Source organism: Blastochloris tepida (assembly GCF_003966715.1).
Lineage (GTDB): Bacteria > Pseudomonadota > Alphaproteobacteria > Rhizobiales > Xanthobacteraceae > Blastochloris > Blastochloris tepida.
On the sequence record NZ_AP018907.1, the window covers coordinates 3,788,235 to 3,844,349 of the forward strand.

At 68.6% G+C, this 56,115-nt stretch carries 54 protein-coding genes and 1 other RNA gene (1 of these 55 cut by a window edge); 23 read left to right on the forward strand and 32 right to left on the reverse strand.

Going from position 1 to position 56,115, the window contains the following annotated elements; translation table 11 throughout:
- From BLTE_RS17175 to BLTE_RS17225, 11 genes are all read right to left on the reverse strand, one after another.
- A protein-coding gene (locus BLTE_RS17175; protein WP_126401830.1) for a hypothetical protein crosses the window boundary here: on the reverse strand, window positions 1-316 show its start. It extends 386 nt beyond the left edge of the window; the window shows 316 of its 702 coding nt (coding positions 1-316); the start codon lies at window positions 314-316; the stop codon falls past the left edge of the window.
- Window positions 317-453: 137 nt separating this feature from the next.
- The gene (lysA, locus tag BLTE_RS17180; protein WP_126401831.1) at window positions 454-1,719 is read right to left on the reverse strand and encodes a diaminopimelate decarboxylase; all 1,266 of its coding nucleotides are present in this window, start codon (window positions 1,717-1,719) and stop codon (window positions 454-456) included.
- Between the two features lie 16 nt (window positions 1,720-1,735).
- Window positions 1,736-1,951 (reverse strand): LPS translocon maturation chaperone LptM, encoded by a 216-nt coding sequence (gene lptM, locus BLTE_RS17185; protein ID WP_244600042.1) that lies wholly within the window; start codon window positions 1,949-1,951, stop codon window positions 1,736-1,738.
- Between the two features lie 106 nt (window positions 1,952-2,057).
- On the reverse strand, window positions 2,058-3,455 hold the full coding sequence (gene argH, locus BLTE_RS17190; RefSeq protein WP_126401833.1) for an argininosuccinate lyase: 1,398 nt from the start codon (window positions 3,453-3,455) through the stop codon (window positions 2,058-2,060).
- A gap of 400 nt (window positions 3,456-3,855) precedes the next feature.
- Window positions 3,856-4,737, reverse strand: coding sequence for a 3-hydroxybutyryl-CoA dehydrogenase (locus BLTE_RS17195; RefSeq protein WP_126401834.1), 882 nt, complete (start codon window positions 4,735-4,737; stop codon window positions 3,856-3,858).
- A gap of 368 nt (window positions 4,738-5,105) precedes the next feature.
- Window positions 5,106-6,053 carry an electron transfer flavoprotein subunit alpha/FixB family protein gene (locus BLTE_RS17200; RefSeq protein ID WP_126401835.1) on the reverse strand — a complete coding sequence of 316 codons (948 nt, stop codon included), beginning with the start codon at window positions 6,051-6,053 and terminating at the stop codon, window positions 5,106-5,108.
- Window positions 6,053-6,802: an electron transfer flavoprotein subunit beta/FixA family protein gene (locus tag BLTE_RS17205; RefSeq protein WP_126401836.1), complete on the reverse strand. Its 750-nt coding sequence runs from the start codon at window positions 6,800-6,802 to the stop codon at window positions 6,053-6,055. Before BLTE_RS17205 ends, BLTE_RS17200 begins: the two co-directional genes overlap by 1 nt.
- 282 nt (window positions 6,803-7,084) lie before the next feature.
- Window positions 7,085-7,795 (reverse strand): rhomboid family intramembrane serine protease, encoded by a 711-nt coding sequence (locus tag BLTE_RS17210; protein ID WP_126401837.1) that lies wholly within the window; start codon window positions 7,793-7,795, stop codon window positions 7,085-7,087.
- Window positions 7,796-7,918: 123 nt separating this feature from the next.
- Complete coding sequence (locus BLTE_RS17215; RefSeq protein WP_126401838.1) at window positions 7,919-8,377, reverse strand: baeRF12 domain-containing protein; 459 nt, start codon at window positions 8,375-8,377, stop codon at window positions 7,919-7,921.
- Window positions 8,378-8,500: 123 nt separating this feature from the next.
- A complete protein-coding gene (locus BLTE_RS17220) occupies window positions 8,501-10,177 on the reverse strand; it encodes an acyl-CoA dehydrogenase family protein (RefSeq protein ID WP_126401839.1) in 1,677 nt (558 codons plus the stop codon).
- A gap of 85 nt (window positions 10,178-10,262) precedes the next feature.
- Window positions 10,263-11,144, reverse strand: a complete 882-nt coding sequence (locus tag BLTE_RS17225; RefSeq protein WP_126401840.1) for a DMT family transporter — start codon at window positions 11,142-11,144, stop codon at window positions 10,263-10,265.
- Window positions 11,145-11,687: 543 nt separating this feature from the next.
- Between BLTE_RS17225 and BLTE_RS17230 the strand changes: the two genes are divergently transcribed.
- On the forward strand, window positions 11,688-12,521 hold the full coding sequence (locus BLTE_RS17230; protein ID WP_126401841.1) for a YihY/virulence factor BrkB family protein: 834 nt from the start codon (window positions 11,688-11,690) through the stop codon (window positions 12,519-12,521).
- Between the two features lie 141 nt (window positions 12,522-12,662).
- Here the strand turns inward: BLTE_RS17230 and BLTE_RS17235 are convergent, their stop codons facing one another.
- Window positions 12,663-13,061, reverse strand: a complete 399-nt coding sequence (locus tag BLTE_RS17235) for a hypothetical protein (protein ID WP_244600043.1) — start codon at window positions 13,059-13,061, stop codon at window positions 12,663-12,665.
- A gap of 160 nt (window positions 13,062-13,221) precedes the next feature.
- Window positions 13,222-13,407 (reverse strand): 50S ribosomal protein L32, encoded by a 186-nt coding sequence (rpmF, locus tag BLTE_RS17240; RefSeq protein ID WP_126401843.1) that lies wholly within the window; start codon window positions 13,405-13,407, stop codon window positions 13,222-13,224.
- A gap of 177 nt (window positions 13,408-13,584) precedes the next feature.
- Between rpmF and BLTE_RS17245 the strand changes: the two genes are divergently transcribed.
- A complete protein-coding gene (locus BLTE_RS17245; protein ID WP_126401844.1) occupies window positions 13,585-14,520 on the forward strand; it encodes a polyprenyl synthetase family protein in 936 nt (311 codons plus the stop codon).
- Between the two features lie 83 nt (window positions 14,521-14,603).
- Window positions 14,604-15,560: an IS481 family transposase gene (locus BLTE_RS17250; RefSeq protein ID WP_126396489.1), complete on the forward strand. Its 957-nt coding sequence runs from the start codon at window positions 14,604-14,606 to the stop codon at window positions 15,558-15,560.
- A gap of 253 nt (window positions 15,561-15,813) precedes the next feature.
- Here the strand turns inward: BLTE_RS17250 and BLTE_RS17255 are convergent, their stop codons facing one another.
- From BLTE_RS17255 to BLTE_RS17265, 3 genes are all read right to left on the reverse strand, one after another.
- Window positions 15,814-17,850: a potassium transporter Kup gene (locus BLTE_RS17255; RefSeq protein ID WP_126401845.1), complete on the reverse strand. Its 2,037-nt coding sequence runs from the start codon at window positions 17,848-17,850 to the stop codon at window positions 15,814-15,816.
- Window positions 17,851-18,264: 414 nt separating this feature from the next.
- Window positions 18,265-19,575: a flavodoxin-dependent (E)-4-hydroxy-3-methylbut-2-enyl-diphosphate synthase gene (gene ispG / locus BLTE_RS17260; RefSeq protein WP_126401846.1), complete on the reverse strand. Its 1,311-nt coding sequence runs from the start codon at window positions 19,573-19,575 to the stop codon at window positions 18,265-18,267.
- Between the two features lie 106 nt (window positions 19,576-19,681).
- Window positions 19,682-20,221: a transcriptional repressor gene (locus BLTE_RS17265; RefSeq protein ID WP_126401847.1), complete on the reverse strand. Its 540-nt coding sequence runs from the start codon at window positions 20,219-20,221 to the stop codon at window positions 19,682-19,684.
- Window positions 20,222-20,393: 172 nt separating this feature from the next.
- Here BLTE_RS17265 and BLTE_RS17270 point away from each other — a divergent pair, with 172 nt between their 5' ends.
- Window positions 20,394-21,659, forward strand: a complete 1,266-nt coding sequence (locus BLTE_RS17270; protein WP_126401848.1) for an Hsp70 family protein — start codon at window positions 20,394-20,396, stop codon at window positions 21,657-21,659.
- Window positions 21,660-21,728: 69 nt separating this feature from the next.
- Here BLTE_RS17270 and leuC read toward each other — a convergent pair whose 3' ends face one another.
- Entirely contained in the window at window positions 21,729-23,135 is a 1,407-nt protein-coding gene (leuC, locus tag BLTE_RS17275; protein ID WP_126401849.1) for a 3-isopropylmalate dehydratase large subunit, read from the reverse strand.
- Window positions 23,136-23,751: 616 nt separating this feature from the next.
- Here leuC and BLTE_RS17280 point away from each other — a divergent pair.
- Entirely contained in the window at window positions 23,752-24,105 is a 354-nt protein-coding gene (locus BLTE_RS17280; protein ID WP_160140656.1) for a VOC family protein, read from the forward strand.
- Between the two features lie 332 nt (window positions 24,106-24,437).
- Here the strand turns inward: BLTE_RS17280 and rplS are convergent, their stop codons facing one another.
- The 5 genes from rplS to ffh form a co-directional block, all read right to left on the reverse strand.
- The gene (gene rplS, locus BLTE_RS17285; protein WP_126401851.1) at window positions 24,438-24,827 is read right to left on the reverse strand and encodes a 50S ribosomal protein L19; all 390 of its coding nucleotides are present in this window, start codon (window positions 24,825-24,827) and stop codon (window positions 24,438-24,440) included.
- A 117-nt stretch (window positions 24,828-24,944) separates the two neighbouring features.
- The gene (gene trmD, locus BLTE_RS17290; RefSeq protein ID WP_126401852.1) at window positions 24,945-25,646 is read right to left on the reverse strand and encodes a tRNA (guanosine(37)-N1)-methyltransferase TrmD; all 702 of its coding nucleotides are present in this window, start codon (window positions 25,644-25,646) and stop codon (window positions 24,945-24,947) included.
- The gene (gene rimM, locus BLTE_RS17295; RefSeq protein ID WP_126401853.1) at window positions 25,643-26,293 is read right to left on the reverse strand and encodes a ribosome maturation factor RimM; all 651 of its coding nucleotides are present in this window, start codon (window positions 26,291-26,293) and stop codon (window positions 25,643-25,645) included. The genes trmD and rimM overlap by 4 nt, the downstream gene beginning before the upstream one ends.
- A gap of 168 nt (window positions 26,294-26,461) precedes the next feature.
- The gene (gene rpsP / locus BLTE_RS17300; protein WP_126401854.1) at window positions 26,462-26,803 is read right to left on the reverse strand and encodes a 30S ribosomal protein S16; all 342 of its coding nucleotides are present in this window, start codon (window positions 26,801-26,803) and stop codon (window positions 26,462-26,464) included.
- 42 nt (window positions 26,804-26,845) lie between these two features.
- Entirely contained in the window at window positions 26,846-28,357 is a 1,512-nt protein-coding gene (ffh, locus tag BLTE_RS17305) for a signal recognition particle protein (protein ID WP_126401855.1), read from the reverse strand.
- A 660-nt stretch (window positions 28,358-29,017) separates the two neighbouring features.
- Here ffh and BLTE_RS17310 point away from each other — a divergent pair.
- The 3 genes from BLTE_RS17310 (at window position 29,018) to BLTE_RS18205 (ending at window position 31,199) form a co-directional block, all read left to right on the forward strand.
- Window positions 29,018-29,848 carry a transposase gene (locus BLTE_RS17310; protein ID WP_160140657.1) on the forward strand — a complete coding sequence of 277 codons (831 nt, stop codon included), beginning with the start codon at window positions 29,018-29,020 and terminating at the stop codon, window positions 29,846-29,848.
- Window positions 29,849-29,958: 110 nt separating this feature from the next.
- Entirely contained in the window at window positions 29,959-30,921 is a 963-nt protein-coding gene (locus tag BLTE_RS17315) for a tyrosine recombinase XerC (RefSeq protein ID WP_126401857.1), read from the forward strand.
- Window positions 30,922-31,040: 119 nt separating this feature from the next.
- A complete protein-coding gene (locus BLTE_RS18205) occupies window positions 31,041-31,199 on the forward strand; it encodes a hypothetical protein (protein WP_160140658.1) in 159 nt (52 codons plus the stop codon).
- A 171-nt stretch (window positions 31,200-31,370) separates the two neighbouring features.
- Here BLTE_RS18205 and BLTE_RS17320 read toward each other — a convergent pair whose 3' ends face one another.
- From BLTE_RS17320 to gap, 8 genes are all read right to left on the reverse strand, one after another.
- Window positions 31,371-31,805 carry a GNAT family N-acetyltransferase gene (locus BLTE_RS17320; RefSeq protein WP_244600044.1) on the reverse strand — a complete coding sequence of 145 codons (435 nt, stop codon included), beginning with the start codon at window positions 31,803-31,805 and terminating at the stop codon, window positions 31,371-31,373.
- A gap of 85 nt (window positions 31,806-31,890) precedes the next feature.
- Window positions 31,891-32,679: an inositol monophosphatase family protein gene (locus tag BLTE_RS17325; RefSeq protein ID WP_126401859.1), complete on the reverse strand. Its 789-nt coding sequence runs from the start codon at window positions 32,677-32,679 to the stop codon at window positions 31,891-31,893.
- 95 nt (window positions 32,680-32,774) lie between these two features.
- A complete protein-coding gene (locus tag BLTE_RS17330) occupies window positions 32,775-33,899 on the reverse strand; it encodes a tetratricopeptide repeat protein (RefSeq protein WP_126401860.1) in 1,125 nt (374 codons plus the stop codon).
- Window positions 33,896-34,519, reverse strand: coding sequence for a thiamine phosphate synthase (locus BLTE_RS17335; protein WP_244600045.1), 624 nt, complete (start codon window positions 34,517-34,519; stop codon window positions 33,896-33,898). Before BLTE_RS17335 ends, BLTE_RS17330 begins: the two co-directional genes overlap by 4 nt.
- Window positions 34,520-34,670: 151 nt before the next feature.
- Window positions 34,671-35,864 (reverse strand): phosphoglycerate kinase, encoded by a 1,194-nt coding sequence (locus BLTE_RS17340; RefSeq protein ID WP_126401861.1) that lies wholly within the window; start codon window positions 35,862-35,864, stop codon window positions 34,671-34,673.
- Window positions 35,861-36,163: a hypothetical protein gene (locus BLTE_RS17345; protein ID WP_126401862.1), complete on the reverse strand. Its 303-nt coding sequence runs from the start codon at window positions 36,161-36,163 to the stop codon at window positions 35,861-35,863. Before BLTE_RS17345 ends, BLTE_RS17340 begins: the two co-directional genes overlap by 4 nt.
- A 78-nt stretch (window positions 36,164-36,241) precedes the next feature.
- Window positions 36,242-36,526, reverse strand: coding sequence for a hypothetical protein (locus BLTE_RS17350; protein WP_126401863.1), 285 nt, complete (start codon window positions 36,524-36,526; stop codon window positions 36,242-36,244).
- Between the two features lie 15 nt (window positions 36,527-36,541).
- A complete protein-coding gene (gap, locus tag BLTE_RS17355; protein WP_126401864.1) occupies window positions 36,542-37,549 on the reverse strand; it encodes a type I glyceraldehyde-3-phosphate dehydrogenase in 1,008 nt (335 codons plus the stop codon).
- 326 nt (window positions 37,550-37,875) lie between these two features.
- Here gap and BLTE_RS17360 point away from each other — a divergent pair, with 326 nt between their 5' ends.
- The 6 genes from BLTE_RS17360 (at window position 37,876) to BLTE_RS17385 (ending at window position 41,201) form a co-directional block, all read left to right on the forward strand.
- Window positions 37,876-38,157, forward strand: a complete 282-nt coding sequence (locus BLTE_RS17360) for a DUF4164 domain-containing protein (RefSeq protein WP_126401865.1) — start codon at window positions 37,876-37,878, stop codon at window positions 38,155-38,157.
- Between the two features lie 97 nt (window positions 38,158-38,254).
- Window positions 38,255-38,638, forward strand: coding sequence for a cell division protein ZapA (locus tag BLTE_RS17365; RefSeq protein ID WP_126401866.1), 384 nt, complete (start codon window positions 38,255-38,257; stop codon window positions 38,636-38,638).
- Window positions 38,639-38,706: 68 nt separating this feature from the next.
- Window positions 38,707-38,865, forward strand: a non-coding RNA gene (gene ssrS, locus BLTE_RS17370) — 6S RNA.
- A gap of 12 nt (window positions 38,866-38,877) precedes the next feature.
- A complete protein-coding gene (locus BLTE_RS17375) occupies window positions 38,878-39,501 on the forward strand; it encodes a 5-formyltetrahydrofolate cyclo-ligase (protein WP_126401867.1) in 624 nt (207 codons plus the stop codon).
- Window positions 39,501-40,337 (forward strand): TIGR00282 family metallophosphoesterase, encoded by an 837-nt coding sequence (locus BLTE_RS17380; RefSeq protein WP_126401868.1) that lies wholly within the window; start codon window positions 39,501-39,503, stop codon window positions 40,335-40,337. The genes BLTE_RS17375 and BLTE_RS17380 overlap by 1 nt, the downstream gene beginning before the upstream one ends.
- A 198-nt stretch (window positions 40,338-40,535) precedes the next feature.
- Window positions 40,536-41,201: an exopolysaccharide biosynthesis protein gene (locus tag BLTE_RS17385; RefSeq protein ID WP_126401869.1), complete on the forward strand. Its 666-nt coding sequence runs from the start codon at window positions 40,536-40,538 to the stop codon at window positions 41,199-41,201.
- Window positions 41,202-41,688: 487 nt separating this feature from the next.
- Here the strand turns inward: BLTE_RS17385 and BLTE_RS17390 are convergent, their stop codons facing one another.
- The gene (locus BLTE_RS17390; protein WP_126401870.1) at window positions 41,689-42,423 is read right to left on the reverse strand and encodes a hypothetical protein; all 735 of its coding nucleotides are present in this window, start codon (window positions 42,421-42,423) and stop codon (window positions 41,689-41,691) included.
- A gap of 23 nt (window positions 42,424-42,446) precedes the next feature.
- On the opposite strand from BLTE_RS17390, the gene BLTE_RS17395 reads away from it, so the two are divergent.
- The 8 genes from BLTE_RS17395 to BLTE_RS17430 all read left to right on the forward strand — a co-directional run bounded on the left by BLTE_RS17395 (window position 42,447) and on the right by BLTE_RS17430 (window position 52,279).
- Window positions 42,447-43,193, forward strand: a complete 747-nt coding sequence (locus tag BLTE_RS17395; RefSeq protein WP_126401871.1) for a YebC/PmpR family DNA-binding transcriptional regulator — start codon at window positions 42,447-42,449, stop codon at window positions 43,191-43,193.
- Window positions 43,194-44,043: 850 nt separating this feature from the next.
- Window positions 44,044-44,949: an amino acid ABC transporter substrate-binding protein gene (locus BLTE_RS17400; RefSeq protein WP_126401872.1), complete on the forward strand. Its 906-nt coding sequence runs from the start codon at window positions 44,044-44,046 to the stop codon at window positions 44,947-44,949.
- Between the two features lie 138 nt (window positions 44,950-45,087).
- Window positions 45,088-45,825: an amino acid ABC transporter permease gene (locus tag BLTE_RS17405; RefSeq protein WP_126401873.1), complete on the forward strand. Its 738-nt coding sequence runs from the start codon at window positions 45,088-45,090 to the stop codon at window positions 45,823-45,825.
- Window positions 45,826-45,832: 7 nt separating this feature from the next.
- Window positions 45,833-46,525: an amino acid ABC transporter permease gene (locus BLTE_RS17410; RefSeq protein WP_126401874.1), complete on the forward strand. Its 693-nt coding sequence runs from the start codon at window positions 45,833-45,835 to the stop codon at window positions 46,523-46,525.
- A 115-nt stretch (window positions 46,526-46,640) separates the two neighbouring features.
- A complete protein-coding gene (locus tag BLTE_RS17415; protein WP_126402284.1) occupies window positions 46,641-47,369 on the forward strand; it encodes an amino acid ABC transporter ATP-binding protein in 729 nt (242 codons plus the stop codon).
- 256 nt (window positions 47,370-47,625) lie between these two features.
- Window positions 47,626-50,070, forward strand: coding sequence for a DUF3772 domain-containing protein (locus tag BLTE_RS17420; RefSeq protein WP_160140659.1), 2,445 nt, complete (start codon window positions 47,626-47,628; stop codon window positions 50,068-50,070).
- Window positions 50,067-50,579 carry a CAP domain-containing protein gene (locus BLTE_RS17425; protein WP_126401876.1) on the forward strand — a complete coding sequence of 171 codons (513 nt, stop codon included), beginning with the start codon at window positions 50,067-50,069 and terminating at the stop codon, window positions 50,577-50,579. The genes BLTE_RS17420 and BLTE_RS17425 overlap by 4 nt, the downstream gene beginning before the upstream one ends.
- Window positions 50,580-50,656: 77 nt before the next feature.
- On the forward strand, window positions 50,657-52,279 hold the full coding sequence (locus tag BLTE_RS17430) for an AMP-binding protein (RefSeq protein ID WP_126401877.1): 1,623 nt from the start codon (window positions 50,657-50,659) through the stop codon (window positions 52,277-52,279).
- A 107-nt stretch (window positions 52,280-52,386) separates the two neighbouring features.
- Here BLTE_RS17430 and BLTE_RS17435 read toward each other — a convergent pair whose 3' ends face one another.
- The gene (locus tag BLTE_RS17435; protein ID WP_160140660.1) at window positions 52,387-53,475 is read right to left on the reverse strand and encodes a GNAT family N-acetyltransferase; all 1,089 of its coding nucleotides are present in this window, start codon (window positions 53,473-53,475) and stop codon (window positions 52,387-52,389) included.
- Window positions 53,476-53,949: 474 nt separating this feature from the next.
- Here BLTE_RS17435 and BLTE_RS17440 point away from each other — a divergent pair, with 474 nt between their 5' ends.
- The gene (locus BLTE_RS17440; protein WP_126401879.1) at window positions 53,950-54,786 is read left to right on the forward strand and encodes a HAMP domain-containing protein; all 837 of its coding nucleotides are present in this window, start codon (window positions 53,950-53,952) and stop codon (window positions 54,784-54,786) included.
- The last annotated feature ends 1,329 nt before the right edge of the window (window positions 54,787-56,115 follow it).

A 56,115-nucleotide genomic window follows, 5' to 3' on the forward strand; every position in this document is an offset into this window, starting at 1 on the left:
GGGCTATGTCGGGTATCTTGGTGATGCAATGCGCAGATTCAAGAGAAAGGAAATTGTCTGCTTCTAGCAACACGTTAGTTGCGCAACGATTTTGCGGCTCCGGAAGACGAGAAGCCTGAACTATTGCGCCTTTGAATGAAATTTTCTTCTCAAGTACAGCGATAAAAAGATCTACCGCTGGCGTATATATACTGGGAGATGGGCGTTCTGCGTCTCTCAGCCTGCTAATTATTTCTGATTTGCTGCAGCCGTACATGCCTGCGATCGAAAAGTATGCAGGCGGCTCTAGAAGTGGTTTGCCGTAGGTAATGGGCACCGCAGTCTCGAATCAATATCAATGCAGAGAATGATATTATAAATTGTAGAATGGCGCTCGGCGAATATCCTTGATCGAAGCGGCCTCTCACTGAACGAACAGAAAGTACTGATGTTATTTCGCTGCCGCTGCACCGCTCACAGCCAGGGCGGCAGGCGGTCGAGGGCGATCAACTCCTCGACCTCGACGCGCGGGCGCACCAGTGCCCATTCGTCGCCCTTCACCAGCACCTCCGGCACCAGCGGCCTTGTGTTGTAGGTCGAGGCCTGCACCGCGCCATAGGCGCCGGCGGTGAGGATGGCGATGAGGTCGCCGGCCTTCATCTCCGGCAGATCGCGGTCCTGGGCCTGGAAGTCGCCGGTCTCGCACACCGGGCCGACCACGTCGGCGATCATGCGCGGCCCGCCGGGCGGGGGCTCCTTCAGCGGCCGGATGTCGTGGAACGCCTCGTAGAGGGTGGGGCGGATCAGGTCGTTCATGCCGGCGTCGGTGATGACGAAGGTCTTGGCCTCGCCTTCCTTCACGTAGAGCACCCTGGCCAGCAGCACCCCGGCATTGCCGACGATCAGCCGGCCGGGCTCGATGATCACCCGGCAGCCGAGCGGGGCGATGTGCCGGCGCACGATCTCGCCATAGCGCAGCGGCTCGGGCGGCGGCTCGTTGTCGGTGCGGTAGGGGATGCCGAGCCCGCCGCCGAGATCGACGTGGTGGATGGCGTGGCCGTCGGCGCGCAGCTCGCCCACCAGCTCGGCGAGGATGGCGAAGGCGTCCTCGAACGGCGCCAGATCGACGATCTGGCTGCCGATATGCATGTCGACGCCGGCAACCCGGATGCCGGGCATCTTCGCCGCCTCGGCATAGACGGCGCGGGCCTTGGCGCGCGGGATGCCGAACTTGTTCTCAGCCTTGCCGGTGGCGATCTTCTTGTGGGTCTTCGCATCGACGTCGGGATTGATGCGCAGCGACACCGCGGCGACCTTGCCCTTCGCCTGGGCCACCTTCGACAGCGCCGCCAATTCGGGCTCGGATTCGACGTTGAGGCAGAGGATGCCGGCGTCCAGCGCGGCGGCAAGCTCCGCCTCGGTCTTGCCGACGCCGGAGAACACGATTCGATCGGCCGGGATGCCGGCGGTGAGCGCGCGGGCAAGCTCGCCGCCCGAGACCACGTCGGCGCCGGCGCCGAGCCCGGCCAGCGTCGCCAGCACCGCCTGATTGGAATTGGCCTTCAGCGCGTAGCAGATCAGATGGTCGAGCCCGGCCAGCGCCTCGTCGAACACCTGATAGTGGCGAGCGAGCGTCGCGGTCGAATAGCAGTAGACCGGCGTGCCGACGCGCGCGGCGATCTCGGCCAATGCGACGTCCTCGGCAAACAGGGCGCCGCCGCGATAGGCGAAATGGTTCATGGCGTGCCGGTGAAGCTCAGTTCAGCAGCTTGTCGAGCAGGATCGGATCCTTCGGCTTGACCGGCCCCTTGGGCGGCTTGGCCTTGTCCCTGTCGGTGCCGGGCGGCGGCTCCCAGCTGCCGGGCGGCGGCTCCAGCGCGCCCTTGCGGCCGCAGCCCGCCGTGGCCGCGGCCAGGGCAAGCGCGCCGGCGAGGAGGAACAGGCGGCGGCGGGAGGGGAGAATCGCACTCACGCGGGTCGTCTCCATGAAGCAGGGCCGTATCAAGCGGGGCCGTGCAGTCCGAACGTCCGGCCCGAGGTCGCGACGGACGCCCGAGCCGGCAAAATCTCTGCCTTGTCTACGCCGCGCCGCCCTCGGCCGCCAGTTTTTCCAGCCAGCGCTTGGCCTGGGCCTCGACATTGGCCGGGGCGGTGCCGCCATAGGAGGTGCGGCTCTTCACCGAGTTCTCGACCGACAGCACCTCGAACACCTCGGCGGTGATGCGCGGCTCGATCGCCTGCATCTCATCAAGCCCCAGTTCGTCCAAGGCGAGGCCGGTGGCGGCTGCGGCGGCGACGATGCGGCCGGTGACGTGGTGGGCCTCGCGGAACGGCAGATTGAGGCGCCGCACCAGCCAGTCGGCGAGATCGGTGGCGGTGGAATAGCCGCCGCCGGCAGCGGCCTTCATCGCCCCGGCATTGGGTTCGAGATCGCGGATCATGCCGGCCATCGCGGCGAGCGCCAGCGACAGGGTGGCCAGCGCATCGAAGCCGCCCTCCTTGTCCTCCTGCATGTCCTTGGCATAGGCCAGCGGCAGGCCCTTCATCACCGTGAGGATGCCGATCAGCGCGCCGGTGATGCGTCCGGTCTTGGCACGCACCAGCTCGGCGGCGTCGGGGTTTCTCTTCTGCGGCATGATCGAGGAGCCGGTGGTGAAGGCGTCCGACAGGCGCACGAAGCCGAACGGCGCCGAGGTCCAGATCACGATCTCCTCGGCCAGCCGCGACAAATGGACGGCGGCGATCGCGGCCATGGAAAGCGCTTCCATCAGGAAGTCGCGGTCGGAGACCGCATCCAGCGAATTGGCGGTCGGCCGGTCGAAGCCGAGCTCGGCCGCGGTCATGTCGCGGTCGATTCCGAACGAGGTGCCGGCCAGCGCCGCCGAGCCCAGCGGGCATTCGTTGAGTCGCCGCCGGGCATCCTGGAGGCGGCCGCGGTCGCGCGCGGTCATCTCGACATAGGCCAGCAGATGGTGGCCGAAGGTCACCGGCTGGGCGGTCTGAAGGTGGGTGAAGCCCGGCATCACCGTGGCGGCGTGGGCCAGCGCCTTTTCGGCCAGCGCCTGCTGGAAGTCCTTGAACTGGAGGTCGAGCGTATCCAGCGTGTCGCGCACCCACAGGCGGAAATCGGTCGCCACCTGGTCGTTGCGCGAGCGCGCGGTGTGCAGCCGCCCGCCCGCCGGGCCGATACGCTCGGTCAGCCGCGCCTCGATATTGAGATGGATGTCCTCCAGCTCGCGCGAGAACTGGAAGGTGCCGGCGTCGATCTCGGCCTCGATGGCGGCGAGTCCAAAGCGGATGGCGGCGGCGTCCTCGGCCGAGATGATGCCCTTGGCCGCCAGCATGGCGGCATGCGCCATCGAGCCGCGAATGTCCTGGGCGTGCAGGCGCTTGTCGAAGCCGATCGAGGCGTTGATCTCCGCCATGATCTCGGCGGGCGGCGAGGCGAAGCGGCCGCCCCACATCCTGTTGCTCATGATCGTTCTCCGAGGCTGAGACGGCGGGGGCACGAGCACCGGGCAGACGGAAGCGCCAAGGCGGCGACGCCCCCGGACGTGGAGGAATGCCCGGCTTTCCGCAGCGGCCCTCGCCGGACCGGGGGTGTTCTAAGGGATCGGCGGCGGTGGGGGCAAGGTGGCGGGCGCGATCCGTCGCGCACCGCGGCGCCGTCTGTCAGCGCGCCCGCCGATTTGCGCGAATCAAGCGCACGCTCCGCGGTTTGATCTGTCGCAGTCCCGTCCGCAGGAGCGGTTCGCGCTCTTGCGGAGAATGCTTCAGAGCGCGATTCGATCTGACTGCATCAGATCGGGCATTCTAACTCTTTGAACTATCGCATTCTCTTTCGCAAAACCGGTATCCAATTTTGCGGAGAATGCCCTAGCGGGTCGGCACCGGCTTCTCGCCGCGATAGTCGTAGAAGCCGCGCTGGGTCTTGCGGCCGAGCCAGCCGGCCTCGACGTACTTCACCAAGAGCGGGCAGGGCCGGTACTTGGAATCGGCCAGCCCCTCATAGAGCACCTGCATGATCGACAGGCAGGTGTCGAGGCCGATGAAATCGGCGAGCTGCAGCGGCCCCATCGGGTGGTTGGCGCCGAGCCGCATGGCGGTGTCGATGGCCTCGACGGTGCCGACGCCCTCATAGAGCGTGTAGACCGCCTCGTTGATCATCGGCAGCAGGATGCGGTTGACGATGAAGGCCGGGAAATCCTCCGCCACCGCATAGGTCTTGCCGAGCCGCCGCACGAACTCCTTGGAGGCCTCGAAGGTCTCCTCGCCGGTGGCGATGCCGCGCACCAGCTCCACCAGCTCCATCAGCGGCACCGGGTTCATGAAGTGGATGCCCATGAACCGCTCGGGCCGGTCAGTCACCGCGGCGAGCCGGGTGATCGAGATCGACGAGGTGTTGGTGGCGATCATGGCGCTGGGGTTGAGGACGGCGCACAGATCGACCAGGATCTTGCGCTTGACATCCTCCTTCTCCACCGCGCTCTCGATCACCAGATTGCAGTCGGCGAGCCGGGCGAGGCCGACCGAGGGCTTGATGCGGTCGAGCGCGGCCTTGCGCGCCTCGTCCGTCAGCTTGCCGCGGGTGACGAGGCGGGCCATGTTGCCGGTGATGGTGGCGAGGCCCGATTTGACGCGATCCTCGGACACGTCGCTGAGAACGACGTCGTAGCCGGCCGCGGCGCACACATGGGCGATGCCGTTGCCCATCTGGCCGGCGCCGATGACCCCAACCTTCTTGATTTCGAACGTCATCGTTCCCACTCGCCCAGGTGCGCGGAGAGCCGTCCCGCCGCGCGAGAGCACCTTATACGGATTCCAGCCTGATACGGATTCCGACCTGACCGGCCGCAATCCGTATGACACGAACCCCGGCGCGGGGGCCGGCGTTCGTGTCACATGAAATCGGGCTGATCAAGCCGGATTTCCGAGTTCGAGTCGCCAACAATCCATTATCGTACAAGGATTTTTGGCGAGTGTGGTTCCGCGATCACGGTGCGGGCGCCGGAAGCCGGATCGCCCGCAGACTCGTTTGCCGACATACATTTCGGCCGACCCCATGGTTCCGGTTTCTGCCGGCTCCACGGCGCCGACTCAACGACGCCGACTCCAACGATGCCGACTCACTTGCCGATCTTGGCCAGTTCGTCCTGCAGCGCCGGCAGCGCCTGATAGAGATCCGCCACCAGGCCGTAGTCGGCGACCTGGAAGATCGGCGCCTCCTCGTCCTTGTTGATCGCCACGATCACCTTGGAGTCCTTCATGCCGGCCAGATGCTGGATGGCGCCCGAAATGCCGACGGCGATGTAGAGGTCCGGCGCCACCACCTTGCCGGTCTGGCCGACCTGCCAGTCGTTGGGGGCGAAGCCGGCATCGACCGCGGCGCGCGAGGCGCCCACCGCCGCCCCCAGCCGGTCGGCCAGCGGCTCGATGTATTTGGTGAAGTTCTCGCGCGATTGCATCGCCCGGCCGCCCGACACCACCACCTTGGCCGAGGTCAGCTCCGGCCGGTCGGAGACCGACAGCTCCTCGCCGACGAAGCTTGCGAGGCCGGGGTCGGCCGCAGGCGCGACCGCCTCGACCGGCGCCGCCGCGCCGCCCGCCGGGGTGGCGGCGAAGCTCGCGGTGCGCACGGTGAGCACCTTCACCGTGTCGGTCGACTGCACGGTCTGGATGGCGTTGCCGGCATAGATCGGCCGCTCGAACGTGTCGGGCGAAACCACCTTGGTGATCTCGGACACCTGCATGACGTCGAGCAGGGCGGCAACGCGCGGCATCAGATTCTTGCCGGCGGTGGTGGCAGCCGCGACCACCGCGCCATAGCCGCCGGCGAGCGACACCACGAGGGCGGCGACCGGCTCGGCCAGCACATGGGCGTAGCGGGCGTCGTCGGCGAGCAGCACCTTCTCCACGCCGTCGAGGGCGGCTGCGGCCTCGGCGATGGCGCGCACGCCCTCGCCCGCCACCAGCACATGGACCGGGGCGCCGAGCCCGCGGGCGGCGGTGAGCGCCTTGGCGGTGGCGTCGGAGAGATGGCCCGCGGCGTAATCGGCGATCAGCAGCGTCGTCATCACAGCACCCCCGCTTCGTTCTTGAGCTTGGCGACCAGCTCCTCGACCGAGCCGACCTTGGAGCCGGACTTGCGGGCGGGCGGTTCGGCGGTCTTGAGCACCTTCAGGCGCGGCGAGACGTCGATGCCGAGCGCGTCGGGCGTCTTCTCGTCGATCGGCTTCTTCTTGGCCTTCATGATGTTGGGCAGGCTGGCATAGCGCGGCTCGTTGAGCCGCAGGTCGGTGGTCACCACCGCCGGCAGCTTCAGCCGCACGGTGGCGAGGCCGCCATCGACTTCGCGGGTGACGTCGAGCGAGCCGTCGGCCGCCACCACTTTGGAGGCGAAGGTGCCCTGCGGCCAGCCGAGCAGGGCGGCCAGCATCTGGCCGGTCTGGTTGCAGTCGTCGTCGATCGCCTGCTTGCCCATGATCACGAGGCCCGGGGCCTCGGCCTCGACCAGCTTGGCGAGGATCTTGGCGACCGCCAGCGGCTCGACCACCGCATCGGTCTTCACCAGGATGCCGCGGTCGGCGCCCATGGCGAGCGCGGTGCGCAGCGTCTCGGAGGCCTGCGCCGGGCCGACCGACACCGCCACGATCTCGGTCGCCGTGCCCTTCTCCTTCAGTCGGATAGCCTCCTCGACGGCGATCTCGTCGAACGGGTTCATCGACATCTTGACATTGGCGAGATCAACGCCCGAACCGTCCGCCTTGACGCGGATCTTGACGTTGTAATCGACCACCCGCTTCACGGGCACCAGAACCTTCATCCAAATCTCCCCGCCGGAGCAGCACTCTCGCCGGCCTCGCCAGGGCGCGAACGGCGGCTGCGTGTCTTGTTATGCGAAATCCGCCCTCGAGGGCGGATTTCGGCGTCCGGTCGCCGAATTCCCGTTGCCGAACAAGAGTTTTCGGCGAAGCCGCATCCGGGATCGCAACGGGATCAGCCGGAAACGGCGCTGTTTCGCCGCCCTCGGGCGCACGAAGCCGGGGCACGGTAGCGGTGGGGCAACGATTGTCAATTATGCGGCCGGCGTAGAGCGCGGCCCGATTCAGGGCGTCCCGGCGTCCAGGCCGCGGTCGAACAGCGGCACGCCGGGGCGGCGCAGCGGCACCACCAGCACGGCGCCGGCGATCAGGCCGCCGATGTGCGCCCACCACGCCGTGCCGTCGTCATTGGCCAGCACGCCATTGACCCCCTGCAGCACGATCCAGGCGCCGAGCGCGATGGCGGCCGGAATCCGGATCGGGATGCGCATCAGCACCAGCACCCACACCTTCACCCGCGGATGCAGGATGAGATAGGCCGACACGCATCCGGCCACCGCCCCCGAGGCGCCGACCAGCGGAATCTCCGAGCCCGGGGCCGAGGCGACATGGGCGAGGCCCGCCACCACCCCGCACACCAGATAGAAGACGAGGAAGCGGGCGTGGCCCATGGCGTCCTCGACATTGTCGCCGAACACCCACAGGAACAGCATGTTGGTGACGAGGTGCAGCCAGCCGGCGTGCAGGAACATGTAGGTGACGAGCGTCGCCTCGGTGGGCAGGCGCACCAGTTCCGGCGGCAGATAGGCGAGGTCGGTCATCACCGCCGGAATGACGCCGAACGAGGCCAGCATCGCCTCGGACGCCGGCTCGCCGACCAGCCGCGGCTCCTGGAGCAGGGCGTAGACCGCGACATTGACCAGAATCAGGGCGCGCGTCACCCACGGCACCGCGAGATGGCGCAGCGGGTTGTGGTCGTAGATCGGGACGAACATCGGGCGCGGCCTCCACGGCCCAGCTTGGCGCCAAACCGCACCGGCGCCAAGCTGCACCATGGAAGCTGCCCACGAAGCCGGCGAGAAGGGCCGGCGATGCGGTCCGGCTCTTCGCCGTGCGCCTCAGCCCGCGAGCAGCCGCTCGATCTCGGGCACCGGGTGGTTGGTGAGTGTCTTGTCGAGCTCGCCGATGATCTTCTTCCGGACCGGATCGTCGAACGCGTCGCGAAGCTCGGCCAGCGTCTTGGGCGGCGCCACCACCGCCAGCCTGTCGAACCGGCCGGCGCGGGCGGCCTCGGCCAGGGCCGAGGCGACGTCGCGGGCGAAGCGGGCCTCGGCGATCTCGTGCCAGTCGGTGGCCTCCACGGCGCTGCGCCGGGTGCCGCCCTCGGCGGAACTGATGACCCGGCCCGGCCGCTCGCTGCCCTGCGCGCCAGCCGGGGGATTGGCCGGGGCCTCGAACACCTCTTGGACAACGAGCCTGGGCTTGTCCGGCGAGCCCTCGTTCTGGAACACCAGCGCCTTGCGGCCGTCGCCGACCAGCACCCAGGCGTCGTGGGGAATCCGCACGGCGTCGCCCATTGCATCCTCCGCGTTTTGGGGTCGAACGTGTTTTGGGGTCGAAGCTCGCGGAAAGGGTAGTGCAGCGGCGCGGTTCGTCAAATGCGGGCGGTTGCCCCCTGGCGATCACGCACTCGGCCCGCCTCAGTTCCCGCCGTCGAGCACCCGCCTTGCGATCACCTGCGCCTGGATCTCGGCGGCACCCTCGAAGATGTTGAGGATGCGGGCGTCGCACAGCACGCGCGACACCGGATATTCCAGCGCGAAGCCGTTGCCGCCGTGGATCTGCAGCGCGTTGTCGGCCGCGGCCCACGCCACGCGGGCGGCGAGCAGCTTGGCCATGCCGGCCTCAAGGTCGCAGCGCTTGCCCTCGTCCTTCTCGCGCGCGGCGAAATAGGTGATCTGGCGGGCTATCATGATCTCGACGGCCATCATCGCCAGCTTGTCGGAGACGCGCGGGAAGGCGATCAGCGGCTTGCCGAACTGGATGCGCTCCTCGGCGTAGCGCAGGCCCAGTTCCAGCGCCGACTGCGCCACGCCGATGGCGCGCGCCGCGGTCTGGATGCGGGCGGACTCGAAGGTCTGCATCAGCTGCTTGAAGCCCTGGCCCTCGACGCCGCCAAGCAGGTTCGCCGCCGGCACGGTGAAGCCGTCGAAGCCGATCTCGTACTCCTTCATGCCGCGATAGCCGAGCACCTCGATCTCGCCGCCGGTCATGCCCTCGGCCGGGAACGGGTTGTCGTCGGTGCCGCGCGGCTTCTCGGCCAGCAGCATGGAGAGGCCCTTGTAGCCGGGCTCGGCCGGGTTGGTGCGCACCAGCAGCGTCATCAAATCGGCGCGCACCGGATGGGTGATCCAGGTCTTGTTGCCGGTGACGCGATAGACCTCGCCGTCCTTCACCGCGCGGGTGCGGAGCGAGGCGAGGTCGGAGCCGGTGTTGGGCTCGGTGAACACTGCGGTCGGCAGCACCTCGCCCGAGGCGATGCGCGGCAGCCATTCCTGCTTCTGCTCTTCGGTGCCGCCGCCGAGGATGAGCTCGGCGGCGATCTCCGAGCGGGTGCCGAGCGAGCCCACGCCGATATAGGCGCGCGACAGCTCCTCGGAGACCATGCACATCGATTCCTTGCCGAGGCCGAGGCCGCCATACTCCTCGGGAATCGTCAGGCCGAACACGCCGAGCTCGGCCATTTTCGCGATGAGGTCGAGCGGGATGTAGGCGTTCTTGAGGTGCCAGGAATGGGCGTTGGGCATCACCTCGGCGTCGGCGAACCGGCGCATCTCGGTGCGCATCTGCTCGTAGGTGTCCTCGAGCCCGGTGTCGCCGAAGGTGGCCGAGCCGTGGGCCACCTGCATCAGCTCGACGAGGCGGGCGCGGTTCTCGGCGGTGTTGCCGCGGGCGATCAGCGTGGTGACGGCCTCGCCGGTGAGCGCGGCATGGTGCGCGTCGAGGCCGAGGTCGGCGAGGCGGACGATCTCGCCCTGGCTCATCGGGATGCCGCCGGCAACCTGGGCGAGGTATTCGCCAAGGCCGATCTCGACCAGCAGCGCCTCGGTCTCGCCGAAGCGGCCGGCCTCCTGCATGCGCCCGGCATAGGCGGCGAGCTGGCGCACCGCCTCGACATAGGTGGCGAGCCAAGCCAGCCCATGGGTGGCGCGCTGCTCGCGGTCGAGCGCGGCCGAAGACAGCCTGCCGTCGACGGCCACCTTGGCCCGCACCGCGCCTGCGGCGTCGGCGAGGAGCTGGTCCATCGCCGTGGCGGCGGCCGCGGCAGCCGCGACGATGTCGAAGTCGGCGGGAACACGGGCGGCGGCGCTGCTCATGGCGGATCCTTTCGCAGTTGCGGCAAGTGGCAGGGCCGGCACCCTAATGCCGGTGGATTGGTTTGCAATGGGACGAAAGACGGGCCTATCCCCGGGTTGCCCGCCACACGCCGATGGCGGCGAGCGCCATGCCGAGAACCTGCACCCAGGTCAGCGTCTCGTCGAACAGAAAATAGGCCTGCACCGCGGCGGCCGGCGGCACCAGATAGATCAGGGCGGCGGCGCGGGCCACCGCGCCGCGGCGGATCAGCAGCAGCAGCAGCGCCACCGCGCCGATCGAGATGGCCAGCACCGACCACGCCATCCAGCCGATGGTGACGGCGTTCCACTCCAGCCGCATGTCCTCCAGCAGCAGGGCGGCCGGAATGGTGAGGATCAGCGCCCCGGCATACTGCACCACGGTGGCGGTGCGCAGGTCGGCGGTGGCGACGAAGCGCTTCTGGTAGAAGGTGCCGAGCGTCACCGACACCATCGCCGCGACATTGACGGCGAGCGGCACCAGCACCGCGGCGAGATGGCCGGGCTCGGCCGAGCTGATCTTCGGCGTCACCACCAGCACGATGCCGATGAAGCCCAGCACGATGCCGATCCAGTGCCCGCTGCGGATGCGCTCGCCGGCCAGCCAGGGGGCGAAGGCGGCGGTGAGGATCGGCTGCAGCGCGGCGATCAGCGCCGACATGCCGGCCGGCACGCCGTTGGCGACCGCCCACCACACCCCGCCGAGATAGATCGCATGGATCAGCATTCCCGACACCAGGCCGTGGCCGATGTCGGCCCGCCGCTGTGGCCAGGGGGCGGCCACCGCCAGGGCGAAGATGGCGAGGCAGAAGCCGGCGAAGGCGTAGCGGGCGGCGAGAAAGGTCAGCGGATCGGCATAGGGCGCGATCGCCCGGGCGACGATCCAGCCGGTCGACCAGATCAGCACGAAGGACAGCGGCGCGAGCCGGTTGAGCGTCGTGGCGGTCATCGGGGCTTCCTGCGGGGCAGACGAGGGGGCGCGGGAAACTCCACTCGGAGCCAGCGGCTCCAACCGGAGCAGTACCCCGCGCGAGGCGCGGGACTTCAGACGAAGTCCGGCGGACCGAGCCGGCGCCTCGCAGTCCGTTCAATGAAAATCCCAGTCCCGAAAAAGGGGTTCCGGCGAGATCGGTTCCGGTATCCCGAAAGGATCATCCGGAATCCCGATCAGTCATAGCTTAGTCGGCTTGCGCAGGGAAACCGCGCCGCCGCAGCCCTGGCCGGCGCTTTCGCCCCTGCACCCCCCCTTGCCAAACCGGCCGGCACCGACGATCTGATGCCGGCGCCGGGTCTTCCGCGAAAGCATCCGCCGATCCGAACGAGCCGGCCGGATGCTCCAATTTCCTGGATTGTCGTTTTTCTTTCGCAGGAGCGGTGTCCTGCTGCTGCGGAGGATGCGTTGATTCTGTCGGGTTGATTCATGTCGGGCCTGTCCGCTTTCTTCAGTCCCGGAGACCGGAAGCCGGGATCGGCGGACAGGCGGGGAGGCGTGATGCTGCGGCTGTGGCGAATCGGCTACGACGCGTTCTGGCGGTTCGTGGACGATGACGGCTGGGCGCTGGCCAGCCACGTCGCGCTGTCCAGCCTGATGGCGCTGTTCCCGTTCCTGATCTTCGTGACCGCGCTGGCCGGCTTCTTCGGCTCCAAGGATCTGGCCGACGAGGCGGTGCGCATCATTCTCGAAGCCTGGCCGCAGCAGGTGGCGAGCCCGATCGCCCGCGAGATCCACAGCGTGCTGACCCGCGTGCGAACCGATGTGCTCACCGTCGGCGTGGTGCTGGCGCTGTACTTCGCCTCGAACGGCGTCGAATCGCTGCGCATCGGGCTCAACCGCGCCTACAGCGTCAAGGAGACTCGGCCCTGGTACTTCCTGCGGCTGGAATCGATCGGCTACGTGCTGGTCGGCTCGATGGCGATGCTGGCGGTGTCGTTCCTGGTGGTGCTGGGGCCCTTGGCCTGGGCCACCGCGGTGCGCCTTGCCCCGGCGCTGGAGCCGCTCGGCTGGACCGTGACCTTCATCCGGCTGGCGGCGGCGGCCTCGGTGCTGGTGATGACGCTGATCGTCGTGCACCTGTGGCTGCCGGCGGGACGGCGCACCATCGGCGACGTGTGGCCGGGCATCGTGGTGACGCTGCTCTTGTGGCTCGGCGCGGGCGCTGCCTTCGGCCGCTATCTTGCGGAATTCGCCTCGAACTACGTCACCACCTATGCCGGCCTTGCCTCGGTGATGATCGCGCTGGCGTTCCTCTATTTCGCCGCGGCGATCTTCGTCTATGGCGGCGAACTCAACTCGGTGATCGAGGAGGAGCGCCGCGGCCTGCGGTGATCCGCCGGGCCTTGCGGTCATGCGGTTTCCGGTCGATCCCTTCGGGATACCTGAAACAGCCTCGCCGAAAAGCCCTTGGCTCGTAACGGATTTTTCGGCGATCGGAATACGGTTTCCCGGCCTGATCAGCCGGGAACCGTATCAATCCGACAGTCGCTGGACGCTGAAGTCGCGCGAGGCGGTGCGCACCGACACCGACCAGCCGCCGATGACGTCGACGAACGAGATCACCACCAGGATGGCGAAGGTCGAGGTCGCGGCCTGCGGCAGGGTGATGAAGGCCGCCATCGCGCCGACGAAGATCAGCGTCGACAGCAGATGGTCGACGATCGAGCGCGCCGCGGTGCGGGTGGCCTTGAGGATTTCCAGGAACAGCAGGAACAGCGCACCGCAGATCAGGGCGTCCGAGAAGGTGACCCTCCAGGTCGCGCCCGACATCATCGGCACGTCGGCCAGCACGGCGGTCCACTCCACCCCCGGCATCAGGAAGGCCAGGATGAAATAGATCGCGAGCGGAATGAGCAGAAGCGGAAAACCCACCACGGCGGCAACCTCCGGGGGGCAACCCGGCGGACACCATTGCGCCTGCCGCAGGTGCGGCAGGCCGGAACGGCGCAGGCTGCCCCCTGATGATCCCGCGCGCGCCCGGTCGATGATCCGCCGGCGCGCGGCGCCGGCCGGGATCGGTCGAAGGCGAGACTCAGTACTCGGCCTTGGGCGTCAGAATCTGCCGGCCGCGATACATGCCGGTCTTGCGGTCGAGGTGGTGCGGACGGCGAAGCTCGCCCGAGTCCTTGTCCTCGACATAGGTCGGCGCCTTCAGCCCGTCGGCGGAGCGGCGCATGCCCCGCCGCGACGGCGAGGTCTTCTTCTTCGGAACAGCCATGATGGTCCTCGAAACACTTCCCGCGCGGGTGCCCGCACGCGCGGCCCGCGAAACCGATCGGAGGGGTGCCTATAACCGATCGTTCGGCCATTGGCCAGAGGCAGCGGCCACGGTTGCCGCCCGGGCTTGACGGGGCGGCCGGGCTCGGGCATCGCCCCGGCGGGGGGAAATTGTCGCATGTCTAACGTGATCAGCCCGGCCGCCTTTTCGGCCCGCCTCGCCGACGTTGCCGCCGCCACCGAAACGGCGCTCGAAACGCTCCTGGCCGACGGGCCCGAGGCGAAGGGAAGCGACCGACTGGTCGCGGCGATGCGCTATGGCGCTCTCGCCGGCGGCAAGCGGTTCCGGCCGTTCCTGGTGATCGAGACCGCCGCGCTGTTCGGCGTGCCGCTCGAAGCGGCGATGCCGACGGCGTGCGCGCTCGAACTGGTGCACTGCTATTCGCTGGTCCATGACGACCTGCCGGCGATGGACAATGACGCGCTGCGCCGCGGCCGGCCGACCACCCACATCGCCTTCGACGAGGCCACCGCCATCCTGGCGGGCGACGCGCTGATGACGCTGGCCTTCGACGTGCTGGCGAGCGAGACCGCCCATCCCGACCCCGCGGTCCGCGTCGCGCTGGTGCTGGGGCTCGCCCGCAATTCGGGGGTGGGCGGCATGGCCGGCGGCCAGATGCGCGACCTCGCGGCCGAGGGCCGGTTTGCCGCCGACCGCAAGCCGTTGGCGCTGTCGGAGGCCGAGGTGCTGGAGCTGCAGGCGATGAAGACCGGGGCGCTCCTGGCCTATGCCTGCCATGCCGGGGCGCTGATCGGCGGCGCTTCCGCGGCCGAGACGGCGGCGCTTGCCGCCTATTCGAACGCGCTCGGCGTGGCGTTCCAGATCGCCGACGATCTGCTCGACGCCGAGGGCGACGCCGCCACCACCGGCAAGGCGGTGGGCAAGGACGCAACTCTCGGCAAGGCGACGCTGATCAGCCTGATGGGCACCGAGCGCGCCCACGCCCGGCTGGAGGAGTTGGTGGGCGAAGCCGCCGCCGCCCTCGCGCCGTTCGGCGCGCGCGCCGGCATGCTGGCCGCCGCCGCCCGCTTCGTCGCCGACCGCAAGGCCTAGATGTGGGCTTTCAGGAGGTTGTCCATTCGGCCCTGGCCGGGAACGCTGATGTCGCCAGACGTCAGTGATTCGCGGAGGACCGAATGGACACTCACAAGAATGCTCGCCTGACCCCGAAAGGTCGAGAGGTGATGGTGGGCGCCGTGGTGGATGGCGGACTGACCAATGCCGAGGCCGCGCGTCGCTACAACACCACGCCGAAGACGGTCGCCAAATGGGTCGGGCGCTTCCGCGCCGAGGGTGTCGATGGTTTGCGCGACCGCTCCTCCAGGCCGCTTTCATCGCCAGGCCAAACAGCGCCCGCCACGTGCGCTGCGGTCGAGGCGTTGCGCCGCCAGCGCTGCACCGGCAAGCAGATCGCGGCCGAGCTCGGCCTCTCGCCGGCCACCGTCAGCCGTATCCTGCGGCGGCGCGGCTTGAACAAGCTCAGCGCCCTGGAGCCGGCCGAACCGGTCCGGCGCTACGAACGCCAGCATCCCGGCGAGATCATTCACATCGACATCAAAAAGCTCGGCCGGTTCAACACGGTGGGCCACCGCATCACCGGCGATCGCAGCGGGCAAAGCAACAGCCGCGGGGTCGGCTGGGAGTGCCTGCATCTCGCCATCGACGATCATTCGCGGGTCGCCTACTCGGAAATCCTGCCCGACGAAAAGCGCCCGTCCTGTCTGCGCTTTCTGTTCAATGCACTGCGCTTCTTCAGGGCCCATGGCGTCAAGGTTCAGCGCGTGATGACCGACAACGGCGCCAGCTTCCGCTCCTTCCGCTATGCCAGGGCGCTGCGCCTACTCGAGATCAAGCACCTGCGCACCAAGCCGTATACGCCCAAGACCAACGGCAAGGCCGAGCGCTTCGTCCAAACGAGCTTGCGCGAATGGGCCTACGCCAAAGCTTATCTGCACTCCGATCAGCGCGCCGCAGAGCTGCCGATCTGGCTGCATCGCTACAATTGGCACAGGCCCCATGGTAGCTTGCAAGCCAAGACACCCATCAGCCGCCTCGGTCTGACCGAGGACAACCTGTTGAGGCTCCACAGCTAGAGCATTTTCCGCACAAGTGGATACCGGTTGTGCGAAAGACCCGAAGGGCCGCGTCAGCGAAAATGCGACAAACCAGAAACTTAGAGCGTCCGATCTGATGCAGTCGGATCGGACGCCCTAGACAGGACTGGGGTCGTCCCGGGCGAGGCCCGGGACCGTTGTCAGGAAGGGGTGCCTTTTTGGATGACGGCCCCGGGTCTGGCGTTGCGCGCCCGGGGCGACGAGAACTGCCCGCCGCTGGACCGTTTCGCCGCTACACCGTGATCTGGGTGCCGACCTCCACCACCCGGCCGGCCGGGATCTGGAAGAAGTCGGTGGCGTCGCTCGCCGTCTTGGACAGCAGGATGAACAGGTGGTCCTGCCACAGCGGCATGCCGGGTTCGGCCGCGGGCCGGAGCGAGCGGCGCGACAGAAAGAACGACGTCGACATGATGTCGAAGCTGACGCCCAGCTTGCGCGCCAGCGCCAGGCCGCGCGGCACGTTCGGTGACTCCATGTAGCCGAAGGTCAGCCGGATGCGCATGAAGCTCGGCGACAGGCATTCCACCACCGCCCGCTCGTCGTCCGGCACCCGCGGCTCGTCGGCGCTGGCGACGGTGACGATCAGGTTCTTCTCGTGCAGCACCTTGTTGTGCTTGAGATTGTGCAGCAGCGCGCTGGGCGCGGTCTCCGCGTCGGTGGTGAGGAAGACCGCGGTGCCCGGCACCCGCGGCGGCGGCCGGCGTTCCAGCGAGGCGACGAGGCCGGTGAGCGCGACGTGGGACTTGCGGGTCTTCTCGAACAGGATGCGGGTGCCCTTGACCCAGGTCCACATCAGGAGCGCCAGGAACAGGCCGAGCGCCACCGGCACATAGCCGCCCTGGACGAACTTCAGCGTGTTGGCGGCCACGAACGACAGGTCGATGAACAGGAACGGCAGGATCAGCGCGGCAGCGGCGGCGCGGTGCCAGCCCCAGATCTTCCAGACCACGATGAAGGCCAGCATGGCGTCCACCGCCATCGATGACGTCACCGCGATGCCGTAGGCGGCGGCGAGGTCGCCCGAGCGCTGGAACAGCAGCACCAGCGCCACCACGCCGGCGAGCAGGAACCAGTTCACACGCGGCATGTAGAACTGGCCGGCGTGGCTCTCGGAGGTGTAGTGCACCGACAGCCGCGGCATCAGGCCGAGCTGCACGCCCTGGCGGGTCAGCGAATAGGCGCCGGTGATCACCGCCTGGCTGGCGATGACGGTGGCAAGCGTCGCCAGCACGATCATCGGCACCAGCGCCCAGTCCGGCGCCATGCGGTAGAACGGGTTCTCGATCGCCTCGGGGTGGGCGAGCACCAGCGCGCCCTGGCCGAAATAGTTGAGTACCAGCGCCGGGAAAACGAAGCCGAGCCAGGCGATGCGGATCGGTTTCCGGCCGAAATGGCCGAGATCGGCATAGAGCGCCTCGGCACCGGTGACCACCAGACACACCGCGCCCAGGGTGATCAGCGCCACCTTGCCGTGGGTGACGAGAAACGCCACGCCCTCCAGCGGATTGAGCGCCGCGAACACCGCCGGATCGTCGGTGATGTGGCTCAGGCCGGTGGCGGCCAGCGTTGCGAACCAGATCGCCATGATCGGCCCGAAGAACGCCGCGACGCGGCCGGTGCCATGGCTTTGGACCGCGAACAGCGCGATCAGGATGACCAGCGTGATCGGCACCACCACCGGCTCCAGCGCCGGGGCGATCAGCTCCAGGCCCTCGACCGCCGACAGCACCGAGATCGCCGGGGTGATGATCGAATCGCCATAGAACAGCGCTGCGCCGGCGATGCCGAGCAGGATCACCAGATTGTTGCTGCGCCCCAGCGCCCGCTGGGCGAGCGCCACCAGCGTCAGCGTGCCGCCTTCGCCATTGTTGTCGGCGCGCAGCAGAATGACGACGTATTTGACCGTCACCACCAGGATCAGCGACCACAGGATCAGCGACAGGATGCCGATCACCGCCGCGCGGTCGACCGCGCCATGGCCGCTCGCCGCCACCACCGCCTCGCGGAACGCATAGAGCGGGCTGGTGCCGATGTCGCCATAGACGACGCCGAGCGAGCCCAGCGCCAGGGTGGCGACCCCGGCCGTCACCCGGTGCTCGCGGCTTGCCGGCTCGCGCACGGCCGGCAGCCCGGCCGAGCCCGCCGGCGGCGGCAGGCCTTCCGAGGCCGGATGGTTTTCGGGGGGCGGCGCGCCGTCCGGAGCGGGCTCGCTCTTTGGGCGTTCCGGCGTATCGCGGCCCGAGGGGGCGGCCTCGATCTTGTTGTTCATGGCCAGGGCAATCGTTCGCGGGCTCGCGGCCGAGGGCAAATCGTTCCGTCGTCTCTAGAACATTTTCCGCTCAGATGCACCACACCGACGCCGCGGTCAGGGCGCGGTCAACCGGCTGACGCACTGTGTTTTGCACGACGTTCTGCACGACGTTCTGCGGGCTTTCGTGCCCGGAGTCCTTTCCACCATCTTGTGCAGGACAGATCGCGACGTGCTGAAGACGTTCCTGCCGAAGACGTTCTTGTGGACGGCGTTCCTGTGGACGGCGCGCCCGGCGTGGGCGGGGCGATGTCGCGGCACCTCGCCGGGGCGCGTGCTTTACGGCCAATCCCGCCCGGCGGCCATCCCGGCGGCGGCGGATGGGAAAGCTGCGTCGAATCGCGTCCCCGTCCGCCCGCGGGTTCGGGCGCGCACTCAGAAGGTCGCGGAGCCGGTGCCGTCGCCGAACCGGCGCACGACATATTCCTCGACCATGGTCTGGAAGTCGGCGGCCATCGTCGGGCCGCGCAGGGTTGCCGCCTTCTTGCCGTCGATGAACACCGGCGCGGTCGGCGCCTCGCCGCTGCCGGGCAGCGAGATGCCGATGTCGGCGTGCTTGGATTCGCCGGGGCCGTTGACGATGCAGCCCATCACCGCCACCTGCAGCGTCTCGACGCCGGGGAACGTCTTCCGCCACTCCGGCATGCGGTCCAGGATGTAGGTCTGGATGGTCTTGGCCAGCTCCTGGAAGGTGGTGGAGGTGGTGCGCCCGCAGCCGGGGCAGGAGGCGACCAGCGGCACGAAGGTACGGAAGCCCATGGTCTGCAGGATCTCCTGCGCCACCTTGACCTCCAGCGTGCGGCTGGTACCGGGTTCCGGCGTCAGCGAGACGCGGATGGTGTCGCCGATGCCCTCCTGCAGCAGCACCGACAGCGCCGCCGCCGAGGCGACGATGCCCTTGGAGCCCATGCCGGCCTCGGTGAGGCCGAGATGCAGCGCATAGTCGGAGCGGCGGCCGAGCTCGCGATAGACCGCGATCAGGTCCTGCACCGCCGACACCTTGCCCGACAGCACGATGCGGTCGCGGCCCAGGCCGATCTCCTCGGCGCGCGCCGCCGACAGCAGCGCCGACTGCACCATCGCCTCGCGGGTGACCGCGCGCACATCGGCCGGCCGGTCGGTGCGGGCGTTGATGTCCATCAGATGGGTCAGCAGCTCCTGGTCGAGCGAGCCCCAGTTGACGCCGATCCGCACCGCCTTGCCGTATTTCGCGGCAAGCTCGACGATGGTGGCGAACTGCTTGTCCTTCTTGTCCTTGAAGCCGACATTGCCGGGGTTGATGCGGTACTTCGCCAGGGCCTCGGCGCAGGCCGGATATTCGGCCAGCAGCTTGTGGCCGACATAATGGAAGTCGCCGATCAGCGGCACGTCGACGCCCATGCGGTCGAGCCGGTCGCGGATCAGCGGCACCGCGGCGGCGGCCTCCTCGCGGTCGACGGTGATGCGCACCAGCTCCGAGCCGGTCCGCGCCAGCGCCGCCACCTGCTCGGCGGTGGCCTCGACATCGGCGGTGTCGGTGTTGGTCATCGACTGCACCACCACCGGGGCGCCGCCGCCGACCTGAACGCCGCCGACCGAGACGGCGACGGACTTGCGGCGGGGCGCCGGCCCGGCGTCGGAAACCGCCAGGCTGACCGGGATGTTGTCGAGTTGGATGTCGGCCGGGGCCGTCAGGGGCGCGTTCATCGGCACCACTCCGTTCGCTGCCGTCGAGGTAGGAGACCGCGGCCTCCCAGTCAATGCGAACGTCCCCTCAATGCCGACCCGCCGGGGGCAACATTGCCGCAGGCGCTCACGGCCGCCGGCAGGAGGCGCACAGGCCCGGCACCTCGATCACCGGCGCCCGCGCCGCGAAGTCCCGGCCGGCGGCGGCGGCCTGGATGGCGTGCTGCAGGTCGGGCGAGCTCGCCTCGGCGGTGGCGCCGCAGCGCTCGCAGATCAGGAACACCACCGGCTCGCCCGCGCCGTGGCGGTGGGTGCAGACGATGAAGGCGTTGCGGCTCTCCAGCCGGTGGACGAAGCCTTCGGCGACCAGAAAGTCGAGCGCCCGGTAGACCGAGATCGGCGCCGGCCGCACGCCGTGCCGGCCGAGCCGGTCGATGATGTCATAGGCGCCGAGCGGCACCTCGCTGGCCGCCAGCGCCTCCAGAACCCGCCGCCGCATCGGCGTCAGCCGCCGCTCGCGGCCGCTGCACGTCGCCTCGGCGTCGGCCAGCACCGCCGCCACGTCGCGCGGCTGGCAGGCGCAGGGGTGCACGCCGTGGACATGTCCGTCCCGGCGGCCGCCGGTCGGGCTCTCGATCAGGACGTGGGGGTCATCGGACACGGACATCGAAGCATCATACCGCAGGATCGGCGCGGCGCACCCTGCGGGCGCGAGGGATTGCCGGGATTCCGGCGGGGGCTGCCCTTCCTTTCCCGGCGCCGTGGTCTATAACCCGCGCCCCCGCTTCGGCTTCCAGACGGCGCCCTGCGCCGCGCCGCCGTTTTTCCCTGAAGGACCGATGAAACAATCCCCCCGCCGCGCCTGTGGCATCGATTTCGGCACCTCCAACTCCACCCTCGGCGTCGTCGAAGGCACCCCGCGGCTGGTGCCGCTGGAGGGGGCGTCCACCGACCTTCCCACCGCGGTGTTCTACGGCATCGAGCACGACACCCGCTTCCTGATCGGCCGGGCAGCGGTGGCGGCCTATGTCGAGGGCCATGGCGGGCGGCTGATGCGCTCGCTGAAATCGGTGCTCGGCACCGCGCTGATCGAGGAGACGACGCAGGTCCACCGCCGCCGCATCGCCTTCCGCGACATCGTCGCCGCCTTCGTGCGCGAGGTGAAGGCGCGAGCCGAGCACCAGCTCGGCGCCCCGCTCGGCCGCGTGGTGATGGGCCGGCCGGTGCATTTCGTCGACGACGATGCGGAGGCCGACGCCCGCGCCGAGGCGACGCTCGCCGAGGTGGCGCACCATGTCGGCTTCAAGGAGGTGTCGTTCCAGTACGAGCCGGTGGCGGCGGCGCTGGCCTATGAGCAGCAGGTCGCGCGCGAGACGCTGGCGCTGATCGCCGACCTCGGCGGCGGCACCGCCGACTTCACCCTGGTACGGCTCGGCCCGGCGCGGCGCGAGGCCGCCGACCGCGCCTCGGACCTCTTGGCCAATGACGGCGTGCGCATCGGCGGCACCGACTACGACCAGCGGCTTGCCATGGCGAGCGTGATGCCGGCCCTCGGCTTCGGCTCGCGCATGGCGCGCGGCGACATCGACGTGCCGGGCGGGCCCTATTGGGATCTCGCCACCTGGTCGCAGGTCAACCGGCTCTATGACCCGAAGGCGATTTCGCAGATCCGCTCGACCCGCCGCGACGCGGCGCAGCCGGAACTGGTCGACCGGCTGCTGCACGTCATCGAGATGCGGCGCGGCCACGGCATCCTGATGGCGGTGGAGGGGGCCAAGATCGCGCTGTCGGGCGACGAGCGCGCCGCGATCGACCTCTCCTGGCTGGAGGCGGGGCTTACCGCCGAGGCAACGCGCGAGGGCTTCGAGGAGTCCACCGCACGCCTCACCCAGCGCCTTGCCGACACCGTGCGGCGCTGCCTTCAGGCGGCGGGCGTTCAGCCGGACGATGTCGATGCGCTGTTCTTCACCGGCGGCACCTCGGCCATTCCGGCGGTGCGCGCGACCATCCGGGCTCTGGTGCCGCAGGCTGAGGTGGTGGACGGCGACCGCTTCGGCGCGGTGGGCACCGGCTTGGCGGTGGAAGCGCAGCGACGGTATGGGTGATCCGAAACGAAAACCCCGCGCCTGAGGCGCGGGGTTCTCAGTCTGAAAGCGGTGATCTGCAGGAAGCGCTCAGCGCCACTCGCGCACGTCCACGAACCGTCCGGCGATCGCTGCCGCCGCCGCCATCGCCGGCGAGACGAGGTGGGTGCGGCCCTTGAAGCCCTGGCGGCCCTCGAAATTGCGGTTCGAGGTCGAGGCGCAGCGCTGGCCCGGCTGCAGCCGGTCCGGGTTCATGGCGAGGCACATCGAGCAGCCGGGCTCACGCCACTCGAAGCCGGCGGCGGTGAAGATCTTGTCGAGCCCCTCGGCCTCGGCCTGCGCCTTCACCAGCCCCGAGCCCGGCACGATCAGCGCCCGCACGCCGGCATGCACGGTCTTGCCGGCTGCGACCTTCGCCGCCTCGCGCAGATCCTCGATGCGGCCATTGGTGCAGGAGCCGACGAACACCACGTCGACCGGGATATCGGTGATCTTCTGGCCGGGCTTGAGGCCGATATAGTCCAGCGCCCGCCATTTGGAGGCGCGCTTGTTTTCGTCGGCGATGTCGTCGGGGTTCGGCACCACGCCGGTGATCGCGACGACGTCCTCTGGCGACGTGCCCCAGGTGACGATCGGCGGCAGATTGGCGCCGTCGAGCCGGATCTCGTGGTCGAAGTGGGCGCCCTCGTCGGTGCGGAGCGTTTCCCAATAGCGCAGCGCCGCGTCCCAGTGGGCGCCCTTCGGCGCCTTGGGGCGGTCCTTGATATAGGCGAACGTCTTCTCGTCGGGTGCGATCATGCCGGCGCGGGCGCCGCCCTCGATCGACATGTTGCAGACCGTCATGCGGCCTTCCATCGACAGCGAGCGGATGGCCTCGCCGGCATATTCGATCACCGAGCCGGTGCCGCCGGCGGTGCCGATCTCGCCGATGATGGCGAGCACCACGTCCTTGGCGGTGACGCCGGGCGGCAGTTGGCCGTCCACCGTCACCCGCATGTTCTTGGCCTTCGACTGGATCAGCGTCTGGGTGGCGAGAACGTGCTCGACCTCCGAGGTGCCGATGCCGTGGGCCAGCGCGCCGAACGCGCCATGGGTCGAGGTGTGGCTGTCGCCGCAGACGATGGTGGTGCCGGGCAGCGTGAAGCCCTGCTCGGGGCCGACCACGTGGACCACGCCCTGGCGGACGTCGATCTCGTTGTAATACTCGATGCCGAAGTCGCGGGCGTTCTCGGCCAGCGTCGCCACCTGCAGCGCGCTCTCGGCATCGTCGATGCCCTTGGAGCGGTCGGAGGTCGGCACGTTGTGGTCGACCACGGCGAGCGTCTTCTTCGGGGCGCGCACCTTGCGGCCGGCGGTGCGCAGACCCTCGAACGCCTGCGGGCTCGTCACCTCGTGGACGAGGTGGCGGTCGATATAGAGCAGGCACGTTCCGTCGGGCTGAACCTCGACCAGATGGTCGTCCCAGATCTTGTCGTAGAGCGTGCGCGGCTTGGTCATCGGATCGCGAACTCGTGAACGGGCGCGTGGCGCCGGATGTTGGGGAGTGGCGCGGGGTACCATGCGCGTTTCGCCGGTGCAACGCCGGGGCGATCAACAGCGTGCGACAGAGCGCCTGGAGCGTCCGCCGATCTGATTGGATCAAGCGGACGCTCTTGGTTTTTGGCTTATCGCATTCTCTTTCGCAAAACCGGTATCCACTTTTGCGGAGAATGCTCCAGGGCGCATTGCGGATGAGCCGGGCCGGCACGCCGGACCGGCCGTGGCGAACCGCCCGGTCCGCATGCGGGATTTTACGGAAAAGGGGTGCGAACTTCCGGCGCGGCGGGGCGGATTTCGCACAACTCGCCGGGTGCCATCAATCGGCCGGCCTTTTGCCGGCGTTTGGCCCGGTTCCGCCGCTATGCCTTGGCCGAAGCGGATCGGCCGCAGCCCGGCGGAATAGGCAATCCTCCGAGCTATGTTTGAGCCACCCCCCTGACGAAATGTGAGGGCGTGGCCTCGCAGCCCCAAGGCGGCCGAGGGGGCGAGGCGTCGAGGGTCACGCATGCTCGCAGTCGGGCGGGATTATCCGCCGGTTGCCCCCCATTTGACCGTACGGAGCGCATCGGCAGCGATGGCGTTCTACCGCGCGGCGTTCGATGCCGTGGAGCGGCGTTGTCTCGCCGGCCGCGACGGCATCGTCGTGCATGCCGAGATCATGATCAATCGCGGTCTCATCGTGCTGTCGGACGCGCGCGCCGCCTGCAGCGCCACCGCCGCGCCGACGCCCGAATGCGCCACCCCGGTGTCGCTGCGGCTGATGCTGTCCGGCCCGGCGCAGGTCGATGCGTGGTATGCGCGCGCGGTCTCCAACGGCGCCGCCCCCGACATGGCGCCGACCAGCGCCTATTGGGGCCTGCGCTTCGCCGCGGTGCGCGATCCGTTCGGCCATCGCTGGATCCTGCAGGCGCGCACCGAGGCCGAGTGATACGGTGCTTGGGCTCTCACCCGGAACCCGCGATCCGCGTTTTCAAGGCTCCCAAACGCTTTCAGGCCCTAATTTCGGCGGCTCTCGGTTTTGCCCCGCCGTCGTCTGGCCGGGCCTTGTCCTGGCCATCCACGTCTTTGTTTTAAAAGACGTTTTAAGTCGTGGATGCCCGTGCAGGCAAATTCATGCAGCCTGCGCAAGATTGGCTGCAAGCACGGGCATGACGAGTCATGCTTTGCGGCCCTTGGCATAAAACGCACATGGCCGGGACGAGGCCCGGCCATGGAGAAGACAGTGTGGCGGCTGAGACCGCCGCCACCTTGATCAGGACATCACTTGCCGGTCTTGCCGGTCTTCCCGGCGGTGTCGGTGCGCTCGGCGATGCGGGCCGACTTGCCGCGGCGATCGCGCAGGTAATAGAGCTTGGCGCGGCGGACCTTGCCGCGGCGGACCAGCTTGATCGAGTCGATCAGCGGCGAATAGAGCGGGAACACGCGTTCGACGCCCTCGCCATAGGAAATCTTGCGGACGGTGAAGCTCTGGTTCAGGCCGCCGCCATTGCGGGCGATGCACACGCCCTCATAGGCCTGCACGCGCGAGCGGTCGCCTTCGACCACCTTCACATTGACGATGACCGTGTCACCGGGCTGGAATTCGGGAATGTCCTTGCCGGCGGTGAGCTTGGCGATCTGTTCCTGGTCGATCTGGTCGATGATGTTCATGGCGGCAACTCCATTGCGCGACCGGGAATCCGTCGTGGGATTCCCAAGGGATCGCGAGCGCTTTGGCACGCTGTTTTCAGTTGGGATGGCGGCTCATACACGAAGCCGCGGCGGCTGTCATGCCTTTCCGCGCCGGTAAATCTCGTAGAGGTCGGGCCGGCGGTCCTTGGTCAGCCGCTCGGCCTCGGCGCGGCGCCACGCCGCCACCTTGCCGTGGTCGCCGGAGGTGAGAATGTCGGGGATGGGGCGGTCCTCGAAGAGTTGCGGGCGGGTGTATTGCGGATATTCGAGCAGGCCCGAGGCGAAGCTCTCCTCGGTGCCGGACTCGGCATTGCCCATCACGCCGGGGATCAGCCGCACGCAGGCATCAAGAAGTGCCATCGCCGCGATCTCGCCGCCCGACAGCACATAGTCGCCGATCGACACCTCTTCCAGCGCGCGCGCCTCGATCAGGCGCTGATCGACGCCTTCGAAACGGCCGCACACCACCAGCACGCCGGGTCCGGCGGCGAACTCGCGCACCCTCTCCTGCGTCAGCGGCAGGCCGCGCGGCGACATCAGAAGGCGCGGCCGTGGGTCGCCCTCGGGCGAGACGGCATCGATTGCCCGCGCCAGCACGTCGGCGCGCATCACCATGCCCGGGCCGCCGCCGGCCGGCGTGTCGTCCACCGAGCGGTGGCGGTCGAGGGCGAAGCCGCGGATGTCGGTGGCACCGAGCGCCCAGCGCCCCTCAGCGAGCGCGCGCCCGGCCAGCGACAGGCCGAGCGGGCCGGGAAACGCCTCGGGAAACAGCGTGAGGATGTCGGCGCGCCAGCTCATCCCCCGCCTCCCGTCTCGGCTGCCCGTCTCTTGGTTGCCAGTCTCTTGGTTGCCAGTCTCTTGGCGGCCCGCCCGGCGCCTTCCTTGGCAGGCTTGGGCGGCGGCACCAGGTCGCGTGAGGCCAGCGTGAGGTAGCCGGCCGCAAGATCCACCGCCGGCACCATGGCCTGGGTGAACGGCACCATCACCGTGGCCCCGCCCCAGGCCGGCGCGATGTCGAGAATGTCGCCGGCACCGAAATTCAGCACCGCCACCACCTTGCCCAGCGTGTCGCCTTCCGGCGCGCGAACGGCGAGGCCGATCAGGTCGGCATGATAGAACGTCTCCGCCTCGTCGAGGGCGGGCAGGCGGTCGCGCGGGATGTAGAGGTCGGTGTTGCGCAGCGCCTCGGCGTCCTCGCGGGAGGCGATCTCGGCAAAGCGCGCGACGAAGCCCTCGCCGTGGCTGCGCAGCGCGTTCAGCGTGAAGGCGCGGGCGCCGGCCTCGTCGGTGAACGGCCCGAGCGAGGGGAGGGCGTCGGGGTCCTCGGTGAAGACGAGCAGGCGCGCCTCGCCGCGCACGCCATAGGCGCCGGAAATGCGGGCGACGCAGACGCGCCGCGCCGCGCCGGTCTCCTCATCGGGGCCGGGCGGAGGTGCGGCGGTCATCGGGGCGGCTCCAGGTCAAACGAACAGCCCGGTCACCTCGTCATCCCGGGCGAGGCGGGATGCGGAGCATCCGGCCGAGACCCGGGATCGTCTGGTGAAGGCGTGCCTATCCTGCCAACGGCCCCGGGTCTCGCGGCCTTGGCCGCTCGCCCGGGACGACCGGCAGTCTCACTCGCCGGCGGCGGCAGCCGCGGCGGCGGCGCGCTCCTGCGCCTTCTTCTTCGGCTTGGCCTTCTCGGGGTTCGAGCGGGCCTTGCGGGTGAGGAGGCCCGCGGCGTCGAAGAAGCGGGCGACGCGGTCGGTCGGTTGGGCGCCCTTGGCGAGCCAGGACTTCACCGCCTCGACGTCGAACTGCACGCGGGTGGAGTCGTCCTTGCCGCGCAGCGGGTCATAGGTGCCGAGCTTCTCCAGGAAGCGGCCGTCGCGCGGGGCGCGCTCGTCGGCGAGCACGATCGCGTAGTGCGGGCGCTTCTTGGTGCCGCGGCGGGCAAGGCGGATCTTGAGAGACATTGAGAGGTCCTTTCCAGTCTTTGTTTCGTCAGGTCTCGGAAATCACTTCTTCTTCGGGCCGAACGGCAGGCCGGGCAGGCGCCCCGGCAGGCCCGGCGGCAGGGCCTTGCCGAAATCGGCGGGCAGGTCGGGCATCTTGTCGGCGATCGCCGCCGGCCCGCGGCGCTTGTAGTCCTCGATCATCTCGGGCGTCGGCTGGGGCATGCCGCCGCCGAAGCCGAGCGCCCGGCCGATGCCGGCCAGCGGGCCGCGCTTGGCGCCGCCCATGGCCTTCATCATGTCGGCCATGCCGCGATGCAGCTTCAGCAGGCGGTTGATCTCCTCGACCTTGGTGCCGGAGCCGGCGGCGATGCGCCGCTTGCGGCTGGCCTTCAAGAGGTCGGGGTTGCGGCGCTCGGCCGGCGTCATCGAATCGATGATGGCGCGCTGGCGGCGGAAGGTGGCGTCGTTCATGCCGGAGGCGGCGATCTGGTCCTTCATCTTGGCGATGCCGGGCAGCATGCCGAGCACGCCGCCGACGCCGCCGATCTTCTCCATCTGCAGAAGCTGCTCGCGCAGGTCGGCGAGGTCGAAGGCGCCCTTCTGCAGGCGGGCGGCCATCTTGGCCGCCTTCTCGGCGTCGATGGCCTGCGCCGCCTTCTCGACGAGGGCGACGATGTCGCCCTTGCCGAAAATGCGGCCGGCGATGCGGGTGGGGTCGAAATCCTCCAGCGCATCGACCTTCTCGCCGGTGCCGAGCAGCTTGATCGGCTTGCCGGTGACGTGGCGCATGGACAGTGCCGCGCCGCCGCGGCCGTCGCCGTCGATGCGGGTCAGCACGATGCCGGTGATGCCCACCCGCTCCTCGAAGGCGCGGGCGGTGTTCACCGCGTCCTGGCCGGTGAGGCTGTCGGCGACCAGCAGCACTTCGTGCGGGGACACCTGCTTCTTGACCTCGGCGACCTCGGCCATCAGCGCTTCGTCGACCGTGGTGCGGCCGGCGGTATCCAGCATCACCACGTCGTAGCCGCCGAGGCGGGCGGCCTCCATGGCGCGCTTGGCGATCTGGACCGGCTGCTGGCCGGCGACGATCGGCAAGGTGGTGACGCCGACCTGCTCGCCCAGCACCGCGAGCTGCTCCATCGCCGCCGGGCGGCGGGTGTCGAGCGAGGCCATCAGCACCTTGCTCTTGTTGCGCTCGGTGAGGCGGCGGGCGATCTTGGCAGTGGTGGTGGTCTTGCCCGAGCCCTGCAGGCCGACCATCAGGATGGCCACCGGCGCCGCCGCGTCGAGGTCGATGGCCTGGGCGTCGGAGCCCAGCGTCTTGACCAGCTCGTCATGGACGATCTTGATCAGCATCTGGCCCGGCGTCACCGAGCGCAGCACCTCGGCGCCGACGGCGCGGCTCTTCACGCGGTCGGTGAAGCTCCTCACCACGTCGAGGGCGACGTCGGCTTCCAGCAGGGCGCGGCGCACCTCGCGCATCGCCTCGTTGACGTCGTTCTCGGTGAGCGCGCCGCGCTTGGTCAGCTTTTCGAGAATGCCGCCGAGGCGGTCCGTCAGCGTCTCGAACATCGTCACCTCCGCCGCGATGCGGCCGCTTCAAATCCCAATGGCGTAGCGCCGAGCGCACCCGAGGGCGCATCGCGCTGTCGGGTGTTGACCTCCGGGCTCTGGATCGAGATCGCTGGCCCGGTCGGCGGCTCATACGAACGCCGTCTGGAAAGACCGGCTAGCTAAGCGCGGGGAGGCGGGGTGTCAAGTTTCGCGCCGCTTGCCATTGCCCGTCGCCCGGGGGGATGAGCCGCGCAAGCCGGGGCAACGAAGCCGCTCCGTCGTCATCCCGGGCAAGCAGCGAAGCTGCGCGACCCGGGATCGTTGCCAGGAAAAGGCGCCTCGTTCTGCGCACGATCCCGGGTTGGAACGGCGAACTGTGCTTTGATGGGTGCACCGGCTCGGGGTGGCCACCCCGAGCCGGTGCGGGCGGCACGCCGTATCCCGGGTGAGCCTTCGAGGCCGTCGCGAGCAGAAGCGGCCGTCCGTCCCAAGCCAACCCGAACAGTTGCACGGGGCTTTTGACCCCGCTTCCAAGCCTGGGATGCTTGTCATGCTGCCACACCCGACGCCGTTTGCCACCCACCTTGTGGGCATCGATGTCTCCAAGGACTGGCTCGAATCGCCTTCGACGACACCAAGGTCGAGCGCGTCGATAACACCCCCGCGGCTCTCCAGCGCTTGGCCAGGCGCCTGGTGAAGGCCGGGCTCACCACCGCCGGCCTGGAGCCAACCGGCGGCTATGAACGCCTGGCGGTCGCGGTGCTGCGCGAGGCCGGCCTCACCGTGCTGCAGGTCGACAGCTGGCGCTGCCGCCAGTTCGCCAAGGCCTGCGGCCAGCGCGCCAAGAGCGATCCGCTCGACGCCCGCATCATCCGCGCCTTCATGCTGCATCACCCCTGCCGGCCGTTCCCGGAGCCCTCGCAAGCGCAGAGCGACCTGACCGCCTGGGTGCGCGAAATCACCCGCGCCGAGGCCGACATCCGCCGCCTGGAGAACCGCAAGGCCCACCCCACCCTGGCGGCCATCACCGCCCGGCTCGATGCCGAAATCGCCGCCCTGCGCGAGACCGTCGCCGCGGCCGAACAGGCCATCGAGGCGTTGATCGCCGCCGATCCGGCGATGGACGCCAAGGCCAAGATCATCACCTCGGTGCCGGGGATCGCCAACAAGACGGCCCGCGTCCTGCTCGCAGAAGCTCCCGAACTCGGCCGGTTCACCCCCCGCCAAGCCGGTGCCATCGGCGGCTGCGCACCCTATCGCAACGACAGCGGCAAAGCGCGGCGGCCGGCCCATATCGAGGCCGGACGCCGCGCGCTCAAGCGCGCCTGCTATCTCGCCGCCTTCGCCGCCATCCACTGGAACCCGTGGGCCAAACAGCTCTACGCCGACCTCAAAGCCCGCGGAAAACCCGCCAAGGTCGCCCTCATCGCCATCGCTCGAAAGCTCCTGACCATCCTCAACGCCATGATTCGAGACAACAAACCCTGGCGAGACCCCAAAACCGCATGACAGTTGCTCGCTGCGCTCGCCCGGGATGACGCAGCAGGCTGGAGTGGCCGCGATAACGCGCGGAGCCAGGGTTAAGAGAGTCCTAAGCGCACGCCGTCACACTGCCACCCATGCCCGACGCCCCCGACACTCTCGCCCTCCTCCCCGCCGCGCCCTCGGTGATCGCCGAGGTCAGGCGCTGGGTCGGCTATCTGGCGCACGAGCGGCGGTGCTCGCCCAAGACGGTCGAGGCCTACAGCCGCGACGTCCGTCAGTTCCTCACCTTTCTTGCCGCGCACCTCGGTGCGCCGCCGACCCTGCCCGATCTCGCCGCGCTGGCGCCGCGCGACGTGCGGGCGTTCCTGGCCGAGCGCCGCGCGGCCGGGCTCGACCAGCGCTCGCTCGGGCGGGTGCTGGCCGGGGTGCGCTCGTTCGGCCGGTTTCTGGAGCGCAACGGGCTGGGCAAGGTCGGCGCGCTCCAGGCGGTGTCGACGCCCAAGGCCAGGCCCCGCCTGCCCCGGCCGCTTCCCGTTGCCGACGCCAAGGCGGTGGCCGACGCGGACACCCGCGCCTTTGAGGCGCGCGAGACCTGGGTGCTGGTGCGCGACGCCGCGGTGCTGGCGCTGTGCTATGGCTGCGGCCTGCGCATTTCCGAGGCGCTGTCGCTGACGCGGCGCGAGGCGCCGCTGCCGGGGGCCGCGCTGCGCATCACCGGCAAGGGCGGCAAGACCCGCATGGTGCCGGTGCTGCCCAAGGTGGCCGAGGCGATCCAGGACTATCTCAAGCTTTGCCCGCACCCGCTCGATCCCGAGGGGCCGCTGTTCGTCGGCGTCAAGGGCGGGCCGTTGTCGCCGCGCATCGTCCAGCTCGCCATGGCGAGCTTGCGCGGCGCGCTCGGCCTGCCGGAGACCGCGACGCCGCACGCGCTGCGCCATTCCTTCGCCACGCACCTGCTGGCCAAGGGCGGCGACCTGCGCGCGATCCAGGATCTGCTCGGCCACGCCTCGCTGTCGACCACCCAGGTCTATACCGCCGTCGACACCACCGCGCTGATGGCGGCCTACCGCGCCGCCCACCCCAGGGCGCAGCGTTGAGCCGGCAGCGCTGAGACGACGCGTCGCAGCACCTCACAGATTTGCGAGTTGTCTTAGCGTGAAGGACAGGGGAAGCTTGGTCAAGGATCGGAACGATCCGGCGAATCAGGGAAGACCCGATGACCAAGACGCTTGCTATTGTTGCGGCACTGGTAGTGGCCGCCCCGTTTGCTGCCTCCGCGTGTCCGGGGGCAAAGAACACTTCTGCGTCGAACGGCGACTATACGCCGATCAAGACGGCGCAGGCGCCGGGTGCTCCGTCCGCCGAGACGAAGTGATCCGGTTTCCGCTCGATCCCCCGCGATCGAAGGAAACGATCGGACACGCGGCGCCGTGACCGCAGACGGCGCCGCATCCCCCCGCAGGTGTCCCCCGCCCTGAACGCCCGGATCCCCCGTCCGGGCGTTCTCGCGTCTGGCGCCACGTGTCCCAACACCCCCTCGGGCGAGTCACGGCCAGATGTACCACCAGGTCGGACGGCCCGAGGCCGGGTTGACGTCGGCGCGTAGCCGCCGGAACCCGTGCTTCTCGTAGAAGCGCACGGCGCGCGGGTTCTCCTGATTGACGTCGAGCAGGATCCGGCCGGCGCGCGCCTTGGCGGAGTCGATCAGCCGGTCAGCGACGTCGCCGCCCCAGCGGTCCGGGTGGACGGCAATCTGGTCGAGATGGCCCTCGGTTTCCTGAACAGCCGTGAAGCCGACCACCCGCCCGCCGGGCTCGACCGCGCAGGTGATGGCGTAGCCCTTCGTCTGCAGCTCGGCCAAGTGGCTGCGCAGCCATGGCCGGCGGTCCTCGAAATCGATCTCGGGCAGGGTGGTCTGCCAGCTCGCCACCCACAGCGCCTCGATGCCGGCGAGGTCGCCGGACTCGAACGGACGCAGCAAGACGGGCTCCGAAGGACTCATCGCGCGGACGGCTCCCGAGAACGCGATTTCATACGAAATCCGGCTTGGTCGGCCGGAAACCGCATTACACGCTCTTCAGCGTCGCGAGCAGGCTGCGCTGGATCGCCTCATTGCCGGCGATGAGGCCGCCCGAGGCCAGCATGTCGTCGCCGCCATCGAGGTCGGTGACGAAGCCGCCGGCCTCGCGCACCAGCACGATGCCGGCGCCGATGTCCCACGCCGACAGGTGGCGTTCCCAGTAGCCGTCGAACCGGCCGGCCGCCACCCAGGCGAGGTCGAGCGAGGCGGCGCCGAAGCGGCGCAGGCCCGCCGCCTTGGACTGCACCACCGCCAGCTCGCGCCGGAACTGGTCGTGGTTGCCGCGCGCCAGATGCGGGATGCCGCAGGTGATGACGGCGGCCGACAGCTCCTTGCGGGCGGCGACGCGCAGCCGGCGGTCATTGACGAAGGCGCCGCGGCCGCGCTCAGCGGTGAACAGCTCGTCGGTGGCCGGGTTGTAGACGACGCCGGCCACCGGCACGCCGTCGCGCTCCAGCCCGATCGACACCGCGAAATGCGGGATGCCGTGCAGGAAATTGGTGGTGCCGTCGAGCGGATCGACCAGCCAGCGGTGGCTCTTGTCGGCGCCCTCGACCGCGCCGCTCTCCTCCATCAGGAAGCCGTAGTCCGGCCGGGCCTTCTTGAGCTCGGTGAAGACGATCTGCTCGGCCTTGCGGTCGGCGACCGAGACGAAGTTGGCCGGTCCCTTGAGCGAGACCTGCAGCTCTTCGACCTCGCCGAAATCGCGCTTCAGGCTGCGGCCGGCCTTGAGGGCGGCCTGGACCATGACGGTGAGGAGGGGCGAGCGCAGCATGATGAATCCGGGACAGAGTGTGAATCGGGCGGGAGCGGAGCCGCGCTCTCTATAGGCCTGTGGCGGCGCTGCCAACAGCCCGCGGCGGGCCGGCGTCAGCGCTGGACGAGCATGGAGGCGCTCGTCCGGTCGAGGGTGGCGCGGTCGAGCCAGGTGCGGGCCTGCGCCTCGGCGCGGTCGCGCTCCTCGACGGTGAGGGCGGCGATCTGCTGGTCGAGCCAGGGGTCGGACAGGCCGGCGGTGCGGGCCATCAGGTGCCAGCGGGCCGCCTCGACGCGGTCGGCCGGCACGCCGCGGCCGGCCAGCAGGAGCCGGGCATAGCGGTTCCAGGCGATGACATTGCCCTTCAGCGCCGCCTTGCGGAACCAGCGGGCGGCCGCCGCCTCGTCCTTGGCGACGCCGGTGCCGTTGAACAGGGTGATGGCGTAGTCGACCATCGCGTCGATATTGTCGAGCATGGCAGCACGGGCCAGCCAATGGGCGGCCTGGACGGGGTCGGCGGCGACGCCGCGGCCTTCCTTGTAGAACACCGCCAGCGCGTATTGCGCCTCGGCCACGTCCTTGTCGGCGGCGACGCGGAACCAGCGCGCGGCCTGGGCGAAGTCCTGCGGCATCGCCTGCCCCTCGATATGGAGCAGGGCCAGATTGTAGGCGGCCGGCGCATAGCCGGCCTCGGCGGCGCGCTGGAACAGCTTGGCGGCATCGGCGCGGTCCTTGCGCACGCCGCGCCCTTCCAGATGCATCATGCCGAGCTGGAAGATGGCGGTCGGGTCGTTGCGGCTGGCCGCAAGCTGGTACCATTGCGCGGCCTTGCGGTCGTCGCGCGCCACGCCGAGACCCGAGGAATAGAGCTCTCCGAGCAGGGTCATCGCCGCCGGGTCGGGCGTCTCGGACGTGCGCCGCGTCGCCTCCTTGAGGGCGGTCAGGTAGAGCCCGCGCTGGAAAGCGCCGAAGGCGATGTCGCCCGGTGCCTCGGCCGAGGCCGGCGCGCCCGGCTTGGCCGCCGCGGGCGGCTGTGGTGTCGGTGGCTGGGGCTTCACCGGCTGCGGCGCGGCGGCCCGCGGGGCCGGCGGCATCGGTTTGGGCACGGCCGGCGGCTTGGCCGGCAGGCTCGCGGGCGGCGCCGGCTGCGGCACGACCGAAAGCGGGGCGCCCTGCCCCATCGCCGCCGTCGCGCCGATCAGGGACGCGAACATGGCGGCCGCGACGCGCAAGATCACGGCACCTTGTCCCTCGTCAGCGAGGCCGCGGCGTCGCGGACTGCAGCGGCCGGGCCCCTCGGGTCATTCCATATCGCATCCCCGAGGGCGACGAAATCGGCTCCGACGCCGGCAAGGGCGGCGGCCGTCTGGAAATCGGCGGCATAGGCGACGCAGGCCGGCTCGAAAATCTCCGCCCACCACGCCGTGCGCTCGACCACGGCTTCAGGTGGCGGGCCGGTGGTCTCGAGGTCGGGCTCGCCGAACATCACATAGTCGGCGCCGCCTTCGCCGGCGGTCATGGCGTCGTGGCGGGTGCGAAGGCCGCCGACGCCGACGATCCGGTCGGCCGGCAGCGAGCCGCGCACGGTCTGCAACTGGTCGACGCCGGACACGTGGGCGCCGTCGGCGCCGCTGCGGGCGACGAGGTCGGGCCGGCCGTCGACCAGCAGGGCGGCGCCAGCTTCCTGCACCAGGGGGGCAATGTGACGGATGCGGTTGATCAGCGTCCGCTCGTCGGCGTCCGTCAGGCGAAGCCGCACCGCGGCGATCTCGGCCGCCTCCAGCGCGGCGGTGAGCGCCGGAAGGAATGCGTCCGCGTCGGCGATCACCGGCGTGATCAGGTACAGGCGCGTCCGCATACTCACGACACTCGATTCCGCCACCATCGCGCTGAGCATCCCCGCGAAAGCGGCGAAATCGCGGCCACCCGTCCGGGTGGACGCAAACATGGCAGGCGTGAAGAAGGGCCCGGGCCGGCGCAGCGGCCCGGGCGGATGGTTTGGTCGTGCCTCAACGCTTGCGCAGCACCTCGACGCCGGGCAGCACCTTGCCTTCCAGGAACTCCAGGAAGGCGCCGCCCGCGGTCGAGACATAGGAGAAGCGCTCGGCGACGCCGGCATGGTTGAGGGCGGCCACCGTGTCGCCTCCGCCGGCGACCGAGACCACCTTGCCGGCCTCGGTCAGCTCGGCGACCGCCTTGGCCACCTGCACCGTGCCGCGGTCGAACGGTTCGAGCTCGAAGGCGCCGAACGGCCCGTTCCACAGCACGGTCTTGGCGTCGGCCAGCCGGGTGGCGACGTCGAGCACCGATTTCGGCCCGATGTCGAGCACCATGTCGTCGGCGCTGATGACATCGACCGTCGCCGTCCTGGAGGGGGCGTTGGCCTTGAATTCGGAGGCCGCGACCACGTCCACCGGCAGCACCACGGTGCAGCCGCGCTGGGCGGCGGTGGCGAGGATGGCGCGGGCGGTGTCGGCCATGTCCCGCTCGCACAGGGACTTGCCGACCGCTTTTCCTTGCGCGAACAGGAAGGTGTTGGCCATCGCGCCGCCGATGATCAGGATGTCGACCTTGCCGCTGAGATTGCCGAGCAGGTCGAGCTTGGTCGACACCTTGGCGCCGCCGACGATGGCGGCGACCGGCCGGGCCGGCGCCTCCAGCGCCTTGGTCAGCGCGTCGAGCTCGGCCTGCATGGTGCGGCCGGCATAGGCCGGCAGCAGGTGGCCCAGCCCCTCGGTCGAGGCATGGGCGCGGTGGGCGGCCGAGAAGGCGTCATTGACCCAGAGGTCGCCATTGGCGGCAAGCGCACGGGCGAAGTCGGGGTCGTTCTTCTCCTCGCCGGCATGGAAGCGGGTGTTTTCCAGCAGCAGCACGTCGCCGGGCTTCATGGCGGCGACGGCCGCGGCCGCCGCCTCGCCGATGCAGTCGGCCGCGAACGCCACCGGCTTGCCGAGCTTTTCGGCCACCGCCGGCGCGATGGACTTCAGCGACTGGGTGGGATCGACCCCCTTGGGGCGGCCGAAATGGGCGAGCAGGATGACCTTGCCGCCCTTGCCGGCGATCTCCCGGATGGTGGGAAGCACCCGCTCGATGCGGGTGGCATCGGAGACGGTGCCGTTCTCCATCGGCACATTGAGGTCGACGCGCACCAGCACGCGCTTGCCGGCGACGTCGGCGTCGTCAAGGGTTCGGAATTGAGTCATAGGAACCTCACGATAGCGGCGCCGGTTCCCAGGATGGCGACCATCCCCACCAGCAGCATCCACCAAGTTGGCAGCATCGAGACCTTGCCCTTGATCTCGGCGATCTCGGTCTTGAGGTCTGTCTTCAGGCCAGCGAAATCAGACCGCAGATCGGTCTTCAGGGTGCTCATCTCGCCGCGCAAGCCTGACAGATCGCGCAACGCGACTTCGATTCTCTGCAGCGCGCCGGTGACCGCCTCGAACCTTGCCTCGAGACGCTGAACCCCTCTCTCAAGGTCGGTAACGCGCTGTTCCAGCATGGGATCCTCGGGGCCGCCGCCACCGGAGGGTGGCACTCTACCGACACGAGATGGAAGATGAAGAATTTCCGCCACGGCTCATTCCCTTGGAATGGGCTTTGGTGCAGAGACCAGGATCTCCGTCATGTGAGATTCCAGGTGCCCGCAGCGAGCGCATGCAAGTGTTGTAATTGAAGGTCTTTCCGCCTTAAATATATTGATTTCCTTGCGAAATAAAGATCCGTCCTGCTTGGCAAGATAGATGTTTTCCTCCAGCAAATAAAATTTATCATGCCCGCAGCGGAGGCAGCGCAGGTCGGGAAAACTCTCCTTGATGAGCGCTGACAGATCATCAAAGACGGATTTTTCCTCGACCTGCGACATGACGTGAACCCAAGCTCAGATCAGCTTGCCCATCGCCGCGGCGACGTCGGCCATGCGGTTCGAGAAGCCCCACTCATTGTCGTACCAGGCGAGGACGCGCACGAAGGTGCCGTCGATCACCTTGGTCTGGTCGGCGTGGAAGGTCGAGGAGTGCGGGTCGTGGTTGAAGTCGATGCCGACGTTCGGAGAGTCGGTGAAGCCGAGCACGCCCTTGAGCGCACCTTCCGAGGCCGCCTTCATCGCCGCCACGATCTCCTCCTTGGTGGTCGCGCGGGAGGCGACGATCTTGAGATCGACCAGCGACACGTTGGGGGTGGGGATGCGAATGGCCGAGCCGTCGAGCTTGCCCTTCAGCGCCGGCAGCACGAGGCCGATGGCCTTGGCGGCGCCGGTCGAGGTCGGGATGGCCGAGAGTGCCGCGGCGCGGCCGCGATAGAGGTCCTTGTGCAGGGTGTCGAGCGTCGGCTGGTCGCCGGTGTAGGAATGCACGGTGGTCATGTAGCCGCGCTCGATGCCGACCAGTTCGTGCAGCACCTTGGCGACCGGCGCCAGACAGTTGGTGGTGCAGGAGCCGTTGGAGACCACGAGGTGCTCGGCCTTCAGGCCCTCATGATTGACCTTGTAGACCGCGGTGTAGTCGGCGCCGTCGGAGGGGGCGGACACCAGCACGCGCTTGGCGCCGGCGGTGAGCAGCATCGCCGCCTTGTCGCGGGCGGTGAAGATGCCGGTGCACTCCATGGCGATGTCGATGCCGAGTTCCTTGTAGGGAAGCTGGGTCGGATCCTTGATCGCGGTGACCTTGATCGGGCCGCGGCCGACATCGATGGTGTCGCCGGCCACCTTGACCTCGCCCGGGAAGCGGCCGTGCACGGAATCGTAGCGGAACAGGTGGGCGTTGGTCTCGACCGGGCCGAGATCGTTGATGGCGACCACCTCGATGTCGCGACGGTCGGATTCGATGAGGGCACGCAAGACATTGCGGCCGATCCGGCCGAATCCGTTGATGGCAACGCGAAGGGTCATCCTGCTCTCTCCTGTCTGCAACCGTGCTGTCTGCAACCGTGATTCCGCCCGCCGCGGACGTCAGCCGTCGCGCGGGCCTTCCACCGCCGAGGATGGCATACCAACCCGGCGGGCATAGTCAATTCTCTTCGGGGAAAGATTTTGCAAGCAAATGCAATCTTCTGACGCTGGAGCCGAGCCCCTGGCGCCGGGGCCGATTTTGTGCGCTGCCAAAACATTCGGAGCAATGCCGCTCGGTTGCCCTCGGCGTGCAGCGCACCTAATCTCCAGCCATCGGGATTCCCCGGACGCCTAATCGGTGCGTGCCAAATCGGAGGCTTTGCGAGATGCTGGACAGCCCGCCGCTCGAGACGGCCACTCGCCGGCTGACGGCAGCGCTCGACCAGCTCGAGGCGGCGGTGGAGCGGCGGCTGGCGCAGGAGCGCCAGGAGGCCGGGCTCGAAGCCCAGGTGCAGGCGCTCGGCGTCGATCGGGCGCGGCTCGCCGCCGAGCTCGACCAGATGCGCCACCGGGCCGACGAGCTGGAGGGCGTCAACCGCGACGTCTCCCACCGGCTGGCGGTGGCGATGGAGACGATCCGCACCGTGCTGGGCGAAGCCGGCCGGTGACGCCGGCCGATGCAACCCGGGTGGCCTTGGGTCGCACAGTCTCGGGCCGCAGGATCTTGAGCCGCAGGATCTCGAGCCGAATGTGAGGTGAGTTGGGATGGGGCAGGTCAACGTCACGATCAATGGCCGCCAGTACCGCATGGCCTGCGAGGATGGGCAGGAGAACCATCTGGTCGGCTTGGCCGAGGATCTCGAGAAGCGGATCAACGGCCTGCGCGCAGCGTTCGGCGAGATCGGCGATCAGCGCCTGACGATGATGGCGGCGATCATGGTGGCCGACGAGCTGCACGAGGCCGGCCGCCGCATCCAGGCGCTGGAGGCCGAGCGCGATGCGCTGACCGCGGCCCGTGCCCAGGCGGCGGCCCAGGTCGAGGCCAATGAGCGCGCCGCGGCCGCGGCGCTGGAGACCGCCGCCCAGCGCATCGAGCGCCTCGCCCAGGGTATCGCCACCGCCCCGCGCGAGGGGCCGGCGATGGGGTGAGGGCGAGCGCCGTGAAATATCTCTGTCACGGTCTTCCTGTCTGTCCCCCGAAGCCCTAGATTCAAAAAGCGGGGCTGCGGGGCGCGTTTTGGAGACACGTATCCCCGGGGCCTTATCGATCCGAACGGGAGCTGTCCCTGTCCGGACCCCTGGGTCCAGGCACACGGCGCCCACCTACGCTGTAGGTTTCCCGGGATCGATACTCCGACGGCCATCGCGGCTCCGCGCTCCATCCTTTCATGTCGCTGCCCCATCTTCCGCCATCCGGCGCCTTGCCGCTCCTCCTCACCGACAAGCCGAGCCTGCGGCGGGCGGCGCTCGCCCGCTGCGCCGCACTGGATGCGGCGGCGCGGGTGGCCGCGGCCGAGGCGGTGGTGGCGGGCGGCCTTGAGGCGGCAAGCCGGTTCGCCGCGGGGCGAACGGTGGCGCTGTTCGCCAGCCTCGCGAAGGAGATCGACACCCTCCCGCTGGCGCGCGCGCTCGACGCCGCCGGCCACGCGCTGGCGCTGCCGGCGGTGATCGCGCCCGATTCTCCGCTGGAATTCCGCCGCTGGCGGCCGGGCGAGCCGCTGGTGCGCGGGCTGATGGCGGTGCCGGAGCCTGTGGCCGGGGCCGATGTGGCGGTGCCGGGGCTGGTGTTCGTGCCGCTCGCCGCCTTCGACCGGCGCGGCTATCGCATCGGCTATGGCGGCGGCTATTATGACCGCACGCTCGGGGCGCTGAAGAAAGCCGGCCAGCCGGTTGCGGTTGGTCTGGCCTTCGCCGTACAGGAGGTTGCCCGGGTTCCCGACCAGCCGCACGACATCCGGCTCGACAGGATCGTCACCGAGCGCGAAACCATCGATTGCCGGAGTGCGAGCTGATGCGGATGCTGTTCGTGGGGGACGTGGTCGGCCGCGCCGGGCGCCACGCGGTGACCCACCATCTGCCGCGGCTGGTGGCCGAGTGGAAGCTCGACGCGGTGATCGTCAATGGCGAGAACGCCGCCGGCGGCTTCGGCATCACCGAGGCGATCTACAACGACCTGATCGAGGCCGGCGCCGACGCGGTGACGCTGGGCAACCACGCCTGGGACCAGAAGGAGGCGCTGGTGTTCATCGAGCGCGCGCCCCGGCTGCTGCGCCCGATCAACTATCCGCCCGGCACCCCCGGGCGCGGCGCCAATCTGATCACCACCCGCACCGGGGTGCGGCTCCTGGTGATGAACGTCATGGGCCGGGTGTTCATGGATCCGCTGGACGATCCGTTCGCCGCGGTCGACCGCGAGGTGGCGGCCTGCCCGCTCGGCCGGGCGTGCGACGCTATCGTCGTCGATTTCCACGCTGAGGCGACCAGCGAGAAGCAGGCCTTCGCCCATCTGCTCGACGGCCGGGTGAGCGTGGTGGCCGGCACCCACACCCATGTGCCGACCGCCGACCACCGCGTGCTGCCCGGCGGTACCGCCTTCATGACCGATGTCGGCATGACCGGCGATTACGATTCGGTGATCGGCATGGACAAGACCGAACCGCTGCAGCGGTTCGTGCGCAAAATCCAGTCGGCGCGGTTCGAGGCGGCGACCGGGCCGGCCACGCTGTGCGGCCTGGCGGTGGAGCTCGACGCACACACGGGCCTGGCCCGCATGGTCTCGCCGGTGCGCATCGGCGGCCGGCTCGAGCCGGTGGTGCCGGCCGCCTGGGTTCCGTCGCCGCCGGCCTGAGGCGGTTTCCGGCCCAGGGGGCCGGAGGACCGTATAAGGAGGCGGCAAGATTGCGCATCCCCAGCGGCGGCGGCTGAGGTCACAATGCGACCTTGCCATGCCTATATGGGGACGCGGTGACGGATCCGGCCCGGCGGACGGGGCGGTTTTCGATTTGGAAATCGGCGCCCATCTAACATCGATGCCGGAGCGGTCGGGATGACAGACATGGACGTGTCGGCCAACATCAAGGTCAAGCTGCCCGAGGATGAGGCCGGCGCCCTGCCGATTAGTCAGGTGCTGCGCAGCGTCGGCGAGCAGGCCGAGGGCGAGACCCTGACCATCGGCGACATCGTCGAGGCGCTCGGCGACCGGGCGATGGCCATTCTGCTGATTCTGTTCTGCCTGCCGAACTGCGTGCCGGTGCCGCCGGGCGTCGGGCTGGTGTTCGGCTTCCCCATGCTGCTGGTCGCGCTGCAGATGGTGGTGGGGCGCCACAAGCCCTGGCTGCCGGCGGCGGTGCTCCGGCGGCGGATGAAGGTGAAGGACTATCTCCGGCTGATGGACGTGGCCGAGCCGCGCCTGCGCAAGATCGAATCGGTGCTCAAGCCGCGTTACACCTTCCTGTTCTCGGATGCGGCCGACCGGCTGATGGGCGCGTTCTTCGTGCTGGGCGCGATCTCGGTGATCCTGCCGCTGCCGGGCAGCAATTTCCCGCCGGCCATCGCCTCGGTGCTGATATCGCTGGCGATGCTGGAGGAGGACGGCATTGTGCTGATCGCCGGCCTCGCCATCGGCATCACCGGGCTGATCTACACCACGCTGGTCGGCGGTGCGGTGGCCTGGGCGGCGGTGGCCGCCTCGCGCAGTGTGCTGGGGATGTGATCGGGCTTCAGGTGATGCCGTAGGGGAATCGGACCCGATCTCGCCGATAGGATCTTGTTTTTAAAATTATTTTTTGGGACGGCGGCCGGCCGGCCGCCTTTCGAAAGGCACCGCCCCGGACGACAGAATCCGCGGCGGCGGTTGATCCGGGCCATACCAGCGACCGCGAAGGTGGGCCGTTGGTTCCGGTCGCGGATTTTCGCGAAATCCTTGAGTTCCGAAACGAAAATCCGCGAGGGTCAACGGCCCCACGCGTCAGCGTTTGGGGCCGTTCGGATCAATCCCTTTTGGCTCAATCGAGCCCTTTTGGTCCAAACGAGGCCGGCCCCCGCTACCTCGGCGGCCAACCCCCGCTCGATCGGGCGCACGCTCAAGGCCCGCCGGCCCGCGAAGAGGACAAAACCTTCCTCTCCGGCGGAGCGATGCGCCGCCGGCAGGCCGCAGGATATCGCGGCGCGGCCTCGGGGGAGCCGCGCCGCTGACTGTCTTACAGAAGGACCGACAGGAACTTGAGAATAAGATAGAAGAGGATGCAGCCGACGAAGCCGCTGCCGAAACCGAGCGCCCGCTCGCGCCAGATGTCCAGGACGGACGGCGCCCCGATCGTCTCGCGGAACGTGTTGGTGTCGAGAACAGCGATGTTTTCCAGCGCCGCCGTTTCCTGCGACATCTCCGGCTTCGCCTGCTGGAGATCCTTGATCTGACTGAGCGCGAGGGCCAGTTCCGCCTGCTGCTGCTCGGTCTGGCGACGGAGCTCGGCAAGCTGGTTCAGCGTGGTTTCGGCCGTCGCGCGCGCCTGCTCGATCGCGTCGAAGCGACCCTTCAGGCTCTCATTGGTGAAGGTCTGGTCCTCCCTGAACAGGCGGAAGTTCGGAGCAACCTGGGCAAGCGCGGTCTGGAACCCGCGGAAATAGCCCTGGAACCCGCGAAACAGCAGGCCTGTGACAATATTTTCAATACCAGAAGTGGCAGCCATGGCAGCGTCCCCCGTTTGCTGCGTGTTGCGGCGCAACAGTCGCATCCGCGCGGACGATAGTGCCTTGAAACACCCGCGCGTGGAAGTCGCTTGCGAAAAGTCGTTGTGCTTTCGAAGAAAGTTTGGATCACGAACCCGCTGGCTGAGGCGATCGGGCAGCGAATCGCCGCTTTCTTTATTTTCGCGCTTTGCCACGCTATAGCGAGCCCTTTCCACGATGGTGGATGGGTGCTGCCGCTGCGGCACCCTCCTCACGCTTCGAGTTGGCCATGGCCGGACATTCGCAATTCAAGAACATCATGCATCGCAAGGGGCGCCAGGATGCGATGCGCTCCAAGCTGTTCAGCAAGCTGGCCCGCGAGATCACCGTCGCGGCCAAGATGGGCCTGCCCGACCCCAATATGAACGCCCGCCTCAGGGCCGCGATCCTGGCCGCGCGGGCCGAAAACATGCCCAAGGACAATATCGAGCGCGCGATCAAGAAAGCGCTGGGCAATGACGGCGAGAACTTCGACGAGATCCGCTACGAGGGCTACGGGCCCGGCGGCGTCGCGGTCATCGTCGAGGCGCTGACCGACAACCGCAATCGCACCGCCTCCGAGGTGCGCTCCTATTTCACCAAGCATGGCGGCAACCTCGCCGAGACCGGCGCGGTGTCCTTCATGTTCGACCGCGTCGGCGTGGTCGAGTTCGACGCCGCCAAGGCCGGCGCCGAGGCCATGCTGGAGGCGGCGATCGATGCCGGCGCTGACGACGTGGTGTCCTCCGACGGCGGCCACGAGATCTATTGCAGCGCCGACGCCCTGGCGGCGGTGTCCAAGGCGCTTGAGGCGCGCTTCGGCGAGCCGCGCAAGGCGGCGCTGACCTGGAAGCCGCAGACCTCTGTCGCCGTCGACGACGAGGCCGGCGAGAAGCTGATTCGGCTGATCGAGATCCTCGAAGAGAATGACGACGTGCAGCACGTCTATTCGAACTTCGAGGTTTCCGACGCGCTGATGGCCAAGATGGGCTCCTGACCGGCGGAGCCCCAAGTTCGGAGCAAGCTCGGGGCCGCCCAGTGTTGATGCACCAAGGCTTGATGCACCAAGGCTTGGCGCGTCGGATTCGGGTGCGCCGGATTCTGGTGCATCCGGGCCGGTCGCCCGATTATGGTTCCCGCGCCAGGATCGCTGCGCAGCCGGCTGGTGTCTACCGGCGCGCTGGCATACTGCCTGCATACCCTTCAGCCGATGCCAGCCTTCGGACTGTGCGTGCGGCGCGGCTGCCCAGCCATTGGGCAGACCGCCGGCGCAAGCGCCGATCCGCAGGCATGCCGGGCGGGTCGGGGTGCATGCGTCAGCGGAAGATGAGCGTCAGCGGCAGGGCAGCGCCCGCCTGCGACGGCGCACGCCCGTATCCGGTCACATCCCGACACCGCTGGATCTGTCTGCAACGACCTTGCGGGCGGGCGCCCGGCATCGGACACTCCGTGCGGATCACGGCCCGGGGGCTGTCGTCCGGTCTCTGGTGGCCGCGGGCATGGCGCCCGCGATGCCCAGGGAAGGAGGTCTCCTGCGGACGGGTTCTCCGCTCCGATTCCAATACCAACGGCCCAAACGCTGGCGCACGGAGCCGCTGACACGCGCGGATTTTCGTTTCGGAAATCAAGGATTTCACGAAAATCCGCGACCGGAACCAACGGTCGGCAGCTGCCGCTCTTGGTGTAAGTCCTTGAGTTGGCGCATTCTCTTTCGTGGGGCTGGTATCCACTTCTGCGGAGAATGCTCTAAATTCCATTGTTTCCGGGCACCTCGTGATCCGGGGGCACGCCCAACGAGCCGCCGCCGAACGGCGGCATGAAGACGTCACAGAGACAGGAACATCGCGATGAAACGAAGCCTAATCGCCGCTGCCATGGGTCTCGCTTTGGTGGCCGCTCCGGCTGGGGCCGAGGAACTCACCGGCACGCTGAAGAAGATCAAGGAACTCGGAACGATCACCATCGGCCACCGCGACTCGTCGATCCCGTTCTCCTATTATGACGACAAGCAGCAGGTGATCGGCTACGCGATGGACCTGTGCTACCGCATTGTCGATGCGGTGAAGGATGAGCTGAAGCTGCCCGACCTCAAGGTCGTGCTCAATCCGGTCACCTCGGCGACCCGCATCCCGCTGATGGCCAACGGCACCATCGACCTCGAATGCGGCTCGACCACCAACAATTTGGAGCGCCAGAAGCAGGTCGGCTTCACCATCACCCACTTCGTCACCGCCAACCGGTTCGTCTCCAAGAAGGCGAACAACCTCAAGACGCTCGACGATCTCAAGGGCAAGACCATCGTCTCGACGTCCGGCACCGCCAACATCAAGCAGATCAACCAGATCAATGCCGAGCGGAACCTTGGCATGACCATCCTGGCGGCCAAGGACCACGCCGAGGGCTTCCTGATGGTCGAGACCGACCGCGCCGCCGCGTTCGTGATGGACGACATCCTGCTCTACGGCCTCGCCGCCAACTCCAAGGCGCCCGACGACTATGTGATCTCGGCCGATGCGCTGTCGGTGGAGCCCTACGGCATCATGCTTCGCCGCGACGATCCGCAGTTCAAGGCGGTCGTCGACAAGGCGATGATCGACACCTACAAGTCGGGCGCCATCGAGCCGATCTACAACAAGTGGTTCCTGTCCACGATCCCGCCGCGGAGCGTCAACCTCAACCTGCCGCTGAGCGAGGCGTTCGCCAAGGTGATCGCCGACCCGACCGATTCGGGCGATCCTGCCGCCTACAAGTGATGCGGTTTCCGGCCTGATAGGGTGTCCGGTTGATCCCCCCGGGATAGCGGAAACCGTATGAAGAACCGGACCTGCAGGCGACGATGTGGCGCCGGGGATGAAGCCCCGGCGCCGCGAACAAGGGCGGGAGCGAGGCGCGTGAACTATCACTGGAACTGGGCGATCTTCTGGGAGCCGTCGCCGGAGGGCTGGGGAACCTATGGCGACATGCTGCTGTCCGGGCTCTACTGGACGCTCGCCACCTCGATCGCCGCCTGGATCATGGCGCTGGTGCTCGGCGTCATCGTCGGCGTGCTGCGCACCATGCCCTACCGGATCCCGGCAGCGTTCGCCTATGCCTATGTCGAACTGTTCCGGAACATCCCGCTCCTGGTGCAGATGTTCCTGTGGTTCTTCGTCATGCCGGAGCTGGTGCCGGCCGAGTTCGGCCGCTGGCTCAAGCAGATGCCCAACGCGCCATTCTACACCGCGGTCATCAGCCTGGGCTTCTTCACCTCGGCGCGCGTCGCCGAGCAGGTGCGCGCCGGCGTCGACGCACTGCCGCGCGGCCAGCGGATGGCCGGCACCGCGCTCGGCCTGAGGCTGACCCAGGTCTATCGCTATGTGCTGATGCCGATGGTGTTCCGCATCATCCTGCCGCCGCTGACGTCGGAGTTTCTCAACTGCATCAAGAACTCGTCGGTGGCGCTGACCATCGGCCTGATGGAGCTCACCGCCCGCGCCCGCTCGATGCAGGAATTCTCCTTCCAGGTGTTCGAGGCCTTCACCGCGGCGACGCTGCTCTATGTCGCCATCAATCTGGTCGTCACGTTCGGCATGCGCTGGCTGGAGAAGTCGGTGGCGGTGCCGGGCTATATCGGCTCAAGCCGGACGTGAGGTGCCGATGTTCGCGGATTTCGATTTCGACGTCATCGTCCGGTCGCTGCCCTACCTGTTCTTCCACGGCATGGCGTTCACGCTGACGCTGACTGCGCTGTCGCTGGCGGGAAGTCTGGTGCTGGGCACGCTGATCGCGCTGATGCAGCTCTCCAGCATGCGGGTGCTGTCGCTGCTGGCGGCGGGCTACGTCAATCTGATGCGGGCGCTGCCGCTGGTGCTCATCATCTTCTGGTTCTACTTCCTGCTGCCGTGGATCGGCCAATGGGTGACCGGCGCGTCGCGGCCGATCCAGGTCGGGGCCTTCACCTCGGCGCTGATCACCTTCACGCTGTTCGAGGCGGCCTATTTCGCCGAGATCATGCGCGCCGGCATCCAGTCGATCCCGAAGGGCCAGATCGCGGCGAGCCAGGCGCTCGGCATGACCTATTGGCAGACCATGGGCTATGTGGTGCTGCCGCAGGCGTTCCGGGCGATGATCCCGCTCATCCTCACCCAGACCATCATCCTGTTCCAGGACACCTCGCTGGTCTACGTGCTGTCGATTCCCGATTTCCTCGGCGCGGCGAGCAAGGTCGCCCAGCGCGACGGCCGGCTGGTGGAGATGTATCTGTTCGCGGCCGCGGTCTATTTCATCATCTCGTTTGCCGCATCGACCTATGTGCGCCGCCTGCAGATGCGCATCGCGGTGGTGCGTTGAGGAGCGTCCCATGTCCATGACCAACGGCCCCGAGATCTCCGGCCCCAAGACCGCCGGCCCCGAGACCGCCGCTTCCACGGCCAGCGCGCTCCAGCCGGCGAAGGCGGCGCGGCCGATGATCGAGATCGAGGACGTCAGCAAATGGTACGGCCCGATCCAGGTGCTGAAGAACTGCACCACCCGCGTCGAGACGGGCGAGGTGGTGGTGGTGTGCGGTCCCTCGGGATCGGGCAAGTCGACGCTGATCAAGACCGTCAACGGGCTCGAGCCGTTCCAGCAGGGCCGGATCACCGTCGACGGCATCGCGGTGGGCGATCCCAAGACCGACCTGCCGAAGCTGCGCGCCCGCGTCGGCATGGTGTTCCAGCATTTCGAGCTGTTCCCGCACCTCAGGATCATCGAGAACCTCAGGCTCGCGCAGATGAAGGTGCTCGGCCGCTCGTTCGAGGAGGCCACCGCCAAGGGCCTCAAGCTGCTCGACCGCGTCGGCATCAAGATGCATGCCGACAAGTATCCCGGCCAGCTCTCCGGCGGTCAGCAGCAGCGCGTCGCCATCGCCCGCGCCTTGGCCATGGACCCGATCGCCATGCTGTTCGACGAGCCGACCTCGGCGCTCGACCCCGAAATGATCAATGAGGTGCTCGACGTCATGGTGGCGCTCGCCAAGGAGGGCATGACCATGATGGTGGTGACCCACGAGATGGGCTTCGCCCGCAAGGTGGCGAACCGCGTGGTGTTCATGGATGCCGGCGAGATCGTCGAGGATGCGCCGACCGACGCCTTCTTCGGCAGCCCGCGCAGCGAACGGGCGCAGGCCTTCCTGTCCAAGATCCTGTCGCACTGAGCTGTCCTGTCGCTCAGAGGCAGGAGGCAGCGCGGGCGCACGCGCCGTCTTTCGCAAGGGAAAGGCGGCGGACCGTCCCGAGCCGGGACGGCGGGGTAGCCCGCGTGGGCGCAAACCGCAGGTTTTGGCGGTCTGCCCCATTTCGGCCCGAGTGAGCCGGCAAGCCACGGCGGACTGGCGTGCCGGCGCCGGATCGCACCCGACGCCGGTCTGACAGATGCCGCCCGCCGGGCGAGACGCCGGATCGGTTCCACCCATGACAACATCCTTCACCCGCTTCGTCCTGGCCGCGCGCCGGCTTCCTGCCGTGGTGGCGCTGTGCCTGCTGCCGCTTGCGGCGATGGCCGCTTCCGCAACGACGCCGGCGTCGTCCAAGCTGGAGGACACGCGCGGGGACATCGAGCAGGTCGAGGCGGTGCTGGGGCGCGACACGCTGCGCGACCGCGACCTCGAACAGCTCAAGCTCAGGATCGACCCGCTGCGCGACGCGCTGTCGAAGGCGATCGGCACCACCGAGCCGCGCTTCGCCGAGATCAATGCCCGCCTGAAGGAGCTCGGCAAGAAGCCGGAGGCCGATGCGCCGCCGGAGGATGCCAACATCACGGCCGAGCGCGAGGAGCTGGAGAAGACCATCAGCGCGCTCGACGGCGAGCTGAAGCAGGCGCGGCTCCTGCTGCTGCGGATCGACCAGATCGCCGACCGCATCACCGAGCGCCGCCGGGCCCTGTTTGCCGCCGAGGTATTCTCGCGCTCGAACGGCATTCTCAATCCCGGCTTCTGGACGCGGGCGTTTGCCGTGGCGTCCGAGGAGATGCGCGGCATTGTCTATCTCGGCAATGACTGGCGCACCTGGGTGGAGGCGCGGGGCGGGCAGTCCGCACTGGTGCAGCCGGCGCTGGCGCTGGCGGCGATCACGGTCATCGGCCTCGTCATCGCGCGCTGGTGGGGGCGCAAGCGCACCTCGCGCGATCTGGCGTTCGATGCCCCGCGGCTGGCGCATGCGCTGTCGGCGTGGCGGGTGTTCCTGGCCGGGGCGGTTCCCTCGATCGCAGCCGGCACGGCGCTGCTGTGGGTGCTGCAGTCGCACGATCTGCTGCCGCCGCGGCTGGTCGATCTCGGCCAGAGCATTCTCGTCGCGGTGGTGGTGATGGCGCTGGCGCGCTCGACCAGCCGGGCGGTGATGGCGCCCGACCGGCAGGCCCGCCGCCTGCTCAATTTCGACAGCGTGCGCGCCGGCCATCTTCACCGCCTGATGGTGTGGGGATCGCGGGTGTTCGGCGTCGCCGTCGTGCTCAACGCCCTGCACAAGGCGGTGGTGGCGCCGCTGGCGCTGACGCTCGCCACCAGCGCGGTGATGGTGCTGATCATGGTGGCGCTGGTGGCCTGGACGCTGCTGGCGACCAAGCCGGACGAGCCCGCGGACACCGCTGACGCCGCGGACGGGGAACCCGGCCGGGCGCTGGCCGACGAGCCGGAGGATGACGATTCGCGGGCGCAGCGCTGGCTGCGCCTGTTCGGCTGGATCGTCATCCTGGTCAGCCTGGTGTCGCTGTCGCTCGGCTATGTCGGCTTCGCGGCGTTCTTCATCGGCCGGCTGGTGATCGCTGCCATCCTGATCGGCATCATCTATCTGGCGATCGCGCTGATCGATGCCGTGGTGCAGGAGGCGATGTCGGCATCGGTGTCGCGCGGCCGCCGCGTCGCCAGCATGCTCGGCGTGTCGCCGTCGACGCTCGACGTCACCGGCACCGTGCTGTCCGGCTTCACCAAGGTGGTGCTGGTGGCGTTCGCCGCGGTGGTGGCGCTCGGCCCGTGGGGCGTGCACGTCGTCGACGTCACCTCCACCTTCTCGGAGGCGTTCTTCAGCCTGCAGCTCGATTCGCTGACCGCCCCGGTGATGGCCCTGGTCGGCGCGGTGATGCTGCTCGTCGGCATGCTGGTCGTGACGCGCCTGCTGCAGGGCTGGCTGGAACGCAACCTGCTGCCGCGGACGCGGATCGAGCATTCGCTGCAGCACTCGGTGAAGCAGATCGTCGGCTATCTCGGCATCATCGTCGCGGTGCTGCTGGCGCTGGGCCAGCTCGGCATCGACCTGCAGAACATCGCGCTGGTGGCCGGCGCGCTGTCGGTCGGCATCGGCTTCGGCCTGCAGTCGATCGTCTCCAACTTCGTCTCGGGCCTGATCCTGCTCACCGAGCGGCCGATCCGCGTCGGCGACACCATCGCGGTGAAGGGGGAGGAGGGCTATGTGCGGCGCATCAGCGTGCGCTCCACCGAGATCGAGACGTTCGAGCGGTCGAGCGTGATCATCCCGAACACCGACCTCATCACCGGCGTCGTCAAGAACTGGACGCACGGCAACCCGACCGGCCGGGTCATCGTCGCCGTCAACATTCCCTACGACACCGATCCGGACGAGGTGCGCGACATCCTGATCGCCGCCGCCTGCGAGCACCCGCAGGTGCTGAAGAACCCGACGCCGCGGGTGTTCCTGCTCAAGTTCGGCGACACCGCGCTGCAGTTCGAGCTGCGCTGCGTGGTGTCCAATGTCGACTATTCGCTGACGGTGCGCAGCGACCTGCACTTCTCGATTCTCTACCGCCTGCGCAAAGCCGGCATCACGATGCCGGTGATTCCCCCGCTGCCCGAGCCGGTGCCGCGCATGCCACCGGCCATCTCAACCGGGGATGCTACCCTATGAACCTGACCCGACGCCTGCTGCTGGCCGGCGGGCTCGCAGGGCTGACCGCAGCCTGCGAAAGCGCGAAGATCGATCTGCCGGAAAGCTCCGGCGCCTCGCTGACCCGGCCGGGCGCCAAACTCGACAGGCAGCAGGCCGTCAACCTCGTCAATTCGTTCCGCCGCAGCAACGGGGCGGGGGCGCTGACGCTCGATTCCCATCTCAGCACGCTCGCCGAGGAGCAGGCCCGCACCATGGCCTCGGCCGGGCGGCTGTCGCACGAGGTGGGTGGCGACCTGCCCTCGCGGCTGCGCCGCGGCGGTTATCGCTTTGCCACCGCCGGCGAGAACATCGCCGCCGGCCAGGACACGCTGGTCGACGTGTTCGGCGCGTGGCGGGCCTCGCCCGGCCACCGCTCGGTGATGTTGAGCCCGGAGGCGACCCGCATGGGCATCGCCGCGGTGCAGGCGCCCAATTCCGCCTACAAGATCTTCTGGGCGATGATCGTGGCGCGGCCGCCCGAGGCCTGACGGGCCGGGGCACGGCGCGATCTGGACCGGGCTTGCGCGTAAGGTTAGCGTCGGCGCTCTCTTGATGGGGGCTGCCGATGGGTCTTCTGCCGGACAGACGCGATTACCGGAGCCTGTACGACGAATTCCGCTGGCGCATTCCGGACCGCTACAACATCGCCGTCGATGCCTGCGAGCGCTGGGCGGCCGCCGACGAAGACCGGCTGGCGCTGATCTTCAAGCACGCGGACGGGCGCGTCGAGCAGGTCACCTATGGCCGGTTGTCGGAGAACTCGAACCGGCTGGCCAATGCGCTCTCAGCCCACGGCGTCGGGCGCGGCGACCGGGTGGCGATCCTGCTGCCGCAGACCGTCGAGACGGTGGTGACCCACCTCGCGGTCTACAAGCTCGCGGCGATCGCGGTGCCGCTGGCGGCGCTGTTCGGGCCGGACGCCATCTCCTATCGCCTCGCCACCGCCGGCGCCAAGGTGCTGGTCACCGACATCGCCGGCCTCGGCAAGCTCGCTGCGGTATCGGACGATTTGCCGGATCTTGAGCTTGTCATCTCGATCGACGGAGATGCAAAGCCGGCTAAAAGCTTCTCGGCGCTGATCGAGGCGGGCGCGCCGCACTTCCTGCCCGAGCAGACATCGCCGGACGATCCGGCGATGATGATCTTCACCTCCGGCACCACCGGCAATCCCAAGGGGGCGCTGCACGGCCACCGGGTGCTGCTCGGCCACATGCCCGGCGTGCAGATGTTCCACGAGTTCACGCCGCAGGCGGGCGACCGCTACTGGACGCCGGCCGATTGGGCGTGGGCCGGCGGCCTGCTCAATGTGCTGCTGCCGGGGCTCAAGCTCGGGGTGCCGGTGGTCGGCCGGCGGGCCGAGCGGTTCGATCCGGAGGACGCCTTCCGGCTGATGGCCGAGCTCGATGTCGCCAATGCCTTCGTGCCGCCGACGGCGCTGCGCATGCTGCGGGCGGTGCCCTCGCCCAAGGGCCGGCACCGGCTGCGCCTGCGCACGCTGGGCTCGGGCGGCGAGTCGCTCGGCGCCGAGACGCTCGATTGGGGGCGCACGGCGCTGGGCCTGACGATCAATGAATTCTACGGCCAGACCGAGTGCAATCTGGTGCTGTCGTCGTGTGCGGCGATCGGCGTGTCGCGGCCGGGAGCGATCGGCCTGCCGGTGCCGGGCCACGAGGTGGCGGTGATTCGGCCCGATGGTACCGCCTGCGACATCGGCGAGACCGGGCAGATCGCGGTGCGCCGGCCCGACCCGGTGATGTTCCTCGAATACTGGAACCGGCCCGACGCCACCGCCGAGAAGTTCATCGACAATTGGATGACTACCGGCGACCAGGGCAGCCGCGACGAGGACGGCTATGTCCACTTCGTCGGCCGCGACGATGACGTCATCACCTCGTCGGGCTACCGGATCGGCCCCGGCGAGATCGAGGACTGCCTCTTGAAGCACCCGGCGGTGGCGCTGGCGGCGGTGGTCGGCAAGCCCGACCCGTTGCGTACCGAGATCGTCAAGGCGTTCGTCGTGCTGAAGGAAAACGCCCCGGCAAGCGATCATTTAGCCGGCGACATACAAATGTTCGTCAAGCAGCGCCTGTCGGCGCATGAATATCCGCGCGAGGTCGCCTTCATCGACGAGATGCCGATGACCACGACCGGCAAGATCATCCGCCGGGCCTTGCGGGCGCTGGGCTGACCGGAAATCCGGATGGCTGGGCTGGAGTGTCGGCCTGGTCCGGTGCGCTTTTTGCGGTCTCGCCGCGAGGTCGACGGATCCTGCCCCAGGCTTTCGCCGGGCTGGTCTCACCGCCGGCCGAGCCGGGCTCGCACCGCGTCGCGCAGACGGCGAGCGAGCCGCCGGGCCGAGCGCTGCGCCTGCTCGCGGGCAACCACCAGGGCGAAGCCGGCGCCGGCGTCGGGCAGGGCGATGATCCAGTCGGACACCGCAAGCCGGCCGCTCCACAGCCGGTCGATCATCGGGTGGCCGGCAATGGCGCAGGAGTCGACCTGGGCGAGGGCGGGGTCGGCGGCGAGCCGGGCGGTGAGGTCGAGCGTCGCCAGCACGCCGGGCGAGAAGCGGGCGTGGGCCTCATCGTAGGCGGTTTTCCAATACCAGGCCTGCGGGCCGCTGCGCAGCGTCACGGTGGCGGCGAGCGGCGCGCCGTCGAGCCGGGTCACGGCGATTTCGGCCTCGCCCCTGGCGGCGAGGCCGGCGATCGCCCGGCGGAAGAAGGCCTCCGCGGCAGGGTCGGCGGCGAGCGCCGTACCGCCGCGGCCTTTCCAGCCCGCACGTTCGAGAGAGATATAAGAGTCGATCGCCTCCGCGATCGGGGCCTCGGCGGGGGCGAGCGTCAGGGTCGGGGTGCCGGCCTCCTCCAGGCGGCGGCGCAGCCGCGCCAGCTCCTTGCGGCGCTTGCCGCCGAGCGCGGCGGGGCCCGCCGCGCCGTTGGTCAGCGCGGCGCGGCGGTGGGCGTCGAGCCGCCGGACCTGCAGGCCGCGGCGCGCGAGAAGCCGGCTAAGCGCCTCAGCGACCGGGCCTTCGTCCGTCATCAGCGGCAGGATGACGGCCCGCGGGCGCGGGCGCAGCGCCGCCACCGCGTCGAGCCAGGACGCCAGCACCGATTCGGGATCGAAACGGTGGACCAGCGGGGTCGACAGCGGGCCGTAGGGGTGGACCAGGGCACGCCAGACCGGGAGCGGCCCCCCGGCTAAGGACCCCGGAAACAGGCAGGCAAGGTCGCCGTTACGCCAAATCCCGATTGTATTGCTGCCCGAGGCGCCAAGCAGATGGCTGGCGGCGGCAAGGGCGAAGGCGGGGACATAGAATATATTGTGCTCGGTAACGCGGCCGATCAGCGCCTCCCAGGCGGCGGAATCCGGCTGCCAGCCCAAGAGCGGCCGGGACTCGGAAGAGTTGTCTTTCAGAGTCTTGGATGGCTCGGCGGGCGCCATTGGTGAGTCCGTCAGGGTTGCTTGGAACGGGGCAAGTCCGGGAAATTTCGAGCGATCTCGTCTGCACTGAAATTGCGAGTCAATCGGAATCTGACGCCCGCGGGCGAAATCCAGAAGACAATTAATCGCGGGAGTCGTATACGTTTACCACACTGAGTCGCGGGGGGCGGCGCCATGCGTGTGGGTAACTCGGCGTTGTCGATCGGGATTTTCGGTACCGGAGTAGGTTTCGAGCGGACCGCGTGTGTCCGAACGGAATCGCTCGAAATGCTTGTGGTGCGCTGTTTGTTCACGGCGGAGTCGCCTGCGTTAACCATCCATTAACCACGCGTTCGTATCTGTTACATGTGCCGATCTTGGCACAAACATATGACCCTGGGGCAGATAACCCCTTGAAAAGCTTGGAGACCGACAATGTCCATGGCTAATCTCCGGTTGACGGAAAAGATTACACTGCTGGTTCTCGGTATCGCCCTTTTTGTCGGCGTGGCCATCGCTTCGGTGGGTGATTGGACCCTTCGCCGAGTCGGCACCGACCTGAAGCAGGCCCGCCTCAACCACATCAACACGGCGCAGATCGCCGCCACGGATTCCGTGACGCCGGTTGTGCGGGCCGATGGCAGCGTTGTGGGCGTCCTGGTTGTGCGCGGCGGCGCTTCCTCCGAGCCGGCGATCATCAAGGCTTCCGCCACCTCTCCGGCTGCCAAGGACGTGGTGTTCATCTCGGCCGCGGCGATGAGCGGCGCGGATGACGCGCTCGTTCCGATCGAGCAGATGCGTTCGACCCTGATCAGCACCACCGCCATCGTCATGCTGCTCGCCGGCGTGATCGGCCTGTTCGTCGCCCGCTCGGTCACCGCGCCGTTCGGCCGCCTGACCTCGGACATGAAGCGCCTCGCCAAGGGCGACACCAATCTGAAGTTCACCGAGAGCAGCCGTCACGACGAAGTCGGCGAAATGTCCCGCGCTCTCGAGACCGTCCGTGACGCCATGGTCGAGGCCAACCGTTCGAAGCAGAGCTACAGCCAGACTGCCGGCATCGGTCAGGTGTTCTCGGGCCTGCGTCTGGACAGCGCGGCGCTGACCAACGCGGTCGACCGCGTCAGCGACACGGCCTTCGAACTCGGCCGCGGCATCATCCGCGTCCTGGAGATCGTCACCAACGAGCTGGCCTCGGTCGGCCGTGAGATCGTCAAGCTCGACCTCGGCGGCGCGATCCGCGGCTTCTTCGGCCAGCAGGCCCGGGCCTGATCCACACGCCACCGGTCAAGGACTGAAAACCGTCACTGAAGTTCTCCAAGCTTCCTGACATCCGTCCCTCGGGCGCCTGGCGCCGGGCGCCCGAGGACGGACACCGGAAGCGGAAGATCGGAACCGAGAGGAGACCGGACCCCAAGCGAAGAGAGTTCCGAACCGAAGAGAGTTTCGAGCCGACGACCTCGACAGCGAAGAGGTCCCTTGCACAGACGACCGTTCGGTATGCGGCAAAGTTTCGAGACGCCAAATCCCGGACGAACGAAGCGAGACGAACGAAGCGACAAGACGAACTTGGCCAGTGGGAGTACCGGTTGCCGCCGGACGTGCGGCGGACACAGCGGGTCGAAGCGGTCGGACTGCCGGAAGGGGTGAGACCGGGCTTGCGGCTCCAGATCGAAGGTTCAGCCGAGCGAGGCCGAAGGCGGGACGATCGATCAAGGCGGTGTTCGCAGCAAACATGTCAGGCGGAAGGTCACCGGCCCCGATGGGACGGTTCTGGAGGATGGTTCTTGATGGCGTGGTTGACGGGGTGGTCCCGGCGACGTGGTGTCGAGAGCTTCGGTTCCGGGTGTTGGATTCGGGCAGAAGCCGGATGCGTCACCGGAGTTGGAAAAGCCGGCGGGGTTCATAGGACGCCGGCTGGAGTGCCTGCCCACCGCAGGATCGACGGACCGGTTGCGGTCTCGGGATGCTGGCGGCGGCAGGGAGCCTGAAGACGAAGACGACGAAATCGACGACGAAGACAGCGTGTGCCGCACGCCGCTCTTGCGGATCCAAAGACGGCGTGCGGGAAGAGTGAAGCGGCGGACGTTGGGTTGGGGAGGATAGCCGGCAAATTGCCGGCCTCTCCCCAAGAGTGGCTCTCCCGAAAGCGGGCCTCTCCCCAAGAGTGGCGTTGCCCAAGAGTGGCGTCGCCCAAGAATGGGCCTCGCCCCAAGCGTGGTTCGCCCCGAGACTGGTGTTCGCGAAGACTGGCTCTCGCGACGAGTGGTCCTCTCCAAGAGCGGTCGTCTCGAAGCGTGGTTCAGGCGAGGCGTAAGTCTCTCGACGTGCGGTCCGCTCACAGAGCGGGTTCCTCCGAGAGAAGAGCTCTCGAAGAGGTGGCCCTTGCCAACGGACCGGTCCTCTTCCGAGCGTTGCTCCATTGAAGTGCGTATCCGGGGTGGCCGGATGGGCCGATGGCGCGCGGCGGCAAGCTCGGGCCCGCGTATCCCGCACGTTGATCCCCGCACAGGTTCGTCCCAGCGGCGAAACCCGGCGGGTGGGCGGAGAGTCGTCCGAGTCCCTGCGCGCCAGGAGAAGCCTGCCTGCAAGGCGAAACTT

Coding starts and splice junctions, on each gene's coding strand:
- lysA (WP_126401831.1), bottom strand. CDS start 1,719: ATGAACCATTTCGCCTATCGCGGCGGCGCCCTGTTTGCCGAGGACGTC.
- argH (WP_126401833.1), bottom strand. CDS start 3,455: ATGAGCAACAGGATGTGGGGCGGCCGCTTCGCCTCGCCGCCCGCCGAG.
- BLTE_RS17195 (WP_126401834.1), bottom strand. CDS start 4,737: ATGACGTTCGAAATCAAGAAGGTTGGGGTCATCGGCGCCGGCCAGATG.
- BLTE_RS17200 (WP_126401835.1), bottom strand. CDS start 6,053: ATGACGACGCTGCTGATCGCCGATTACGCCGCGGGCCATCTCTCCGAC.
- BLTE_RS17205 (WP_126401836.1), bottom strand. CDS start 6,802: ATGAAGGTTCTGGTGCCCGTGAAGCGGGTGGTCGATTACAACGTCAAG.
- BLTE_RS17210 (WP_126401837.1), bottom strand. CDS start 7,795: ATGTTCGTCCCGATCTACGACCACAACCCGCTGCGCCATCTCGCGGTG.
- BLTE_RS17215 (WP_126401838.1), bottom strand. CDS start 8,377: ATGGGCGACGCCGTGCGGATTCCCCACGACGCCTGGGTGCTGGTCGGC.
- BLTE_RS17220 (WP_126401839.1), bottom strand. CDS start 10,177: ATGAGCAGCGCCGCCGCCCGTGTTCCCGCCGACTTCGACATCGTCGCG.
- BLTE_RS17225 (WP_126401840.1), bottom strand. CDS start 11,144: ATGACCGCCACGACGCTCAACCGGCTCGCGCCGCTGTCCTTCGTGCTG.
- BLTE_RS17230 (WP_126401841.1), top strand. CDS start 11,688: ATGCTGCGGCTGTGGCGAATCGGCTACGACGCGTTCTGGCGGTTCGTG.
- rpmF (WP_126401843.1), bottom strand. CDS start 13,407: ATGGCTGTTCCGAAGAAGAAGACCTCGCCGTCGCGGCGGGGCATGCGC.
- BLTE_RS17245 (WP_126401844.1), top strand. CDS start 13,585: ATGTCTAACGTGATCAGCCCGGCCGCCTTTTCGGCCCGCCTCGCCGAC.
- BLTE_RS17250 (WP_126396489.1), top strand. CDS start 14,604: ATGGACACTCACAAGAATGCTCGCCTGACCCCGAAAGGTCGAGAGGTG.
- BLTE_RS17255 (WP_126401845.1), bottom strand. CDS start 17,850: ATGAACAACAAGATCGAGGCCGCCCCCTCGGGCCGCGATACGCCGGAA.
- ispG (WP_126401846.1), bottom strand. CDS start 19,575: ATGAACGCGCCCCTGACGGCCCCGGCCGACATCCAACTCGACAACATC.
- BLTE_RS17265 (WP_126401847.1), bottom strand. CDS start 20,221: ATGTCCGTGTCCGATGACCCCCACGTCCTGATCGAGAGCCCGACCGGC.
- BLTE_RS17270 (WP_126401848.1), top strand. CDS start 20,394: ATGAAACAATCCCCCCGCCGCGCCTGTGGCATCGATTTCGGCACCTCC.
- leuC (WP_126401849.1), bottom strand. CDS start 23,135: ATGACCAAGCCGCGCACGCTCTACGACAAGATCTGGGACGACCATCTG.
- BLTE_RS17280 (WP_160140656.1), top strand. CDS start 23,752: ATGGCGTTCTACCGCGCGGCGTTCGATGCCGTGGAGCGGCGTTGTCTC.
- rplS (WP_126401851.1), bottom strand. CDS start 24,827: ATGAACATCATCGACCAGATCGACCAGGAACAGATCGCCAAGCTCACC.
- trmD (WP_126401852.1), bottom strand. CDS start 25,646: ATGAGCTGGCGCGCCGACATCCTCACGCTGTTTCCCGAGGCGTTTCCC.
- rimM (WP_126401853.1), bottom strand. CDS start 26,293: ATGACCGCCGCACCTCCGCCCGGCCCCGATGAGGAGACCGGCGCGGCG.
- rpsP (WP_126401854.1), bottom strand. CDS start 26,803: ATGTCTCTCAAGATCCGCCTTGCCCGCCGCGGCACCAAGAAGCGCCCG.
- ffh (WP_126401855.1), bottom strand. CDS start 28,357: ATGTTCGAGACGCTGACGGACCGCCTCGGCGGCATTCTCGAAAAGCTG.
- BLTE_RS17315 (WP_126401857.1), top strand. CDS start 29,959: ATGCCCGACGCCCCCGACACTCTCGCCCTCCTCCCCGCCGCGCCCTCG.
- BLTE_RS18205 (WP_160140658.1), top strand. CDS start 31,041: ATGACCAAGACGCTTGCTATTGTTGCGGCACTGGTAGTGGCCGCCCCG.
- BLTE_RS17325 (WP_126401859.1), bottom strand. CDS start 32,679: ATGCTGCGCTCGCCCCTCCTCACCGTCATGGTCCAGGCCGCCCTCAAG.
- BLTE_RS17335 (WP_244600045.1), bottom strand. CDS start 34,519: ATGCGGACGCGCCTGTACCTGATCACGCCGGTGATCGCCGACGCGGAC.
- BLTE_RS17340 (WP_126401861.1), bottom strand. CDS start 35,864: ATGACTCAATTCCGAACCCTTGACGACGCCGACGTCGCCGGCAAGCGC.
- BLTE_RS17345 (WP_126401862.1), bottom strand. CDS start 36,163: ATGCTGGAACAGCGCGTTACCGACCTTGAGAGAGGGGTTCAGCGTCTC.
- BLTE_RS17350 (WP_126401863.1), bottom strand. CDS start 36,526: ATGTCGCAGGTCGAGGAAAAATCCGTCTTTGATGATCTGTCAGCGCTC.
- gap (WP_126401864.1), bottom strand. CDS start 37,549: ATGACCCTTCGCGTTGCCATCAACGGATTCGGCCGGATCGGCCGCAAT.
- BLTE_RS17360 (WP_126401865.1), top strand. CDS start 37,876: ATGCTGGACAGCCCGCCGCTCGAGACGGCCACTCGCCGGCTGACGGCA.
- BLTE_RS17365 (WP_126401866.1), top strand. CDS start 38,255: ATGGGGCAGGTCAACGTCACGATCAATGGCCGCCAGTACCGCATGGCC.
- BLTE_RS17375 (WP_126401867.1), top strand. CDS start 38,878: ATGTCGCTGCCCCATCTTCCGCCATCCGGCGCCTTGCCGCTCCTCCTC.
- BLTE_RS17380 (WP_126401868.1), top strand. CDS start 39,501: ATGCGGATGCTGTTCGTGGGGGACGTGGTCGGCCGCGCCGGGCGCCAC.
- BLTE_RS17385 (WP_126401869.1), top strand. CDS start 40,536: ATGACAGACATGGACGTGTCGGCCAACATCAAGGTCAAGCTGCCCGAG.
- BLTE_RS17395 (WP_126401871.1), top strand. CDS start 42,447: ATGGCCGGACATTCGCAATTCAAGAACATCATGCATCGCAAGGGGCGC.
- BLTE_RS17400 (WP_126401872.1), top strand. CDS start 44,044: ATGAAACGAAGCCTAATCGCCGCTGCCATGGGTCTCGCTTTGGTGGCC.
- BLTE_RS17410 (WP_126401874.1), top strand. CDS start 45,833: ATGTTCGCGGATTTCGATTTCGACGTCATCGTCCGGTCGCTGCCCTAC.
- BLTE_RS17415 (WP_126402284.1), top strand. CDS start 46,641: ATGATCGAGATCGAGGACGTCAGCAAATGGTACGGCCCGATCCAGGTG.
- BLTE_RS17420 (WP_160140659.1), top strand. CDS start 47,626: ATGACAACATCCTTCACCCGCTTCGTCCTGGCCGCGCGCCGGCTTCCT.
- BLTE_RS17425 (WP_126401876.1), top strand. CDS start 50,067: ATGAACCTGACCCGACGCCTGCTGCTGGCCGGCGGGCTCGCAGGGCTG.
- BLTE_RS17430 (WP_126401877.1), top strand. CDS start 50,657: ATGGGTCTTCTGCCGGACAGACGCGATTACCGGAGCCTGTACGACGAA.
- BLTE_RS17440 (WP_126401879.1), top strand. CDS start 53,950: ATGTCCATGGCTAATCTCCGGTTGACGGAAAAGATTACACTGCTGGTT.